The organism is Paenibacillus sp. FSL R10-2778 (assembly GCF_038593035.1).
Lineage (GTDB): Bacteria > Bacillota > Bacilli > Paenibacillales > Paenibacillaceae > Paenibacillus_AQ > Paenibacillus_AQ odorifer.
In genome coordinates, this window is record NZ_CP151956.1 from 2997659 (window position 1) to 3055329 (window position 57671).

Here is a 57671-nt window from a genome sequence, read left to right on the forward strand (position 1 = left end):
TCTGAAATTCCAAACTGACTTCTATCCGGATTTTGATCAGACTAAAGCCTCGCGAATGTTGGAGTTTATGAAACTAAGAGCGCAAGATAAGGTAAAGGACCTGTCCAAAGGGATGAACGAACGTTTACAGCTTACACTTGCCCTATCACGCCGAGCTAGCCTTTATTTGCTGGATGAACCCATTGGTGGTGTAGATCCGGTAGCTAGAACAAAAATTCTTAACGCGTTAGTAGAGTTTTATGAAGAGGACAGTACCATTCTCTTATCAACCCATTTAGTATCGGATATTGAGCGGATCTTTGATGATGTGATTTTTATAAAAGAAGGAGAAATTCTGATGCATACTGCGGTGGAGGATATTCGGCTACGCCATGGCAAAAGTATTGACGAACTGTTCAGAGAGGTGTACGCAGAATGCTAAAGCTAGTGAAGTATGATTTTAGACGGGATAGGGATAAGTTTCTTGCAGTTTTTGTAATCATAATTCTGGCACAGATTGGGTTAGGATTTACCAAACTGCATGACTATGAACGGTTTACTTTGAACGGAATAGCTTATGTTATTGCAGGACTGATCTTTCTTGTCATGGCAGCAAAAACCTTTTTTAACAATATAAATTCCTATAATCGTCGCCTAGTGCCCGTAAGAACTTTGAACACAGTCCTTTCTCCGTTAGTGCTCTATTTAGCTCTAATGCTGGGTATTATTTTAATAGCTTTGATCCATTTTGGTGTGTATCTTTCAATGTATCCCTCCTCATTTCTTCCGGAGAATTTCTGGAAAGTGGGATTGTTAGTTCTCTTGCAGGCGTATTGGTTTGCCGGTTATATCATGCTTACCTTGATGGTCTCCATTACGGTTGCACGAAGTGTGAAATTTAAGGGGCGAGTATGGATTGGGCTGGCCACTGCGTATTTGTTACAGAATGGAATATTCTATTTGGAGTATTTTATTTTCAAAAGTAACTTCACTGCTTGGGAAAGTGTATTCCAGTTCGAGGTCATAGATGAGATGGATACCGCAAATGGGATACAGCTTATACAGGGTCATTTGAATCTAGCTCCTCTTCTGTTTGAAGCGGTGATAGCAGTTCTTCTTATAGTGGTCATCATCAAGCTAGTTAATAAAAGAGTGGACGTCTAGCCACAACTTTGCGGAATAGTTTTTTGAACGGAGGCAGAGCGATTTAGCTTTGTCTTCGTTTTTGTGCAAAAAAAAGACGTCCTTCTAAGTGAAGGGCATCTGTTAGGGTAAGTTCTACAGACCTTCAACCCGAAGGGTGGCGGTCCATGTTTCAAGCTCTCTTATTAGGCGTTCTTCCTCATTTTCGTCCAAGCGGAATTTAACTCCATATTGATATTGGCCCAGCCCAAACATCCAACCCCACCGGACGCTGCATAAGAGCTGAAGCTTCTCTTCATTTAATTGAAGATGAATAATAAGCCTAGTATCTCTTGCAGTGAATCGAAGATTCAAAGGAGTACGTACCTTACAACCCGAACGGCTAAGATCGAGTAATACAGCCTCTGTTAACTTTCCAGCACCTGGACCGGAATTGTTAAGCGGAACTTCAATCCAGCATTCAAGCGGATGGTTCATAACATAACGGAATGGTTCTTTCCTGCTGGACACATCCATAATTTTCCTCCCCATTGTTTATTTGCTATTATATCGAAAGGGAATGTTGAGAACAATCTACTAAAGTGCTATTTTTAATTAAGAATTAATTTTTTTAATACTAACGAAGGTGATGAGATTTATATGTACCAATACCTTAATGAAACGTTCCGTAATCACAATTTTGATCAAGGAAGCTTGCAGGATGGTGAGTTAAATAACTGCACATTCGAGCAATGCTCCTTCAAAGGCACTTCTATGGAAGAGATGAACTCTATTGGCTGCCGATTTATTGATTGTGATTTTACTGGAGCCATGCTTAATGCGTCTCACCATAAAGGTTCAGCGTTTACCAATTGTAAATTTACGGGAGCGAACTTGTTTGTATCTAAATTTGAAGATTGCAAGATGGTAGGGTCGGATTTCTCAAATGCATATTTGGACGGGATCTCCCTACTCGGAGGGGACTGGTCGTACACGAACCTAAGACATACTAATCTAAGCAGACAGGATCTGCGAGGGATTCGATTTACAGAAGCGGATTTAATGGGCTGTAATTTGCAAAAAAGTGACTTACGCGGAGCGGATTTGAGCCGTGTACAATTGTCTCAATGTAAGCTTAAGGGAGCGGATATGCGGGAAGCGATTGTTGAAGGAATTGATTTAAAGAGTCTGGATCTGCAGGGAGTGCGGATGGATATTGAACAGGCGGTACTCTTGGCACGTTCATTTGGGGCAAAAGTAGGGAATTAGTAAACTGACGGCATCAGATGCTAGCGTGGATCATAAAGACCTCCGCTAGCAAATCAATGCTTGAAGCGGAGGGGGTGGCAGCGCAGATTATTATGAGTACTCTAACTGCTAAACCTATTTATTATTGCATATGTAATAGTATGCGTTAACGTAACCGTTTTCTGGGTTTTGCCCACCATTTAATCCATAAGAATCCATCATCATCACGAAAAAACTTTATACCTACCCAGCGCAAGGGTGTCCATACTTCTTTAAAATAATATGAAGGCATAGTCTGTTAGACCCTCCTATATAGTAAATTATTACTATATATTACGCTAATTCTACGGGATTCACAAGCTAGATTTACTAATAATTACATATTGTCCGGGTGAAAGGAGTTGAGGATGCATTATGCAGGACTTAAGGCACCGCTTGAGCTACGGAGAAGTGCACCCCTCCATTTTACATAGACGCTCCACGTCATAGTGGATAGGAGTGGTCGATGTCATGAAAGACAACGGAGTAGTAGTTCTCTAATAATAGGAGAACTACTACTCCTTTTTTTGGGATTGTTAATTGCTGCTTTTACACCACCGAGTCATATTCAGTCTACTGAAGCTTAAGGACCCGGATGACGTTATTAGCATGTTTTTAACCTTTTGAGCATGGATTCGGACCCCAGAGACATTATTCCATATGAAGAGCTTGATATTGAGTGCTTTTGGTGCTAATTACGTCTATGGGGTCCGTTAACATTCCAAATGTGAGCTAAAGCCGCGTACTAAGGTCGGCTGAGTCCGATAGCGGATTCGTAAGCGAATGAGATGTAATTAGGAAGTTAGATGTTCAGATCATTGAGGCTACTCCAGCAGTCATTTCATGGGTAATGGGATGGCTTTTTTTGTTGCCGAGTTGGATTCGAATCTAGTAAAAACACAATGTTAGAAGGGGATAAGCACAGTCATTTTATGATGCCTCGCATTTAATAAATGGAGAGGATGTGATGAGATGACAGAAGGCGAGTTTATAGCGAAGATTGCGAATTTTGCTGTAAAGGACATGCAGCTCACTAAGGTTCCTGCTTCGTTAACCATTGCTCAAGCGGCTCTGGAGTCAGGCTGGGGCAGCAGTGGATTGACTGTGAAAGCGAATAATTTGTTTGGGATCAAAGGAAGTGGACCTGCTGGCAGCATTACTGTACAAACTACTGAATATATTAACGGTAAAGCTGTTAAAGTTAATGCCCCTTTTCGAGCCTATAACAATTGGGGAGAATCTATCGCGGATCACTCCGACTTGATTGTGAATGGAGTCTCATGGAATCGCAACCTTTACAGCAAGGTTCTCGGTGCAAGTGGCAAGGTGGCTGCACAAGAGATTGCCGCAGCTGGTTACGCTACTGATCCGAACTATGCAGCTAAGCTGATTCAAATTATGAATACCTATAATCTGTATCAATATGACGACAAATCCATGGGAGGAGATGATGAGATGTCAGCAGAGGATAAGCAAAAGCTTGTTAGTCTAGAATCGGAAGTAAAGGAACTGCGTGCTCTTATAGCAGCTCTTACAGATAGCAGGGATACGCTGAAAACAGGTGTGCAAGAACAGGGGCAGTCGATTAATAAGCTTACGGATCGGGTAACATTCATTGAAAATCGGGCAGTCATGAATGTCCCTGCATGGGCTGAGGCGGCTGTGAAAGCAGCGACTGCGGCAGGACTTCTCGATACTCCATCGGGTGGCAGTTACGATTTCTATCGCATATTAACGGTGCTGAACCGTGCAGGTTTACTTGTAACAGGAAGTAAAAAATGAAATAAGGAGGATTAAAAAACATGTATAACGATGCTCTCAACAGTGTGCTTGCCTTTGCTTCAGTCCTAGCTGTTTTTGTAATGGCACTTGTACAACTTGTGAAGAATAGCATTGAACTTCCGCGGAACATTGTGCCAGTAGTGGGGTTGGCTATTGGCTTGCTGGTTGGAGCAGTTGCCTATCCGTTCACTGATATGAATCTGATTCTGCGACTCTGGGCGGGGGGGCTTGCGGGGCTATCAGCGACCGGTTTGTTTGAACTGGCTTTTAATAAAAGGGATGGGACGAAAAAAGATGATAAATAGATCTTGCCTATGAGTTTTATAAAACAATCGTTTTACACTGGTAATGTGGCTATGCATTCAGTCGAGAACACTAATATATTATGGTATGCCAATTTATAAAGGGGGTGCAACGATGGGAACTTACCTTGATGCAAGAACATCTCAAAATGCCAGCCTAGCCAACTCTATAGCGATTCCTATTACGGTACTTAACACGCCGCAGCTTTTTGGACAGATTGGGTTGTTAACGGCTGGAGTGACTACCAATCCACGTGTTCTCCTTAAAGGAACGATATCAGTGACACTTCCGCTAGCGTTAGTGGGTATCACAATTACGATTGTAAGAGGAACCTTGGCTACTGATCCAAAAGTGTATTCTGCTACTTCAACTTTTGGTCTTAGTATATTGGCTCCACAAGTAATAACTTTTTCGGCAGATGACTTCTTACCCGCGATCACACCTCAGCTCACTTATACAGCATTTGTTTCTTCTAATCTTCTCGGTACAGTACGTGTGGGCCCAGAAAGCTTTGATGGTATTTTAGTTTCTGATTAATTGTAGAGCCTTTAACCTCGCTGGTAGCCCAGTAGAGGTCTTTTTTTTTAACTGAACGCCCAATCTTCTAAGGGGATCATTACATATCTTATGATGTATTCTAAATACGGAGGAGGTCTTCTCATGGGTGCTGAATATGGTCATGTTGGTGGTGCTTTTACTTCTACAGGCGCAATCTTAGTTTTGTTCATCTTATTAGTAATTATTACAAGCGCATGCATATTCTAATTTACTAAAATAGCAGAGCTCCATGTTGGCATTTTGCCGACTTGGGGCTTTTTTTTTGTAGGTATTTTGTCCATTAAGGCTATATAAAATATTAAGTTAAAAGAATACTAATCACGTAGTGAATAACATGAGTTTACAATACTATGATTTTGAATATTCAAATATACATGTTATCTTAATCTGATAACATAGATTAATACTGTTAAATTTTATTTAGGAGAGAGCTAGTTTGAAGAAAAAAATGATGATCGGAATTTCTTCTGTTATTGTACTTTTAATCATTGTTGTAACTGTGGGAAGCTTTTATTTCTATCATGTTGCTATTGCACGTGCTTCAAAGGACTTCTTGAATGAAAGCCCTGACCTGCAGTCCAGTCCAGAGGTAGAACAATCTAAAGATACCTCGAAGGCAGACCAAGAGTGGTGGGATACCCAGAGCTTTGATAGATGGGAGATGAATTCTGATGACGGAATAGAGCTTAAAGCATACTATTTAGCTGCTCCTGAACATTCCAATAAGACAGTGATTATTGCTCATGGGTATGCTGGAAATGCAACTCAAATGAGCGGGTATGCCAGAATGTATTATGAGAGACTTGGATATAATATTTTGCTGCCGGATGCCAGAGGACATGGAGAAAGTAAGGGTGACTATATCGGATTTGGATGGCCAGAACGTAAGGATTACTTGAAGTGGATACAGAACGTTCTGAAAGCAAACGGTGAGGATACACAGATTATACTGCACGGTGTTTCCATGGGGGGAGCTACCGTAATGATGACAAGCGGTGAAGATTTACCAGCTAATGTTAAAGCAATTGTGGAAGATTGCGGTTATACCTCAGTGAAGGACGAGCTTACCTTTCAATTAAAAAGAATGTACCATCTCCCCGCCTTTCCAATTGTAGATACGACCAGTATGCTAACAAAGATTCGGGCAGGTTACTCCTTTGGTGAAGCCTCAGCCTTAGAACAGGTGAAGAAATCTAAAACGCCAACCCTGTTTATTCATGGCGATAATGATACTTTTGTTCCTACGGAAATGGTTCATACGGTATATGAGAATAGTCCGGTCGAGAAGGAGCTTTACATCGTTCCTAATGCGGGTCACGGAGAAGCTTTCCGCATGGATCCGGTTAAGTATGAGAGCGTAGTTTCTGAGTTTATCGGAAGATTTGTGAAATAGTTGTTGCTGAAAAGGCTGCCGAAAGGTAGTCTTTTCGTGCTTATAATACCGTTAAACATAAATTCGGGGCCCTATCTCTAGGGCCCCTTTCATGGGAGAGGAGACTTTTGGGTGATTTTCGCTCATTACTAAACACTGAATCCCTTGGTGTAATAGGCTTTTGATAAATATACGGAAGGAACATGCGTGCTACTTTTTGCCCTTTTTGGTGAATTTGGTGCCCACTTGGTGCCCATTTTCGTTCCCAGTATCAAGCCTTTCTTTTCGTTGGTTTAACCATATCATCAAATACGTCCGCAGCAGCCTTGTCCACCGACTCAAAAATATGTCCGTATATCTCAAGCATTTTTGTATTAGTATGCCCAGCACGTTTGGCAATTGCGCTCGAATGTACTTTCTTGTAAATCATCCAGGAGATTGAGGTATGACGCAGGTCATGCAGACGTATTGCTTTTAGGCCATGGTTACGATGAAATGCTATCCAACGCTTGGTGAGGCGTTCCGGATCTGAGGGAAATCCATTAGTCCTGCAAAACAAAAATTCCCAGTCATTTGCAACCCACTTATCACCTAACTGCAGCTTCATCTTCGCCCATTCCAATCTGTAGACCTTTAATTCATCTACAACAGAAGGGGGGATTGAGATCACACGTTTTGAATTTTTATTCTTTGGTCCCTTAATAACCGGTGCTCCGTCCTTATACATGGTTATGGTTTGCTTTATGTTAATTGTTCCATTCAAAAGGTCTATGTTCTTCCAATCCAAACCTGCTATTTCAGAACGTCTCATTCCAGTAGTTACGGCCAAGACTATCTGAACTCTAATATGACTGGGCTCATCCTCTAAGGCGTCGAAAAGCATCTGGATTTCCTTTTCGTCATATACCTCCATTTCTTGAACATCATCCTCTGGTGGTTTCTTAATTCCGATCATGGGGTTTTCTTTCAACACACGCCACTCAACTGCCTTCGCGAAGATACTACGAAGCACACGGTAATTATATACGATGGTAGCAGAACCAAGTAGCTTGCCATCCTTGTTGATAGTGGCCTCCGGTGTCCGGAGATAGTCCAGGTAATCTGTAATGTGCATTGTCTTGATCTTGTCCATGTGCATGGTGCCAAAGTAAGGGAGGATGCGGCGCTCAGTATGGAATCTGTAACTGATCTTAGTTTTCTCTTCAAGTTCTACCTCCACAAACTTCTGAAGCCATTTCTCGATGAATGCTTGGAAGGTCAACTTCTCGGGTCTTATATAATGACCGGCATCTACTTCCATCTGAAATTTTACCATCTCAGATTCTAGATAGTTTTGTAGCCTACGTGGAGCTCGCAACAGAGCAGGATCCTCAACCTTGATAGTTTTCCGTTCTTGGACCCGTTTACCCTGTGCATCGTAGCCGAGCTCAGCGACTAATCTCCAACGGTTCTCTCCGCGCTTCTGTATACTTGCCATTCTTATCAGCTCCTTCTTTATTATTCTCTTAAAGGCTTCTCAGAGCCTGTTACAGCGTCTGTTTCGTACAGGTAGTGTATTTATGCCTCCTAGCATGGTTAGGGCGTAATTCCTGACTATATCGTCACGTGTTACGACTCAAAATGCTTGTTAAAGCTTCTCATTAGCAGGTTTTCCCTTACTCAGTATCGAACTGATTATATTGGGGGGATGAGAATGTCAAAATTAGATGCGTTTGTGATTGAGAATGCTAGGCTTGATAAACAAATATATACAGTCAACGAGTATATAACATTATCTAACCTTGCAGATAAGAGTGTTTTGGTTACTATTACAAAACCCGTGGATACTATGAATGAAGTGTCATATGAGTCAAGTGGAGTTGTATTTTATAATGCATTAAGATTAGGTTTACCAAAACTAAATTTGAAAGTAACTTGGCCATCGAGCGAGTATGAAAAAACTCTTTATAACATATTTAGAAACAGGAATACATTTTTATTTAAGTTTTCTTCTGCAACTAATGATGATGTTGAAAAGGATACATCTGAGGTGTTAATCACAGAGGAAGAATTAACTAGTATATTAAATTTCCATCTGCTTTATATTGAACACAGTAAAAATCAAATTGCTAGTCGTGAAGCTTCAGAATGGAAAGAAACTAGATGGAATTACGCGCTTGATCAATATATAAGTGCTTGCTCAAGTACAACAATTGAACAAAGCAATCAACTTCTTATTACAGGTCTAGAGGCATTACTGGTAACAGGTGAAGGTAACCTTCAATATAAGGTTTCGCTCAATGCGGCCCTCATGTTAGCTGATTCCTACGAGCAAAGAACTGATATTATGGACCTAGTCAAAAAGATGTACAACTTACGCAGCAAAGCTACTCATGGTGAAATTGCAGCGCTCGTTAAGCTTCTAAACAAACCAAGCGTCTATGACGATTACTTCGAGTTGAAGAGAATCTTCTCCCAGTTGCTGCTCCTTACATATGGTAAAAGTGAAAAAGAGATATTTAATAGATTGGACGTTGTGCTATTAAGTGGCCCTTCATTCTGAGCACCCTAACAGGTGCTTTTTCTATGCCTACAACTATGAATACTCATACACCATATACATACATCATGAATGCTCTTGGGGGAGAGTTGTCCACCACTAAGCATATACATCCTTGGTGGAGAGTTCTCCACCACCGTGGGGTATGATTCTCCACCATTAGTGGGGGAGAGTTCTCCCCCTAAGATAACTAAAAGAAACATTAAAGAAAGTAATATATATAGATATATAAGAGACACATATTCTCATGGATATACAACCTTATAAAAACATGTATAAAGGCTGCTCATTAAAGAGTGGTCTTTTTGTATGGAATAAAGCTATGAGAGAGCGTTCATTTCAAAAACATACATCGGCAATGTTTGAGGTATCAGATTTGAACCCCCAAGATACTTAATAGTCGCAAATCCGAGGTATCAGATCTAGTACCCCCGAGGTATCAGATCTGACCCCCCAAGTAGAGGTTTCGAGGTATCAGATCCGACCCCCATTAAAAGAAATAAAGATCTTAAAGAAAATCTTTAAAGAAAATATAGCGTTAGTGAAAATGAGAAACGGACAAATATGAAAGGTGAGTGGTTTTCCTATTTTAAAGTTAATTAATCGGCTCAATATTGAGCGTATCGCTTTAACTCCTTCTACTTGCTTCCACACATCTGATTGCTCAAAACTGAGCGGTGAGAACGATGAACCCAAAATTGAACTCATTTCTTATGTTTTATACCCCTTGTGGGTATGGACCTGTCCAGCGCTTTCATAATATTACTCTTGGCAGGATCTAACCGTCTTGAATATCATGATTGTTGTTATGTTTTGATCCAATAGACTTAACAACGATATTCAGACCATATTCCCGCTTGGCAAAAGCTGCTATTTCTCGCTCAAGCCAGGGTTCGATTGGTAAAGATCCGTTAGTTCTTGTGATTTTGAATTTCTTTTCTTTCTTCATCGGATGAGCTCCTTTGTCTAATTATCGACATTTGACAGGCGTTTATAGCTAAGAGGGTGTATTTGCCTATGTATGGGTGGAAAGTATCTGTGTAGAGCATGTAGGGCGTCTGGTGAAGTGTGAATGCGTGAAGGGTTATATCAGGATTATTGCAATGGACAATTTTTAATTTCATCAGTTGAGGTGCGCTTTACGATTTCTTTAACCTTAATCGTAATATTCAGACCGTACTCACGCTTTGCCAGTGCTTCAATGCCCCGTTCCATCCATTCATTAAGTGGCTTTGTTCCGTTGATCTCTCGTATTTTGAAATGCTTCTCTTTCCCCATAAGATTCAGCCCCTTATCTTGTAACCTTCTTCTTTAATACCTTCTTCTTTAATACCTTTTTCTTTCTTTGGTTGTTCTGCTGGTTGCTCTGCTGGTTGATTGGAGAAATCCTGCTGGTTGCTATCGCCCTCAAACCCTTGTGGGGCAAGGGGTTCTGCTGGTTGCTCTGGATAATCCTGTTGGTTGCTCTGCTGGTTGCTCTGCTGGTTGATTGAAGGGAATTTTATTCATTCTTCAAATAATCAGTTTCCGTACTTTTATTAAAGCTAGTGAAAAGATCATAAATCTGTCGAAAATGATCAACTCTCTTCACGTTTGTGAATCAAATACTCAATGAATTTCATTACTTCCTTCCTTTCATCATCAGTTAGCTGAATATTTTTATAAGTACCTCCGAGAGGGTCAGTTATTGCAGGGTATAGATCTCCTCTTTCGTAACGCCTTGTTTTGGGCCGAAGTCTCATTACATCATCAACTAGTTCAACTAGTCGCCTTACATTCTCTTCAGCTCCTTTACTAAGTAATTCATGTTCTAAGTTTCTTAACGATTCTCTAGAAAATTCAAAAGAATCCCCTAACAAATCGATATACTTCTCTTTTAATTGGTCTAAGAAGCTCAAATCGTTGAAGCCTCTGATTTGATCAATAATTATATCTGTAAAATCTTCAACATATTTTTTAGATTCAATAGCCTTTAGTTTGTCTTCTTGAGTAATAATTCCTGCCATTTCAGCAAGTTCAAGGTAGGGGTAATTATACGCTTTAGATAACTTCCTTAGTGTATCTGGCGTAGGTAATATTTCATTTCCGGAGCGCGGATCAACCCCCTTTTCAATATTCCTCAAATATGTGTAACTCACCCCAGAAACCTCTTGGATGTCTCGCAGACTTCGCTTTCCTCGCAGTTCTCTTAAAAAATCTCCAATAACAGTAATAGGATCCACTCTCCAAAAAAATAATGTTTTACATGGTTGACAATAATAATATCATGACGTATCATAACTATCAAGGAGGTGTTATACATGGTTAACAACAGTCTACGAGAGGTTAGAAAGGAAGTCGGTATGTCAATCTCTGAACTAGCTCGTCGTGCAAAAACCAGTCGCCAAACAATCACAAATATTGAATTGTACGGTCAAGTCCCTAACGGACTTCTTATGATTTCAATATGTGAAGTATTAAAAAGAGAACCTAAAGAAATTTTTTTTGCGGAAATTGTTCACCATGGTTAACAAAAAGGGTTTTTATAGTCCCTACACCACACGAATACAAGCACTTTGAACCAACATCATAATGATTTAGGTTCAAAACGGCTTTCCCCGCATTACTCGAGTATACGCAAAAAGGCAACTTAGAAAAAATCGAAGTCGCCAGTAAACAGCTTCCCCCGTACCTCCCGAACATAAGCACACCTCAAGGAGACTCCCAGCCGCTAAATGTGCTTAGAGCGTTAAGAAATAATTAATTAATCAACAATACAGTGAAATAGTCGGGTAACAAGTTTGAAGCAATTATTTACAACGTTCGCTAGGCAAATTAGAGCAAGGAGGATGAAACAATGCACTATTTACCAGAGGAAAAAGAAACTACTTGTGTTTACGACTACATTGATGGAACTTGGACTATTTACACTTGTGTTCCAACGCATATGACCAAGCTTCGTAGAATCTCGGAGCCTATCTGGGAAGAGAAAGACGGTGACCGTGTGACAGCCGCTAAATGGTTGCTCAAAGGTAATCAAGTCAGATTTACACAAGAGGTCGTGTCAAAAATGACCGACGAGCAAAAGCAAGCCGCTTCATTGCGATTGAAGGAATACAACCAAAAACGCGACGAGATCGTCACGAATTAGCACTCATATTTGATTATTAGGAGGAATCATTCATGCGTAATCAAAGAGCAAGACGGAACACACCAACTGTTATCATTCAACAGGCAGCTCCAGCATACTCAACACCAGAGCTCGTAGATCGTAAACCAGAGTTTGACCCGCAACAATTCATGCAGCAGCTCGGTCAGATGGTAATACAGCAACAGACCCAGCAGCCCCGACCGGAAACGATGGATGTTAAGGAGGTAGCTGAGTATTTAAGGATATCGGCTTGGAGCGTGTACGACATGTGCAGAACCAAAAGCCTACCATTTTTCAAAATCCGTAGTCGCATTTTCTTTCGGCGGCATGAGCTAGAAAAATGGATCAGCGAGAACACGAACCAGTGTGGCATGGATAGGTAGGGAGGCGAACCAAATGATTGATAGAGCTACAGAGATGAAGGTTGTGGCGCTACTCGAACAAATCAATTTTTCAATGGTGATCGATCGAAAACATCCATTAACAGAACAAATAATAGAGGTCGTGAAGAAAATGGAACCGGTAGATCAAGAAATATTAATGCGGAAGTATCTTCATATTGATTCAGACAGTACAAGCCATACTCAGATTTATAACGATATGGGGTTAACTGAAGCGGTATATAGAAACTCTCGCTTACGGGGACTTACCAATCTCACGAAGGAGATGGATTTCCCGTTTACGATAACGATGAGGAAGCGAAAACCCTACCCAAAAAACATTAAAATTATTGGAGGTGAGTCTCTTTGAAAAACGAGATATTCCTTTCAGAGCAAGATGAAGACACAGTAATTAAATTTTTATACGAAGCTGGTCTGTATATGACAATCGGCATGGATCTTAATGGACTAGCTGAGCTTAAACAGGCAATGAAGAAACTGGAACCTACCGGAGCACACATAATTTTATGCAAGTACTTATCCCGTGAATCGGAGTACACTCGTCACCAAGCTATTTATAAAGAGTTACAAATGAGCCCAGGCACATACAAGAAGCATCGTCTTCGTGCCTTAACCAAGCTGGCTGCGGAGATGGGAATGACTGCAGTAGAAAAGGAGAATGAAGAGTGAAGAAGATATTTGTTCTCAGCTTTGGGGCTAAAGGGGCAACAGGTCAAGAGCGAGGTTTATTGATTGATGATCAATTTGCAATCACAGCTGATGGTGATGCTGTGTATTTGACAGAAGTTGTTTCCACTGAATGGCCAGATGTATTTCGTGCAAAGGAGCGTTTCAATTTTATTCAGGTGGCAAAGGGTGGGAAATCCAGTTCCTATCTGAATCATGTTGTAGCGAGGCTGAATACCTTATCAGCTTATCAGCTGCTCACAGAGCACTATGTCAATATTGGCGATGGACAGTTTGATGTGATGCGACAGATGACGAAGCAGCAGAAAGGTGCAAACCATGACACTTGAGATCTTGGCACGCCTCTGGTTCAAAAACCCACTACAACATAGCGTTATCGTTCGTAACCTCAGGAGAAGTAATAGAAGGTAGATATTAGCCGCAGAGTATTAATTTATGCAGTCGGGACAGGCAAAAATAAACTCAAAAACAAAGGGGATAGATAACAATGAAACAACGCAAAAGTATGATTGAAATGCAATGGCAAATCACTGAGGGTGGAAAGGTAGTTCCTTTTGAGGAATACCTGAGAGGAAGTGTTATGGACGGTATTTCCGGTCACGTATTTTATGATGATTTGCTAGCAACCTTAGAGGCTGGTACTGATCCTGATACGCAATGGACAGACGTTGTTGATTACATTGCGCCTATCGCTGGTTACATTCTGAGCGAAGCTTTAGAGACAGATCGGGAGCTGTATAACGAATTAGTGATTTCGCTTAAAGATGCTCTTGTAAAGCTTAGAGCTACGTCACAGGAAAATAAAACGACTAATGACAAGGTGATCGAACTGGATCAACAGGAAGAGGCTTTTCAAGATGATCTAGATAACCTTTTCCAATTGCTTGCTGGGGGATCATACGTAATTAAGAGTTTTGATAACTCAGTTAAAGGTCAATATTCTATCACTGTCAGTGAGTCGAACTAATATTGTGGGGGGCCTAAATCCCTCTTTAAAGGGATATGAAGGGGGGGATCGTAGTTACTGCTAGCCTGAGATCAGTAACTACATGTGAATATGTACTGTGTTATTCAAAAAGTAGCGACCAAAAAGGCTAATCCTTACGGTTGCTATAAGGAACTACTCGCTGACAAAACAACTATGACGATTGGTTCTGTAACCCGTATCAAATACGGATACAAGTACAGCAGGGAACGCTTCGAGAGACCTATCAAGGATGCTTACAGGATCAGCATTCACCAGAGCTACAGAGAAGGCGGCAAGATTAAGAAGAAACAGTGGGTTATCTGCACAATGAGTTACTATACTCTGCTGGACTCATGGCCTGGTGATTGCATCAGAAAGAGTGTCCTTGAAACGAAGCTTTTAGAAATGGGAATCACCGAAAAAGAACTTTGGGAACTAGTATACGAGAAGCTAGATCCTATCATTGCACAGGTTAAAGCTGAATTCGAGAAAACGGAAGAATATCAGGCGAAGATGCTTCAGAAAAAGCAAATGAAAGCTTGGTTATTCAGGAAAACGTTATTTGAGAAATCGCATGGTGTTGATGCCTATGAATTCTGCTATGACTTCTTTAATAACCTCATGGATTTCGATTATGAGAGAGAACTGGAACTTGCTTTTGAGGAGAAGAAACGGAAAGAACGTGAACAGAACGAGCAGAAATATAGTAACTACGGCGGTAACCACGATCACAGTCAATATAGAAGTTACTTCGCTCCTTCACATAGTAACTACACGGATAAAGAGAAGATCATGCTTAAGAAGATTTATCGGCAACTCTCCAAGGCTTTCCATCCAGATATAACGCAAGATGATGGCGAGATCATGAAGCTAATAAACAAGCTTAAGGAAGGTTGGGGGATATGAATTTCTCTCAAACTACCTCAAACACATCGAGAAAGAAGGGCTAACCTATGAAAATTGCAATATTACCAGCCAGCAACGCCATTACACTGAATAGAAATTCAACCAGAGAGGATCGTTCCAAGTATTTAGCCCGGCTAGCGGTGTCTAATAATCGGCACATGATTACCCTGCGGGAAGCGCGAGAAAATGTACGGGTTACAACGAAGAAGGCGGCTGAAGCTGCGGGTATTACGGAAAGGACATTAAAGAAATGGGAGATTGATTGTGGGAGAGCCAATACGTTTGCAATAGATCGCCTTTGTAGATATTACGGAATTTCAATGGATCATGTTCATCCCGGCAAGGAAGCTGACCTATTGGCGGCAAGGAGAGCGGTAAGCACATCGGATAGGCAGGTTATTAAATTAGAGGACGTTCTTGTAGCATTGAAGAAGATGGGCCGTGACACGATCGCGCTTGAGAGTTTCCTCGAAGAATTAGACAAAAGTTGGGAAGCTGAAACGAAAAACGCCCTCGCTATTGGAGTAGCGAAGGCGCTTGAAACATCTGTTATGTAATTACCACTGACGTAATTATACTGCATTTACTTAATGGAATGCAACTACTAATTTTCACTATAAATGCAAGGAGGAGTTTCTGTGATTAAATCCAGTGTGGTTGAAAGGGCACGATCGCCCACGCGTTGCGGCGATTGAAATATGGCGTATTAGTCTTAACAGAAAGAGAGGATAACCATTGAATAAAGCTATATATGGCATGGCTATGCCATTTAACGATTTTTATGCAGATATAGATTCGAAGAAGAACACCTATTCGGTGAATCGAACTAATAAGGCTGCTGTCTATTTTGATAGCAAGGTTGGTATCACTCTGAACCATGACTATAACCAAGTTTTCGGAACTACCGAAGACGGGTTACAGATTCAATTGGCTGATGCTGGTGTGTTCTTCAAACTTACTCCAAATAGTCCGCTAGGCTGGAGTGTTTATAAGAAGGTTAAGCGTGCAGCACTCAGACATTGTAGTATTTCATTCCGGAAGATCCTCACTGAGCAGAATGCCTCTGAAGAGAAGGTCTGTTCTGAGATCTTCCGCTCGGCTGGATATACCGATGAGGTAACTTTCCACGATCTGAAGAAGATTATCGTTCATGAGATTTGTCTTACAAATGGACCAGCTAATGAACTGACATATTGCACTACAAGCATGGAAGATCCAAGGCTTAAGGATCTTAGCTGGGATAATGTCCCGCCCATGCCGGAAGCTTTGATTTTGCCTAGCGAACGTCCGAGATTTGACCGTGAAATATGGCTGGCTGAAGAATTAGTATCTATTTCCACAGATATTAAAGATTTTAAGAAAGAATTAGAGAAAGCAATACAACCGAACTCTAGGAGGAAATGCGAATGACCACAACATTATTTGACTTGAAAAACAATGTGATTAGTATCGGCAATGAGCTTCTTGCCGTAAAGCAAGAGAAAATAGCGGAAGCTTCTAAGGATGATGCTAGTCCAGAGACAATCAAGCAGCTTGAATTGAAAGAAACTAATCTCCAAGCGCGATTTGATGTCTTCAAGAATGAATATGAGGCGATGAACGCGGAACAAATGGCTTCTATGAGTCCCAATAATAGAAGATTTAACGATCAATATAGTGATCCAAAGTTACACATACAAAGTGCTAAAGCTGCATTTATCCGTGCAGTTGCAAGAGGGGCTAGCGTAACAACAGGAGTTTCGGCAGCATTAGGTGATGATAATTCATCTGGTGGCGAAAGAATCCTTCCCAAAACCATGTCTAACGAGTTGCTGCATGAGCCGTTCATCAAAAACCCCCTGAGAGAGGTTTCAACCATTACAAGCATTACGAACCTTGAGATCCCTAAAGTGACTTTCACGCTAGATGATGATGATTTTATTGATGATACTGAAACAGCCAAGGAACTAGAGGCTGAAGGAGACGTTGTTAAATTCGGTCGCCATAAATTCAAGGTGTTTGCACCAGTGTCTGAAACGATTCTAGCAGCTTCAGACATTAACCTTGTACAGACGGTAGATCAAGCACTGCAGAGTGGTTTAGCTGCGAAAGAGAAAAAAGTTGCGTTTGCTGTTTCCCCTAAAGCTGGGGAAGAACACATGTCTTTTTATTCTACACAAAACGCAATAATCGAAGTCAACGGAATCTCTCTTTATAAAGCGATCAAAGCGGCAATTGCAGCACTCCCTGAATATTTCCGCGAGAATGCATCTGTGGTTATGCGATATGAAGATTATCTCGATATTATCGAAATCTTATCGAACGGAAGCACTACTCTATTTGATGCCCAGCCTGAGCAGATCCTTGGTAAACCAGTAGAATTCAGCGATTTAGCCATTAATCCAATCATTGGAGATTTCAGCTATTCTCACTTTAACTACGATCCACAGATTATATATGACCGTGACAAGGATGTGAGAACGGGGGTATGGGATTTCGTTCTAACTGCCTGGTTTGATCATCAAATTAAACTTAAATCTGCATTCCGTATTGCAAAAGCACAGTAACAATTAGGTAGGGGAGTACATTCCTTCGAGTATTTTACTTTCGAGACCGTACGCCAGTCTTGTGTATGAAATTTAGGTTTTTTGAATCAGGGGCCTTGGCGTAGGCTCTTGGAGTAAATGGTAAGGGGGGGTCAAAATCCTTTGGACATTTTGAATTGGAGACCGTGCGCCCTCTTCCTTAACACGAAGTCGAGTTTCTATAAGAGGGGGATAATATAATGCCAAATGCACCAGTAACAATTTATGACGCTCAAATGCGCCGAGTAGCTTGGCTTGAGAATGCGTTTAACATCGAATATAGCATGCCGCTTAACTCATTATGGACAGCTGCCTTTAGCTTGCCGGGAGATGATCCTAAGAACGCCGAGTGTAAGCCGTTTTATTTCGTAGAGCTATATGACAATAATGAGCGAGTGGAGTTATTCCGCATCGTTCCAAATACCATGAACCGGAACCAGAGTGGACCAGTCATCAAATACGAGTGTGAGCATGTGCTTGCCACGTTGCTGAATGATGTTTTATTTCAGTCTCATACAGTCGGCAATCTAGGAGTTTATACAGACCAAGTAATTCAATACATTCTTTCGAAGCAAGTTGTGCCCCGCTGGAAGCTCGGGACGGTCGGATTCAGAAGACAGTTCGAATATAACTGGGAGAATGACACGCTTCTCGGTGCGGTTTTCAGTGTACCTAAACCGTTTGATTCAGAGTATCAGTGGACTTGGGACACTACATCATTTCCGTGGACACTGAACCTTGTGGAGCCAGATGAAGAGGTTACGGCTTACATCCGGTACGGTGTTAACATGACCGAAATTGAGAAGGTAGTGGATCCGACAAATCTATGTACTCGGCTGTATGGTCTCGGCTTCGGCGAAGGTGTTAATCAACTGACATTCGCAGATATCAACGGCGGGTTACCTTATATAGAAGATGCAGCAGCTCAAGCTGAGCACGGTATACTTTCATCCATCTTTGTAGATAGACGCTTTGAATATGCAGAGACACTGCTTGCACGATGTCAGACGCTACTTAATGAGCTTAAGGTGCCACGTATCTCCTACAGTGTTGGAGCTTCTGAAATCCACCGACTGACTGGACAGCAGATATATAAGTTTAAGACTGGGGCGCGAATCAGGGTGAAGGATGATGAACTGGGAGAGGACTTTATTGCACGGGTTGTTAATGTTGATAAAGGGGATATGCTCGGCGCACCGGGAGACGTTCAAATTGAGATTGCGAATCGGACAGAGGATATAGCGGGAAGCATAGCGGACTTACAGAGCAGGCAACACATTAATGATTCTTATGCTCAAGGAGCTACAAATTTAGATACACGGGATTTTGCGGATAATGCAGATCCTACGCACCCAGCTATTATAAAGTTCTATGTACCGGAGGAGACCGCACGGATCAACAAGGTAATGTTGTCGTTTCAGGTAGAGGCGTTTCGGGCTTATAGTAAGGCAATAGCCTCAGCCCCGTCAGTGTCTTCCGGTCCAAGCAGCACACAAACGGCGGGACCAAGTAGCAGACAAACAGCTGGGCCGAGTTCAAGGGAGACAGCGGGACCTAGTAGTAGGGATACAGCAGGTCCGAGTACAAGAGATACCTCTGGTCCAAGCAGTTCTAACACGACAGGACCAACAAATATATCAGGATCAACTCAAACTGAGGGGATATACTTTGGTTCAGGTGGTCATAACCACGGTATTCCAGAGGGAACAGTATTCAAGGATATTAACGGCGTGCCAAGAACGTGGGTTCCCTCGGGGAATCACAACCATCCAATCTCTTTAGCTAGCCATGAACATGCAATGGACCATACTCACAGCATGGATCACACACACGATATGGATCACACTCATGACATGGATCATACCCACGATATGAGTCATACCCATAACATGGAGCATACACACCAGATTCCAGCTCATACGCATGGTATCGAGTATGGGATTTATGCGGGACCAGTACCAACGTCTTTAACAATAACAGTAGATGGAAATGTTATCCCATTTAACGAGACCAGCGGGGAAGAAATTGATATCATTCCTTATCTCAGCAAGGATGGAAGCGGAAAGGTAGAACGAGGAAAATTCCACGAATTAAAGATAGCCCCAAACAGTCTGGGGCGTATAGCAGCTACTGTAGTTTCTCAGATATTTGTGGCTTCGAGAGGTGGAGGAAGCTACTAATACGCTGTAATGGAACTTATAATTTCATAACTATATGAATTACCAATAACGCTCACGTTAATTGAAGGTGTTAATCACCTCTATTCGTGGGCGTTTTGTTATGTTATTAAGGCTAAAGTAAAGGAGCTGATCGTCAAATTGACGACTTGCTAATACTCTGCTAAGTGGAGGATGTGGAGGTACTCATCAATTTGATGCCACCCTATTCAATGTGTAGAGATTTTTGTGAAATTAGCAGAACTATAAATGTCTAAAAATGAAATAGCCCCCCTACCTTCAAAGTTAAAACGAGAGGCACAGGGGACCGCGCCCCCAGTTTCGTTTTCGGCGTATGACCATTTCATATATGAGGGGGGGTGTCGTGAAAAATGGTGCCCAGTTGGTGCCCAAAATAGTTTTTTAGAGATTTGATTACAAAGGAGAATTCAATAAAACCGTTGATATATAAGGGTTTAGACAAAAATAATCGGAGCCCTATTTCTAGGGCTCCTTTCATGGGAGAGGAGAAACCGGACGAAGAGCTTATGGGGAAACGTAAGCCTGCTCCGCGGTTGTCTACGACATTTGTGGTGTCGATAATTACATGATGTCCCTGGAAGTCCAATCTTATACATTAAGATGACTTATTTCTCTGAATAAGCTGTTTCGCCTTCTTATTTCATATCTAGACAAATTTTTTATTTCATCGCGCAAATGTGTTACGATAGGCGTGGACTTATGCCTTTTTGGGCATAACAAACAGAGATATAGAGCGGGTGAATAACAGTGAGAGTGGTATCGGGAAGTGCAAAAGGAAGGCCACTGAAGAGTGTTCCGGGAAGTGGGACAAGGCCTACGACCGATAAGGTGAAGGAAGCTGTATTTAGCATGGTAGGCCCATATTTCGAAGGTGGAGCGGTGCTGGATTTATTCGCCGGTACTGGCGGTTTGGGGATCGAAGCCTTAAGCAGAGGGATGGAAAGTGGCGTATTTGTTGATATGGATCCTAAAAGTATCGACACGATACGCGCCAATCTGAAGGCTACTAAGCTGGAAGAACAAGCGCAGGTGTACCGTAATGAAGCTGGTAGAGCGCTAAGTGCGTTGGAGAAGCGGGGGAAAATTTTTGATTTGGTCTTTTTAGATCCTCCCTATCGCTTGAAGCACGGGGATGAGCTTATGCTTATGATGGTCGAAAAAGGAATGCTGCAAGAGGACGCAATTATTGTTCTGGAGCATGAATCAAGTTATGCCTATCCTGAAGAGATTCCAGGATTTTATAGGCTGCGTCAGGCCGTATACGGAGAAACGACAATTTCTATTTACCAGTATGAAACTAATCCTGCAGAGGAAAGTGAAGCTGGTGAGGAGGTAGAGAATGAGTCAGCAAATTAGAAAAGAACGTGTTGCCATTTATCCAGGTACCTTTGATCCCGTGACTATGGGACATATGGATATTATTCGGCGCGCATCCAAGCAATTCGACCGTTTGATTGTAACGGTGCTTAATAATTTGAGTAAAAACCCGCTGTTTACTGTTGATGAACGGACAGAGCTATTAAGACAGGCGACCGCTGATATTCCCAATGTGGAAATTGACAGCTTCCGTGATCTGTTAGTGAATTATGTTCGTCAAAAAGATGCTCAAGTCATTGTTCGGGGTATCCGTACCGTTACTGACTTTGAATATGAGCTGCAAAACGCATCGATCAACCATAGCCTGGATCCCGATGCAGAAACGATTTTTATGATGACTAATCCGAAATATTCGTACTTAAGTTCCAGCGTTGTTAAAGAAATCGCCCACTTCGGCGGGAATGTGACTGATTTTGTGACGCCTGAGGTTGAACAAGCGATGAAGCGTAAATTTAACCGAGCCGATGGCGAATAGTACTTACTAGATACGTTCCAGCAGATAATCCCAACAGGATGATGAGCAGAAGGGCTTGCAGACTTAGCAGCTGTGGAAAAGAGCTCCATATGTCCGTTACATTAAGGGTGCCGCTTGGAGTCGGGCGTGAGTCTGCAAGTGCTGGTAAAGCAGCTTTAGGGATAACCAGCAATGGTTTCCAGAGCAATAAAGTTAACAGAAAAGCATAAAGTCCATGCATCAGACGAACCGTAGCGTAGGGTAGAAATCTGACTCTGGCTTGTTTGAGCATGGTCAGCACCTGTAGTTGCGCACAGAGTCCGCTCCAGCCCAGTGCAGCAGACAGCAAAGCTATCCCAAACATACTAGAGGGACCTGTTCCTATGCTTGCTAGCCCTTTGCTGATTGCGTCGGCGCCTAAATGAATTTCCAGCAAGCTTGCTGGCAGAGCAGGTGGCAATGCGGGAAGTACAGTAGTGATGATATTGATGACTACAGCGAACATAATCATGTAACCGCCCACGACCATCAGACTTTGCACGGCATTAGCGACGGACTCGCCGAGAAGCTTGCCGAAGCTGCGTCCGTCTTTTGCTCTGGCATCTGTTGCTGCAAGCTGAACGCGACTATATAAAGAAGGCTGTTTGGTGTCCGTGGAGATCTTATCAACTGGTTTCGTGTTCGCTGACCGCCCCTTTAATAGAGCATCGGTGTAGCTGGCTAGAAGTCCAGAGATCCAGTGGATGGTTAGCAGGAAATAACCTGCTGAAGTACTGTGTAGAAAAGCTATGCCAATTACTATAAGCATGGTTACCGGGCTGGCGAAGTGTGTAAGTGCGGCAAGTCGGGCGGCTTCCTTGTCAGAAATGCTGTTCTGCTTGTGTAGCTGCATGACCCCTCCAGCTCCACCGGGGAATCCGGCTGTGATTCCGAGTGCCAAGGTCCAGCCGCTGGCACCGGGCAGACGAAAGACCTTTTTCATCAATGGCTCCAGAAGCACTCCAAAACCATGCACGAAACCCGAGGCGGTAAGCATCTCTGACAGCATCAGGAAGGGGAGCAGGGCAGGAAATACGAGTGTCCACCAAAGCTTCAATCCTTGGAGTGAAGCCTCAAAGGAGCTCTCCGGTGAGATAATAATTGCAATGGCTGTCAGGATTGCCATAATCCCGGGTATAAATGGTGTGGAGCGTGTAGCAAGTCGGCGTATTTGAATATTTTTCATTTCTCAGATCACCTCTTCATAACTTAAGGCATGGACGATGTGTTATCAATTTATGCAGAGTAGACAACCATCATGCCAAACCACTAGTCGAAGCGGTAATGAAGTTCAATCATTCATATCCTAAAAGTGCCGCGGGAAAGAAGGGAAGAGCAGTGAAGCAACTGAAGCATCGGCCGGGTTTCCGCGCCACAGCTTATCTGTTTACGTTTGTAGTAATCGTGTATGTATTTGTCTTTATGAACACCCCGTACATCGTATATCAGCCAGGCAGTGCATCTGAAGTTGCCCCTATGATTAAGGTAGAGAATGCCGATCCGGCTGAAGAAGGAACGTTTATGATGACTACGGTGTCTGCTAGTTATGCTAATGTGGCCTTATTGGTCGCCTCTGCTTTTAATTCCAATTCAGAGGTTGTGCGAAAAGAAACCCGGCTAGGGGATAAATCAGAAGACGAATATGCTGCAGAGCAGGTTTATTATATGAATAGCTCACAGTCTTATTCTGTTCAGGCCGCTTATCATGCAGCGGGAATTCCATATGAGGATGTAGTGGATTATCTCTACGTCTTTTCGGTTCCTGTAGAAAGTAATAAAGGACAATTTCTGCCGGGTGACAAAATCATTAGTGTAGAGGAACAAAAAGTGCCCGATCCTGAAGCACTGTCTAAACTGCTCTCCTCTAAAAAAATCGGAGATCAAGTCGCTGTTGTTTTGCAAAGAAATGGCAAGGAAGTACAAGAACAAGTGACGCTGGTTGAAATAAAGGATAAAGAGGGCGCTGCCGTTCGACCTGGTTTTGGAGTCACTATTGCCGCCGTTCAAAAAGTAAAACCAAAAGAAGCAGGGAAAGCTGTCAGCTTTGTAGATACAAATGTTGGCGGACCTTCGGCAGGGCTAATGTTCACCATGGAAATTTACAATCGCCTTACTTCTGGTGATTTAACTAAAGGCCATAGGGTTGCAGGGACGGGTACGATTAACGCTGAGGGTGTAGTTGGTGCTATCGGTGGAGTGAAACACAAGATCGTGGCTGCGGACCGAGAAGGGGCGGAGATTTTTTTCGTGCCTGTTAAGAATTATGACGAAGCCAAAGCAAAAGCTGATAAAATCGGCACATCTATGAAGCTGGTGCCTGTATCTACGCTGGATGAGGCACTGAAGTATATGGTGGAACTGCCGGTCAAACCATGACCGGAGGTTCCAAATAATCGCGGTACATATCATTTCTGCGTGGTTCCTTAAAAGCTCCCGCGAAAGCGGAAGCGGCTTGAAGATCTCGCTCAAGCTGCGGATGGGAACAAAGGGACGGGCGCATGACGATGGGCAACGTAGCTTTTTGTTTCATCTCTTTAAGCAGTGCTCGTCCGCTTTCTCTAAAACCAAGAATACGAATATATCCGGGCCCCTCTGCTAGTATGGAAGGGGTCATTTCTTTTTTAGAATGATTTAACAGAACATGTAGCAGCAGACGCTGTAACCGTGTATGCGTGTAGCGCTTGCTCTTAAGGGCGTGAAGCAGGCCTGAAACAGAGAATTGCTCCAACTCAGGCGAAAGCCGCAGTATTCGATTCTCCAAGCCTTCATTCATATCATGGATCGCGTGTAACTCGGCCGCAGTATGGGTGGTCAGCAGATGGCGGAGCGGGATACTGAAGCTCTCCAAGCTCAGAGGGCCCCTTCCGGCTGCATGCTCTCTTTCCAAAATGGACACGCTATAATCCGGCATATAAGCAGCGGGAGATCCGCCTTCTTGCAGCAGCTTGCGGATGGCCGTCGCACTTGCAATAGAAGAGTCGGCTTGTAATGGGTCATGGAAGCCTGCTGCTGTGCGCGGAATGGTTAGTGGCATTATCTTGCTGTGCAGCCGCTGCAAGGCGATAAGATAATGCAGGCCAAGGCTGTTATTCGGCTGGCGCAGCAGCTCGCCTGCATCTCCGGGACTCTCCGTTTCCGGGAGAGTCCCTTCAAAGGCCACCGCCGCCGCTGCGCTGTACGCGGCGGGGAAGCTCGCTCCGAGCGCCATGCGGCGGCGGATCTCGCTCTGAAGCTCGCTGCTTTCCTCAGCCAGATATCTGGCCAGCGGGAGCAGCGAGCCCAAAGTGCCGGCTTCTGAGCCGAAGCACAAGCTGTCCACGACCCCGGTCGCTTCCAGCAGTGCAACTGCTCCGAACGCGAACCACTCGGCTGGCTGGACGGCATAAGCCACCGGCAGCTCAATGACGAGGTCGGCGCCCATATGCAGCGCCATCTCTGTCCGGGCTTGCTTGCTTACCGCCGCCGGCTCGCCGCGCTGGGTAAAGGGACCACTCATGACGACGATGGTGCGCTCTGCGCCGGAAAGTCTTTTGGCTTCCGTGAAGTGATGCACATGTCCGTTATGTAAAGGATTGTATTCTGCGATGATTCCAACCGTTGTCACTGTGGCTTCCCTCCGATAAGTAAGGTATATTTATTGAGTTTAGTAGGGTAGATTTCTAGAGATACTGTTAGCACAAGCTGATCTTTTGATTTACACTAATAGTTATATCATAATTCACCGCATTTTCTGAAACAATATAAAGGGAAAATGGTTGACAAAGGTATAGAATACTAGGTATAATAAATTTTGTTTGTTTGGGAGTGATAAGTATGCAGATTCACTTTCGCAAATTAGCGAATGCCGACGAACCGTTACATATTCACGATGTTGTGGATGTCAGCGAGGTAGTCAAAGGGCGCAAGGATATTCTAACTGTTGCTCCGCTCTCAGTAGACCTTAAAGCGCTGCCCGCGGGAACCGATTGTGTGAACGTGGTGGGGAAACTGAGTGGAGATGTGGACATGTTATGTTCACGTTGTCTCACGGAGGTCAAAAGTGATTTGAACATTCCTTTTGCTGAGACTTTCAAGTGGCTTAAGCAGCCAGTTCTTCCAGATGATGACGAAGATGAGGATCTCATTTACGTCAAGGATGAGGTTGTGGATCTTATCCCGTATGTGGAAGAAAATTTCGTACTGCACTTACCGGATTCGGTATTGTGCAAGGCAGACTGTCTTGGTCTTTGTCAGAAATGCGGACAGAACTTGAACGAAGGCACCTGCAGTTGCGACAACACAGTGATCGATCCTCGACTCGCTGGGTTGAAAGACTTTTTCAAATGAAACATTACAACAAAACACATCCTGCTCTGAGGAGCAGGCTGACAGAAATATCACGAGGAGGTGGAACACATGGCAGTACCACAACGTAGAACGTCTAAAACACGCCGTGACAAACGTCGCACCCACTTTAAGTTGGTTGTGCCGGGCATGGTGAAATGTGAACAATGCGGAGAGTTGAAACTAGCTCACCACGTATGCAAAGTTTGCGGAACTTACAAAGCAAGAGAAATCATCAAACAATAGTTTCAAAAATAAGTAGTGCTTCACTTCGGTGAGGTACTATTTTTTTGTCCAAATTTAATAAAGATAAGGTTTGCACCTATACTTTATGTTCCGCTCAGAAGTCAATGCTTTATTTTTGGTGCGGCATGCTTTATACTACATATTAGTACCTGGTTCTAAAAAATATTTATGATTGTTTGACCTAATATAACAGCGGCCATTCAAGCGGCCGGATGCTTTCTTTAAAATATAAGGAAGTATAAGTTATGCACCTATACTTTATGTCTTATATTTCTCGCTTAAACGCTTACCGTCCTTATTAGGGCGCCGAAGGCGTTTATGCTTGGCATGTGCCAGGAGGTGAGCCGCTATCGAGCGGATGTCCAAGAAAGAACGTCAGCAACAGCTGCTACATATAATTGCAGGCAATCCTTTTGTAACTGATCGGGAGTTGACTCGTCAGCTGAAGGTGAGCATTCAGACGATTCGGTTAGACCGGATGGAGCTGGGAATACCAGAACTGCGTGAAAGAATGAAACAAATGGCAGAGCATTCCTATGATCAGGTGCGCTCTTTGCCTGCGGATGAAGTGATCGGAGATATTGTGGATTTACAGCTCGATAAGAGCGGGATTTCGATCTTTGAAATTCGTGAGGATCATGTCTTTTCCAGAAATGGGATCGCCCGTGGCCACTACGTGTTTGCTCAAGCCAATTCGCTTGCGGTTGCTGTAATTAACGATGAAATTGCCTTGACTGCTTCAGCCGACATACGATTTGTTCGTATGGTTCTGCTTGGTGAGAAGTGCATTGCTAAAGCTCAAGTGCGGTCACTTGCAGGCAGAGGCGGCAAAGCAGAGGTGGACGTATTCACCTATGTCGGAGAAGAATTGGTATTTCAAGGCCACTTTATAGTGTATCGTTCCGCTAATGAAGAGTATAGTGAAGGGGGTAACCGTAGTGCTGATCGCCATTGATGCCATGGGCGGGGACAACGCTCCTGAATGTAATGTCGAGGGGGCGTTGTCCGCGGCCGCGGAATGGAAAGATACGCAGATTGTGCTCGTAGGTGACGAAGCCAGACTAGAGCCACTGCTGAAGGACAAGCCGTCCAACCTGAGTGTGCGGCATGCAGGAGATGTTATTGGTTCTGATGAAGAGCCGGTTAAGGCGGTTCGCCGCAAAAAAGATTCATCCATGGTTGTAGCTGGACGTATGGTGCGTGAGGGCGAAGCAGATGCTATGATTTCGTCAGGTAACACGGGGGCGCTTATGACTACAGGGTTACTTGTAGTAGGCCGTATGCAGGGGATTGAACGTCCGGCGCTGGCACCTATGATTCCGACGCTGGATGATGTTGGCGTGCTTGCGCTTGATCTTGGCGCTAACATGGATGCGAAGCCTGAACATCTGGTGCAATATGCGCTGATGGGCAGCATTTATCGGAATAAAGTGCATGGCATTGCTAAGCCGCGGGTTGGACTTCTAAATGTAGGGACGGAGCCTGGGAAAGGCAACGAACTGACAAAAGAAGCCTATCCACTGCTGGAGAACTTGCCGGGCATTCATTTTATCGGTAATGTTGAGGCACGCGACGTACTGACAGGAAACTGCGATGTGCTTGTCTGCGATGGATTTGCTGGTAATATCCTGTTGAAGTCGCTTGAGGGTACAGCGGGTGCATTGTTCTCTTTACTGAAGGAGCAATTCAGCCGTTCTCTGAAGACTAAGCTTGGAGCGGCTATGCTGATGCCGGAGCTTAGAGCCCTGAAGGGTAAGATGGATTACAAAGAGCATGGCGGTGCACCGCTGCTTGGTCTTAGCGGATTGGTAGTTAAGGGGCATGGATCTTCGGACGGAAATGCGGTTAAAAATGCAGTAAGACAAGCGCGGATTGCTCTGCAAGCCGATCTTGTGCCAAGTATATCCAAGGAAATTAGCGGGAAGTGAGTGACGAAATGAAACAATTGCGGCCGGTTGGGATTATCGGTACGGGTAAATATGTACCTGAGAAAATTTTAACAAACAGTGATCTGGAAAAAATAGTGGAGACTAACGATGAATGGATCGTCAGTCGGACAGGGATCCGTGAAAGACATATCGCTGCACCACATGAGGCAACTTCTGATTTAGCCTATGAAGCTGCACTTAAAGCTTTGGATTCTGCAGGCATGAAAGCCGAAGATCTGGATCTTATTATTATCGCAACGGTAACCCCTGATAGCTCCTTTCCTTCCACAGCCTGCATTTTGCAGGATAAACTTGGAGCTAAAGGTGCTGCGGCCTTTGACTTGTCAGCAGCCTGCTCTGGTTTTGTATACAGCCTAGCTACTGCAGTTGGCTTTATTCAGAACGGAATGTACAATAATGCACTCATAATTGGTGCGGACACTTTATCCCGCATCACTGATTATACGGATCGTAACACCTGTGTACTGTTTGGCGATGGTGCAGGAGCAGTAATCATCGGTGAAGTTCCAGAGGGACGCGGTTTCCAATCCTTCGATCTGGGTGCTGAAGGTTCTGGAGGAAACTTGCTTAAGCTGGAAGCTGGGGGCTCGCGCTTGCCTGCATCTCAGCAGACGGTTGAAGACAAGAAACATTTCATCTATATGAATGGCCGTGAAGTGTTTAAGTTTGCCGTTCGTGTTATGGGCTCAGCTACAGAACGTGTGCTTACTAAAGCCGGATTAGGTAAAGAAGATATTGATTTGTTCGTACCGCATCAAGCGAATATTCGTATCATTCAATCCGCTATGCAGCGGCTTGACCTGCCACCGGAGAAATGTGTAATCAATGTTGATAAATATGCTAATACATCAGCAGCTTCTATTCCTCTAGCTCTAGTTGAAGCGGCGGAAGAAGGACGCATGAAGGAAGGCGACACGGTTCTGATGGTTGGATTCGGCGGTGGCTTGACTTGGGGCGCGTCCGTATTGATCTGGTAATAGAGGAAGGAGTTCTTACTTATGAGTAAAATCGCATTTGTCTTTCCCGGTCAGGGTGCACAGGCAGTTGGAATGGGTAGAGATGTATATGAAGCTCTTCCGCACAGCCGCGCGGTATTCGAAAAAGGTGATGAGGTGCTCGGATTTCCACTGAGCCAGCTGATTTTTGAAGGACCTGACAGTGATTTGAAACAGACCGTAAATACGCAACCGGCTCTGCTAACAGCAAGCGTGGCTTATCTGGAAGCATTACGTGATCAAGGGATGAAGCCGGATTATGTAGCTGGTCATAGCCTAGGAGAATACAGCGCACTGGTTGCGGCAGGCGTATTGTCCTATGAAGATGCTGTAAGACTCGTGCGTTTACGCGGTCGTTTTATGGAGGAAGCTGTTCCAGGTGGACAGGGAGCTATGGCTGCAGTGCTTGGTGCGGAGCGGGATGCTCTGGCAGAATTATGCCGGAGCGTATCCGAGGAGAGCGGCGTGGTAGAACTGGCGAATGTGAACTGCCCGGGACAGATTGTTGTTTCTGGTTCACAAGCCGGGGTTAACGGTGTTGTGCAGCGTGTTAAGGAAGCAGGCGGAAAGCGGGCTATTCCGCTGGAAGTAAGTGGACCTTTTCACTCTTCGATGATGAAGGCTGCGGCAGACCGCTTGGCAGACGAGCTGAAGAGTGTTACTTTTAATGCTCCGGCTGTACCTGTTATTGTCAATGTTACCGCAGCACCTGTAATGGATCCTGAAGAAATCCGTGAACTGCTTGTTCGCCAGGTGTACTCCCCTGTGCTCTGGCAAGACAGTATTGAATGGCTGATTGCTGATGGTGTGGATACTTTTGTGGAAATTGGTTCTGGCAGTGTTCTGGCAGGTCTGATCCGCAAAATAGACAAAACGGTCAAAGTAATCAACATTAACACACTTGAAAGTGTGCAAGCTGTCTTGTAAGATACGTTCAAACATTGTTTATCAATAGCAATATGATCGAAAGGGGAATAAATGATGTTCTCAGCATTGCGGGGTCAAACGGCCCTTGTAACTGGTGGTTCTCGCGGCATCGGCCGCAGTATTGCACTTGCTCTCGCGGAACATGGCGTGAAGGTGGCCGTGAACTATGCGGGCAGTGAAGCAGCCGCACAAGAGACCGTAGCTCGGATTGTCGAGCTTGGCTCGGAGGGTATTGCCCTTCGTGGCGATGTCGGCAATAGTGAACAGGCCGAGAACCTTGTCAAAGAGGTTCTGAATACCTGGGGACGTATTGACATTGTTGTCAATAATGCCGGCATTACCAGAGACAACCTGATTATGCGCATGAAAGAAGAAGAGTTCGATCAAGTGATCGAAACGAATCTAAAAGGGGTGTTTAACTGCCTAAAGGCAGCTACACGCCCTATGATGAAGCAACGCTACGGGCGAATTATCAATATTTCTTCCGTAGTAGGTGTAACAGGAAATCCTGGACAAGCTAATTACTCCGCAGCTAAGGCAGGTGTCATCGGTTTAACGAAGGCATCGGCTCGTGAGCTTTCCTCACGGGGGATCACGGTGAACTGTATCGCTCCGGGCTTCATTGATACAGATATGACGCGTGAGCTCTCTGAGGAAGTGCGCAGTGAGCTTGAGAAGGGCATTCCACTTGCTCGTCTGGGGCGTCCTGAAGAGATTGCTATGGCTGTAGTCTTCCTGGCCTCTGAAGGCGCTGCGTATATGACCGGCCAGACACTACACGTGGATGGCGGGATGTATATGTAACTCTCCGTCAAGGAGAAATTACACTGTTTTAATGCTGAAATGTGAGGGATAAAGAAAGCGTTTTTGACGCTCTATGGTATTTTGAACTCATATCTCGTATAATACCAAAAGAGGAGGTGAACCGGATGTCCGATGTATTAGAGCGTGTAAAACGCATTGTCATCGACCGCTTAGGTGCCGATGAAGCTGAGGTAACATTAGAAGCGTCTTTCAAAGATGATTTAGGTGCTGATTCTCTTGATGTAGTAGAATTGGTTATGGAATTGGAAGATGAATTCGATATGGAAATCTCTGATGAAGATGCAGAGACGATTACGACCGTGGGTGAAGTTGTGAAGTACATACAATCTCATACCTAGAGTCATATGATTGAGAGTCCCGTTCCTGCTAGGGCGGGACTTCTCCTCATTTATAGAGCATTAAAGATGAATCAAAGGTTGCCTTGAGCAACTAAATAAGGGATATAACAGAACCGCAGGTTGGTTATTGATGCGGTTATCGCTGTTCATATAGTAGCAACAGAAAGTATATAAGTTCTGAATATAATGTATACAACCTATAGATGGGGTGATTGTGTTTGAGTCATAGAGTGGTTGTTACTGGGATGGGCGTAGTTACATCATTGGGCAAAGATTTGGAGACGTTCTGGGATAATCTTATGAGCGGCAAATCCGGTGTATCACAGGTTGAGACCTTTGATGTCAGTGAGTATACTACGCAAATAGCATCCTCTGTTAAAGATTTCGATCCAGAGGCACTTTTTGGTCGTAAGGAAGCCCGCAAAATGGACCGTTTTGTACAATTTGCAGTGGCTGCCGGTGAGGATGCATTGCGAGATAGCGGACTTAAGATCGGTGAAGATATTGATGCCGAAAGAATAGGTGTATCTGTAGGATCAGGTATTGGTGGTCTTGGAACTTGGGAAGACAATCATAACTTGTTGCTTGAAAAAGGACCGAAGCGGGTTAGTCCGTTCTTCATTCCGATGATGATCGCTAACATGGGTTCTGGGCAGTTGTCCATTAACCTTGGTGCAAAGGGTCCTAATACGACGACAGTAACTGCTTGTGCTACAGGAAGTCACTCCATTGGGGAATCCTTCCGCTTGATTCAACGTGGAGACGCAGATGCAATGATCTGTGGGGGTTCCGAAGCGACCATTCGTCCAACAGGTATGGCTGGTTTTTGTGCAATGAGAGCAATGTCCACTCGCAATGATGAGCCTGAGAAGGCAAGTCGTCCGTTTGATGTGGATCGCGATGGTTTTGTTATGGGTGAAGGTGCCGGGATTCTTATTCTGGAATCACTCGAACATGCTGAGAAACGTGGAGCGAAGATCTATGCTGAGGTTATCGGTTATGGTCTAAGCGCAGATGCTCATCATATGACTGAGCCTGATCCAGATGGTGCAGCTCGCTGCATGAAGATGGCAATCCGGGATGCTGGTATCTCTCCTGAAGATATTGATTACATCAATGCTCATGGTACTTCAACGCCTGTAGGAGATAGATCAGAAACTGCTGCTGTTAAAAAAGCATTGGGTGACCATGCCTATAAAGTGGCAATTAGTTCGACGAAATCCATGACAGGTCACCTTCTGGGTGCTGCTGGTGGAGTAGAAGCTATTATCTGTGGCCTTTCTTTGCAAAAAGGGATGATTGCGCCAACGATTAATTTGGACAACCAAGACCCGGAATGTGATCTGGATTATGTACCAAATGTGCCACGTAAAGCTGATCTTGATATTGTAATGTCGAATTCGTTCGGCTTCGGGGGACATAACGCAACAGTTATTCTAAAAAAATATAATTAGTAAGGGGACAGTGCGGTGAAAGGAGAACTGAAGCAGTTACAACAGCAACTTCAAATCCAATTTCACGATTCTGTGCTTCTGAAGCAGGCCTTTACCCATGCATCCTATGTGAATGAACACCGTTTCAATCAGCATCAGGACAATGAGCGTCTCGAATTTCTTGGGGATGCAGTTCTGGAGTTAACGGTTTCTGAATATTTGTACAATCTATTGCCAGACCGACCTGAGGGAGAGTTGACCAAGCTGCGGGCCGCTATTGTATGCGAGCCTTCACTGGTCAAGTTTGCGGAGAGTTTAGGTTTTGGCCGTTATGTACTATTGGGCAAAGGGGAAGAACTTACGGGCGGACGTACTCGCCCGGCCCTGCTGGCTGATGTATTCGAATCCTTCGTGGGAGCGCTTTATCTCGACCAAGGACTGGAAACAGTGCGGAGTTTTCTTGATAATCACGTATTTCCTCTCGTGGAGACGGATGGGAAATTGCAAATGCAGATGACCGATTATAAGACGGAACTGCAAGAGCTAATTCAGCAGCACAATATGGGTACATTGGAATATCGAATTATAGAAGAACGGGGACCTGCACATGAGCGTGAATTCGTCTCAGAGGTGTATATGGCTAACCGTTCACTTGGTAAAGGAAGCGGCCGGTCCAAGAAGGAAGCAGAGCAGCAGGCTGCAGCAGCAGCACTTTTGCATCTGAAAGAGGACGGTGCCTGAGTTTTGCATCAAGGGGACAAGCGGAGGAGAGCAGCAAAGGTCTGAATACCGGCGTTTAGGCGGAGCTCAGACCGTTGCTGCTCTTTTTCGACAATATAAGAACTTATATGTTCCGCGTTACAAAGGATAAGGTACATCTTAATGGTTTTTTAGGGTACAAACGCTATGGTATAATGGGTCAGAGGTGATTGGCAAGTATGTTTTTGAAACGGATAGAATTAGCTGGTTTTAAATCATTTGCCGACAAAACAGAAATGGAGTTTGTGCGCGGTATAACGGCTGTAGTTGGCCCGAACGGAAGCGGCAAAAGCAATATTTCTGACGGCATACGCTGGGTACTCGGCGAACAGAGTGCTAAATCACTGCGTGGCGGCAAGATGGAGGATATCATTTTTGCTGGAAGTGATGCGCGTAAAGCCGTGAATTATGGCGAAGTATCACTTACGCTTGATAATGAAGATCACACACTTCCGCTGGATTTCAGCGAAGTTACAGTGACTCGGAGAGTCCACCGCAGTGGAGATAGTGAATATTTAATTAATAAGCAATCCTGCCGTCTGAAGGATATCACAGAGCTGTTTATGGATACCGGTATCGGACGTGAAGCCTATTCGATTATCGGGCAGGGTAGGATTGAAGAGATTCTAAGTACTCGTTCCGAAGATCGGCGAGGCATCTTTGAAGAAGCATCAGGTATTGTAAAATATAAATCGCGCAAGAAAGACGCAAGTCGAAAGCTGGATGATACCGAGCAGAACCTGCTTCGTATTCATGATTTGATCAGTGAGCTTGAGGATCAGATTGGGCCACTTAAGGATCAGTCCGAGAAAGCTATCCGCTTTAAGGAACTTCGCGAACAATTAAAACATCAGGAAATTTCAGTATACGTACACCAGATTGAAGGCATTCATACCGCTTGGCAGGAAGGTAACGCTAAGCTTGAAACGTTGAAGGACGAGCAGCTGGAGCTGTCTACTGTGGTTTCGGCTCATGATGCCAAGCTGGAGAGCGGGCGCTCTGAACTGCGCACAATCGAAGCACAGATCGAGAAGCAGCAAGAGCAATTGCTGCGTTATAGCGAAGCATTTGAGAAGAGCGAAGGTTACGGTGAAGTGCTGAGGGAACGCAAACGTAATCTGGAAAGTAATCGTGAGCAGTTAATGCTCACGTTAGGTTCGGTTGGCGAGCGTTCTGCAGATCGTCAGCGTGAAGTCGTGGATCTGGAGCTTAAGCTTGAGCAATCGCGGCTTAAGCTTGTGGATCTTCGGAAACAGATCGAAGATGAAGAGACAAGGCTTGAAGGTGTGGCAGACGGGATTAGCCAGAGCCAGGAAGAAAAGCTCAAAAGTGCTCTTTTGGAGCTAATGAACCTTATGGCGAATGCACGTAACGAAATTCGTTACGCGGATCAGCAAAAGGAGAATCTGGAACGTCGTATGAGCCGCAGTGAAGAAGAAAGCGGCAAATGGACAGCCCGGCATGAAGAGTTGTCTGCCAACCAGAAAGGGCTGAAGGACAAGATTGCCCAGCTGGGGAAGGAGCTTAGCAATCTTCGCGGGGCTTATATCACTGAAAGTGAGCAGCTCAGTAAACGTCAGAAGCTGATCGAAGAAACACAGTCCGGTCTTCGGAAATGGGAACAGAAGCGGGAAGCGCAAGTCTCTCGTCATGAGACCATGAAAGAGATGCAGGATGATTTCGACGGCTTCATGCTTGGGGTTAAAGAAGTGCTCAAGGGTGCGCGCAAAGGACAGCTCAACGGTGTGCATGGTGCGGTTGCGGAGCTGATCTCTGTTCCGGAGAAGCTGGAAATGGCGATTGAGACTGCTCTAGGCGCATCACTTCAGCATGTGGTCATGGATAATGAGACTGTGTCCCGCCAAGCGATATCATTTCTAAAGCAACGTCAGCTGGGACGAGCTACCTTTCTTCCGCTAGATGTTATCCGGCCGCGCCAGATTTCTGGCAGTGACCGTGGTATGGTGGGTGATGCTGACGGATTTGTTGGAATTGGTTCCGAACTTGTTGGTTACGATGATAAATATACTAGCATTATTGGCAGTTTGCTCGGCAATGTGGTTATTGCGGAGAGCTTGGAGCAAGCAAACCGTATCGCCGCTAGATGTCAATATCGTTATCGGGTAGTTACCCTGGAAGGCGATGTAGTTAATGCCGGCGGTTCGATGACCGGGGGTAGCCAGCATAAGAAGAATAATAGCTTGCTTAGCCGTAAACGTCAGCTGGATCAATTAAGCAGTGAGATTGAAGAAAGCGAACGTCAAATAGTGAAGCTGAAGCAAGGCATTGCCAGACTTCGTGAGGAGCAGGAGAACGCTAGCGTGAAGCTGGAGGACCTGCGCCGTGATGGCGATGAGAAAAGACTGGAAGAGCAAAGAGTCTCCGGTGATTTGAAGCAGCTCGAGCATGAGCTTCGGCATGTGCAGGAGCAAGTGGAGAGCACAGGTGCGGAACGCAGCGGCTTTGAGAATGAAGTACGTGCGCTTGAAGAGACGCGGAAGCAAGCCACTGCTGAGCTTGAACGCCTTGAAAAGGAAGAAAAGGAAGCCCATGAAGGTATCCGTAACGCTGAATCAGCGCGTAAAGCGAATGAATCAGCTAAGGAAGAGCTGCAAGGCAAGTTGACCAGTATGAAAGTCTCGGAAGGCAAGCTCGATCAGGAGATATTCTCCCTGGAGGAGCAGTTACGTCGCCTAAGACAAGATGTGGGTTCACAGGACAAGGAGCTGCGCCAGAATCGAAATCTGTTACATACGATTGAACAGGATCTGGCTAACAATGCTTTGGAAGCTGTGAAGCAGAAGGAAGATTTGAACAGTTACCGCTTGAAGAAGGAAGAGACGACTGGAACTTTGGATTTTGCGCGTGCTGAGCGTACAGCGTTAACCCGTAAGCTGGAACTAGAGGAAGGCAAGACTAAAGATCAACGTCAGGCTCTTAAAGTAGTCGAGGACAAGCTGCGTGCCACTGAAGTTTCTGTCGGTCGACTCGATGTGGAGCTGGATAATATTCTCCGCAAGCTGAGTGATGACTACGAGCTAAGTTATGAATTAGCAAAACAGAGATATCCAGTGCCTGAAGATGTACCTGCCGCACAAGCCGATGTACAGCGTTTGAAGCGCAGTATTTCTGCGCTAGGAGAGGTTAACTTAGGGGCGATCGAAGAATATCAGCGGGTCCATGAACGGTATACGTTCCTCAGTGGACAAAAAGATGATCTAGTCGAAGCTAAGACTACCTTGTATCAAGTAATCCGCGAGATGGAAGATGAAATGTCCAAACGTTTCAAACAGACCTTTGATGCGATCCGCAAACAGTTCGGGACCGTGTTCTCAAAGCTGTTCGGCGGCGGGCGAGCGGATCTCATGCTTCTGGATCCGGAACATATGCTGGAAACAGGTATAGATATCGTAGCCCAACCACCGGGTAAAAAATTGCAAAATCTGCAGCTTTTATCTGGCGGTGAACGCGCTCTAACTGCGATGGCGTTATTGTTTGCTATTTTGCAAGTGAAGCCAGTTCCGTTCTGCGTATTGGATGAGGTCGAGGCTGCGCTCGATGAAGCGAACGTTGTTCGTTTTGCACAGTATTTACGCGAGTTCTCTGAACAAACTCAGTTCATCGTCGTTACGCACCGCAAAGGAACGATGGAAGAGGCGGACGTGTTATACGGAGTAACGATGGAAGAGGGCGGCGTCTCCAAGCTCGTCTCAGTACGTTTAGAGGATGAAGAAGCTGAGATTGCTTAAATTCATCAAGAAGAGAAACTTTTAGGAGGAACCAAATGAGCTTTTTTAGAAAATTAAAAGAAAGCATTTCCGGCAAAACGGAAAGTGTAACGAAACAATTCCGCGACGGATTAGAGAAAACCCGTAAAGGTTTTGTAGAGAAGGTCTCCGACCTTATCATCCGCCGCAAAAAGATAGATGAAGAGTTCTACGAAGAGCTGGAAGAGATTTTGATTGGTGCAGACGTGGGTGTAAACACTGTTATGACCCTTGTCGAGGATTTGCGTGCCGAAGTGAAGCAAAATCGGATTGAAGATGCTGCCGAGCTGAAGCCGATTTTGTCCCGTAAGCTTATGGAGCTGCTGCGCGGAGATGATGATAACAGCCTGAAGGAAAATCCGAATGGAATTACAGTTATTTTGTTCGTTGGGGTTAATGGCGTGGGCAAGACGACTACCATCGGCAAGCTGGCTCATCGTTACAAACAAGAAGGTAAAAAAGTTCTTTTGGCTGCAGGGGATACGTTCCGTGCTGGAGCGATTGAGCAGCTTGAGGTTTGGGGCCAACGCGCAGGCGTAGATGTTATTAAACAACAAGCAGGCTCTGACCCGGCGGCTGTAATGTACGATGCGGTGCAAGCGGCTAAACAGCGCAATGTGGATATCTTAATCTGCGATACTGCTGGCAGACTGCAGAATAAAAGCAATCTGATGGAAGAGCTCAACAAAATCTTCCGCGTCATTCAAAGAGAAATCCCAAGTGCTCCACATGAGGTACTGATGGTGCTAGATGCTACGACGGGTCAAAATGCACTTACGCAAGCCAAGTTATTTGGTGAAAAGAGTGGCGTCACTGGCTTGGTTTTGACGAAGCTGGACGGTACGGCTAAAGGCGGAATCGTTGTAGCGATTCGTCAGGAAATGAATTTGCCGGTGAAGTTTGTAGGTCTTGGAGAAAAAATGGAAGACTTGCAGCCATTTGATTCGCAGCAGTTCGTACATGCTCTTTTTGCCGGATTAATTGCCGAGGAAGAAGAGTTAGAAGAATCGGAAGAGCAAGTGTAATCAACAGCACAATATAATCATAAAGAAGTCATATTTACAAGGAATGCCCTCGAAGCTATATTTAGTTAGGAGGGCATTCCTTTTCTTTTTTATAAAGGGTTTGTCCGTCATTTTGTAGCAACTGCTAAGCGACTTTTAGAAAGTATAAATGCATCGCGTAAGGGATCCCTTTAAATAACAGCTTTCCCTCACTAATTAGCCTCCAGAAGCGATATTCTATGAATGAGGTACTGAGATACAAATTCCATTGCCCTATAATTGTGCCTACAACTAGACCTGCATTTACGTAGCCATCTCGATCCTCATACAGTTGAAATTGCAGAATTAAAGAAAGAATTTCTTCGTCATAGTAACTCTCGGGAACATTCATAAGCTGGCCATCAGCCCAAACTCTAAGCATATCCTCGGTGTTGCTGATTTTTTGCCATTCTAGTTCATACTGTTTTCTTTGAGCGGAGGTGATAGGGGATGTGTTTTCGGTAATTTCTATAATTTTTTGCAGAACTTCATTTGGGAGCTGACTAAGTGCTCTGGGATATAAGCCGATTTCAAATGAAGCGGCAATCTCCCTATAAGCCTTGACTGAATCAATAACATGAATAGGTTGCGTCCTCTCACTAAGAATAGAAAGTGCAAATCGTAAACCTGTCTGATCATGGGAGTTATCTCCGCACCAAATAGTGATTTTTTTGTCCTCGGGAATTTCTTTTAAGGTCTGAATCATGGCTGCCAGTTTATGCTGGGGATTTAAATGATAACCCTGATCCGGAAATCGTTCCTGAAACCATAACTCACGGGTATGATAGCCTTCATTATTATGTAATCCACGCAACGGTCCAGCAGAGAACGTCTCATTAAATGAAAGTACTCGTATTAAATGACGACAACCCAGATGACTAAGGGCTACCTTCATTGATCCCGCTTCAGACAGGCCAAATAACAGATAAATGTGATTCCGCCTAGTCTCTTCCTGCTCAATTGACATAGTATATTTGTGCTCCATAGGTCACTCTCCCATCGCAACAAATTATACCATACTCAATGAATCCACATCCTCAGGCAACTATATAAAAAATACATTATATGAAAAATTCATAACAGTAATGCTTGTCACACTTCCTGCATACAATTCAATGATGAATCTACATTTCATCTCCGGCAACCTATATAAGAGAGAAAGGAAGCGATTCCAAAAAATACAAATATCTCCGGAATCACATTTCTCTGTTATATATGTTGACATGAACGAGTGGATTTACGTATTATGAGAATATAAACCAATATTTCCATGGATGTTTTCTGAAATGAAAGTATAAGTTGTTAACAAAGATTACATCTATCGAAAGGAGTCGGGCTCATGTCCAAATTAGATCCTCTGCCAGGTCTGTCTCCGTATCCATTACAGCATTTTTTCGATGAAATGTATGCTGATAAGAGGAATGTCCGGCCGCACTACAGACATGTGAATCGCATGTTTTCCGGAATGAGCTCCGAAGAGCTGCAAGGGAAGCAAAATTTAATGCAGCGTAGGATGATGGAAGAAGGAATTACCTTTACGCTTTACAACCCGGCTCAGGATCATCCTATGGAGCGAACGATCCCCTTCGATATGATTCCACGTATTATCCCTAAGAATGAGTGGGAGAGGCTAGAAGCTGGAATTATTCAGCGTATCACAGCTTTGAATTTATTCATTCATGACATTTACCATGAGCAATACATTGTTAAAGATGGCATCGTCCCTAGGCGTATGATTATTTCCAACTGTTATTTCCGGCCAGAAATGTCAGGTCTGCGAGTGCCCGGTGGAGCTTATATCACCACCTCAGGAATCGATCTGATCCGCCACCACGATGGGCATTATTATGTACTTGAAGACAACCTGCGAACACCCTCCGGCTTTTCCTATCTTTTTAAAGGCAGAACGCTTATGAATCAATTGTTTCCTGAATTGTCCTTTGCCAGCTCCATCCGAGATGTAGATCATAGCTTAAATCGCTTCTTATCCGTGCTTCGTAGTCTATCTCCTTCAAGAAGGTCAGATCCGGTTATAGCACTCCTAACGCCTGGAGAATACAATTCTGCATATTATGAACATGCTTTTTTGGCACAGCAGATGGGTATACATTTGGTCGAAGGACGAGATTTGGTAACAAAGGATCACAAAATATATTTGAAAGAAATGAACGGACTGCGTCGCGTGGATGTGCTGTATCGTCGGTTGGATGATGATTACATTGATCCGCTGGCCTTTCAACCTGATTCTTTACTGGGTGTGGCAGGACTTATGAATGCATATAGGGCAGGTAACATAGCGATTGCTAATGCTCCGGGAACCGGTGTTGCAGATGATAAAGCGATGTATGTCTATGTACCGGATATGATTCGTTATTATCTGAATGAAGAGCCGATCCTTGGTAATGTGCCGACGTATTTGTTGTCCAGACCTGATGAACGCCTGTATGTTCTTGAGAACCTATCCGAAATGGTTGTTAAAGAAACCTCATTATCCGGAGGATATGGGATGTTGATCGGAAGTGAGGCGACCAAAGAAGAATTAGCGGAGTTCCGAATGAAAATTATTGCCGATCCGGACCGTTATGTGGCACAGCCAATTATGTCCTTGTCCAGAGCACCCGTATTGTCGGGAGGCACTATGGCACCCCGGCATATCGATCTTCGGGCTTTTGTATTAATGGGCGCAGACCGGAAGCCACATGTCATACCTGGTGGATTAACACGAGTGGCTATGAAAGAAGGTTCACTGGTTGTGAATTCCTCGCAAGGCGGTGGCGTAAAGGATACTTGGGTTATGGCTTGATCTATTATCTTGTAAGCCTTGATTGTGAATCAAAAATATGCAGCATCAATTTGGAGGATAAAGGAGTGGCTAAAGATGCTGAATCGAAATGCGGAGGCTTTATTCTGGATCGGCCGATATATTGAAAGGGCAGAGAATCATGCGCGGCTAATCAATGTACATTATCATATCCAGCAGGAAGAGGATTTTCAGGAAGAAGGACATAAATGGTCGAGGCTTATCGATGCATTAGGAGTTCGAAGTGAATATTTGCAGCAGTTCGAAACCTTTTCTGAACAGGACGTGTTATCCTTTATTACACTCGATTTGGGCAATTCGAATTCATTATTCTCTTGCGTACATCATGCTAGAAATAATCTTCGCACACTGCGTCAGCATCTTCCAAGTGAGCTATGGGATATCGTCAACAGCTTTAATCTATGGCTTGGGGAGCGGTCAGTCGCTGATATTATGAGTGGTCCACATCATTTCTACCAGCAGGTGAAGGAACGTGCGGCTATGTTTCTAGGAGCAGAACAATCCGTAATGCTTAGGGGAAATGAATGGCATTTTATAGAGAGCGGCCGTTTTCTGGAACGGGCAGAGAATACGACGCGTATTTTGCAGGCAGTTATTGCCTCTTGCCGTTTTAAAGAGCTTAATGCAATTTATATTCAGTTACAGGCTGTGCTGAAATCGGTAAGTGGTTATCAGGCGTTTCGCCGTTATTATGCAGATGCTATGTCACCGGAGAGCATTTTAGATTTTTTGATCGCAAATCCCAAATTTCCACGTTCGATCCGCTTTTCTTTTCACCAGCTGGAAGAACATTTAGCTAGGCTTGAATTAGATTCCTCAGAAAAAGGCTCAGGTCATGAGAAGGTCATCCGTCAAGCAGGAAAGCTGAAAGCAGAGCTGGATTATATGGAGAAAGAGGAAATGTCCGGTGAGCTGGTGGAAGATGTGCTGCAATCACTTGTAATATCATGCCAAAGACTGGGCAAAACGATGGAGGGCGCCTTTTTTCGGCGAGAAGGAGTATCTGTATGAAGATTCAAATCAATCACACCACCACATACAGTTATCCAGAACCGGTTACGGACAGTGTCAATGAAATCAGGCTTACCCCACGCACCAACTATCGGCAATCCTGTTATCACCATGAGGTTGAAGTATCTCCGGCAGCTAATCTATTAACGTATGAGGATTTCTTCGGTAATCGGGTGCATGCCTATTCGGTTAATAAGCCACATACGGAAATGGTAATCCATACGAAAGCTACTGTAGTAACGCTGGATAAAGCCCAGGGTACCGATCTTCCGCGAACCAGCCTTGAAGAGCAAGTTAAACTATTAAATGATGAAAAGTTTCAGAACCGTTATATTGAGTTTATTTTGCCGACCCGTTATACCGAGGTGACTCCTGAATTAGTGGAGTTCGCCTCCCAGTACCCTTTTAGTGAAGCTGAGGATATGTATGAATGGATTCTGAAGTTATCTTCGACGATTTATGAACAGTTCACCTATGATCCTGAGGCAACAAGCGTAAATACAACGGTAAAAAAAGCCCTGAAGCTTAAGCGAGGTGTCTGTCAGGATTATGCTCATCTTATGATCGCTGTCTGCCGCAGTGTGGGTCTGCCTTCAAGATATGTTAGTGGATATCATTTTGTCGGTGATCTACAGAGCAGCAATGCTAATTTCGAGCAGGCTTCACATGCTTGGGTGGAGACCCATATTCCGGGTACGGGCTGGCTTGGTTTTGATCCGACGAATAATGTTGAAGTGAACTGGCGTTATATCAAGCTGGGTCATGGACGGGATTATAAAGATATAGTACCTGTAAAAGGGGTATATCGCGGTGGAGCAGGCACACTAACTGTAAAAGTGGACGTACGCAAGCTGGATAACTGAACTGAAATAATCGAAACATCGAACATCGAAACAATCAAAATATTTTAAATACTCTAAATATTCGAAACAAACTCTCCGCTCATCTTATCGAATGGGGAGATTTTTTTGTGCGGCGTGCCTAAATTCTGAAGATTTATGAACGAGATGATTCCATTACAGGTTTATTTGGGTAATCTTGATCCATAGTACTTATCTTACAGACATTAGAGGAGAGATTACATATGAGCCCAAACATATCTAAGAAACAAAGATTTATTGGAAAAACAGCGATTATAACCGGAGCGGGCTCGGGAATTGGCCGTGCCACCGCTATTAAGCTGGCGCGGGAAGGTGCAAATGTAGCATTGTTCGATTTAAATCTTGAAAGAACCTCTTCCTTGGCAGAAAAGCTTAATAAGCTTCGAAAAGATTGTGCGCTGGCCATAGAGGTAGATACTTCGGATGAGAAAAAGATGGAGGAAGCCGTACGTTGTACGGTGGAACAATTCGGAGGCGTGGATGTAGTATTCGCTAACGCGGGAATTAATGGCGCTGTGGGCCCGATAGAAGAACTAAGCTTGAGCGACTGGGAGCGTACGATGTCGGTGAACTTGACGGGGACTTTTTTGACTCTAAAATATACTATTCCTCATCTGAAAGATAAAGGGAAGGGCAGCATTATTATTACTAGTTCCATTAATGGGAACACTAGATTTGCCAGCTTTGGGTGGTCTACTTATAGCACTACCAAAGCTGGACAGGTGGCTTTTGCCAAAATGGCAGCTCTCGAGCTTGCTAAGTTTAAGATTCGTGTGAATGTGATCTGCCCTGGGGCTATTGCTACGAATATAGATGAAACCACTGAAATGAGCGAGGATGTAGAAGCAATCGTCATTCCGATTGAATTTCCTGATGGAGCGCAACCCTTGGCAGATGGACCGGGCAAGCCGGATAATGTCGCTGATCTCGTTGCTTTTCTGGCTTCGGATGAATCTATCCATATTACAGGTGCGCAAATCGTGATTGACGGCGCGGAGTCCTTGTTATCCTAATTTCGAGATCGCTTCCCGGTATTGCTCGTACCATTTATTCCATTCGTCTTTCCGTGACTCCAGCGTCGTGCCTTCCAAAAGATGCTGGATCACTTCTAGACAAACATGCCAGCCAGCGAGATCACGTGGGGTATGCGGGGTAAGCGTTTGTAGTGTTTCGTTCAAGACGAGTAAACAGCCTTCTGAATTAGGGTATAACTCAAAACGAACAAGATCCTCAGCCCATGTAAACTCAAAAATAGATTGATGCTGCAGCGCGGTAATTTCCATATCCACAAACGTTCCGTTCTGCATATCAAACTTTATAAGTCCGCCTTCACGCAGGTCCTCGATTTTTAATTCAGAGAACCATAAGGCAAGCTTCTCATTTTCGGTCAAATAGGACCAAATCTCAGTTGCGGAATGCTTTAACTGGCGTTCGAAACGAGCGACATAATGTTGATCTTCTTTTTGGATGTTAGCTAACATTTATATTTCTCCTTTGGACTACTGCGGTAGTCCTTTTTTTATTGAGTTGAGGCTCATTAGAAAGAGTATAGCAATCGCCTGTGTGAATTGCACGATCCGGCTGTGTGGCTGAAGCGTAACTTATAGGGAATAGAGGGCAATAAAATAGCGGGAGAAATAAGGTCACAAGCAAGTCCACAAGCTCGATTTGCGTACGGCGCGGAGTTAGTGTTGGCGGGGAAAAGGGATTGAAGATAGGGATAAGTGCGTGATGAGGGTGAAAATGGAGTGATGAAGGTGATAAGTACGCATGACGGGGAAAAGGGAGTGAAGAGAGGGATAAGTGAATGATGAATGGCGGAAGTAAACAGTAGCATCTACGGTGGCGAGGATGCATCGGCGTTGCGGACTGTATTGCAGCTATTTGGCGTTTTTGATGTGTTTATTAGAAGTATCGGACCGCATAGCGCTTATTGCTGCGATTTTAAAGAAAAGTAGGGTGTGTTTGAGCGAATAGCTGCAACTGTGTCCGATAGCAGAGGGAATAAGCCTGAATTAGTAAAATAAGGGCTGCTGGGTCCGAACGATCTATGGCGCCGAAGATGTAATGAAGATGTAATGAAGATGCAAAGGATGTAGTATACGAGCAAGAGCTACTGAGCCCGAACGATTTGCGGAGGCGTGGATTCGCTAATGTATCGGACTGTATTGCAGCTATTTGGAGTTTTTGGTGTGTTTATTAGAAGTATCGGACCGCATAGCGCTTATTGCCGCGATTTTGAACAAAAGTAGGGTGTGTTTGAGCGAATAGGTGCAACTGAGCCCGATAGTACAGCGAAATGGACTAAATTAGTAAAATAAGGGCTGCTGGGTCCGAACGATCTATGGCGCCGAAGATGTAATGAAGATGTAATGAAGATGTAATGAAGATGCAAAGGATGTAGTATACGAGCAAGAGCTGCTGAGTCCGAACGATCTATGCGACGAAGAGGTAATGAATGTGTAATAAAGGATGTAGTATACGAGCAAGAGCTCCTGGGTCCAAACATTTCACGATGGCAATTGTATGCTGACATTGCGGTTATGGGCTTAGAATATGCATTGTGTACGATATTACAGAGTCCGAACTATTCAACTGTACGACGAGGGGAAAGGGACATTTGAGTAAATAGCTCGCCACCCCTATAGTTAACAGCATAAGAAAGATCTGAGAAAGCATTCCGGCACCTTGATGCAAATCCTAAGTCTTTTATGCTAAAATTAACGCAATTCCGTAAAATCTACTTTTGCTTAGGCAGGGTAGTTAATAGTGTGGCATTGGTGAAGGAGGCTGCGTATATGGGGATAATGTCTTGGTTAGCTGAGCAGCGGATTCAGGAGTCTATGCGTAACGGGGAATTTCGAGATTTACCTGGGCATGGCAAGCCGCTGGAGCTCGAGGATTTATCGGGTGTGCCGGAAGAATTGCGGATGTCTTTTAAAATCATGAAGAACTCCGGACTGGTGCCTGAGGAAATCTCTCTGCGAGCTGAATGTGTTACGTTGGAAGGATTGCTAGCGGCTTGTCATAATAGCGGAAGTGCAGAAACCAGTGAGGGCAAGGCTTTGCGGTCAAAACTGTCTATGAAAAGACTGCGTCTACAGGAGTTATTGCGTGAACGCGGCTTGGATAGTAACCCTGCTTTTATGCAATACAGTGCTCAAATACACGAACAGATGATAAAGGAAGAGGAATAACGCTGGTTACGTTACTGCCTAAATGCCTACAGTCATTTGGACATCAGAATAAATAGTGTAAAATAAAAAGGCATCTCTTGGTCGTTTTAGACAGAAGAGCTGCCTTTTTGCTTGTTATGTGTAACTAAACATGTATACTCATCTAATTTTTTTAAAATATACCCATTCCGGATCGCCATCATCTAAATTCTCAATGACTCCGCTTTTAACAAACCCTTGAGAAAGACATAGTTGCTGCATGATCGTATTGGATTCATTGGTGGAGGTGAAAAGCTTGGGGGTGGGGCATTGTTCCTCGATGTAGCTAAGGAGTGTTTTGGCTATGCCTAGGCGTCTGAACTCAGGATCCACAATGACCAGCTGAATAAAACAGCATTCGAAAAAGGTGGTATCGCAGCAAGCAAATCCTACAAACGTTCCATTATGCGATGCTACGTAACACTGCTCATGCTTGATATATTTTTCAATCTTCGATTTGCGGCTTTCATTGCCAATGATCTTGCTGTCTATTTTGGTGAGCATGGGTAGATCTGAAATTGTAGCTTTTGTTACGAATATCATAGTAAGTCTCCTTATTAATATTATAGAGGGTATGGATGGTAAGTCTTGATCTTTAAGGTTTTTTCACACATGATGAAGATGATCTAAGATAACTTCAAGGGAAATTATAACATATGATTATAGACGATGGAGAGATAGAATGAAACAGCTTCCGATTATACAGGTGCTTCCTGACCTGAAAAACATACTTAACACTGCGCAGGCAGCAGTACTTATCGCTGAACCGGGTGCAGGCAAAACAACAGGAACGCCTCCGGCGTTTTTGGACGAGCCCTGGATGGCGGGTAAAAGCATTTTAATGTTAGAGCCTAGAAGGCTTGCTGCTAGATCTGCCGCCACTTACATGGCATCCTGCCTTGGAGAAAGTGTTGGACAGACGGTAGGTTATCGGATGCGGAATGACACTAAAGTAGGCAAAAATACGCGGATTGTTGTAGTCACTGAAGGAGTATTAACGAGAATGCTGCAAAGCGATCCTTCTTTGGGTGATGTGGGTTTAGTTATTTTTGATGAGTTCCATGAGCGCAGTCTTCATGCGGATTTGGGACTTGCCCTTACACTGGAAGCACAGGCTGTGCTGCGGGAGGATCTAAGGATTCTTATCATGTCAGCTACCTTGGACAGTGAGCGGGTGTCTGCTTTACTAGGCGATGCGCCCGTAGTAAATTGTCCGGGCAGAACCTATCCTGTAGAAACAATCTATGTGCCAACTACTGGGAATCTTCCACTGGAAAAAACTGCTGCAGCTGCTGTGAGACGTGCGCTTGTTGAACAACCCGGAGATATTCTCGTCTTTTTACCGGGGGAAAGAGAAATACGCAGAACTCAAAGTGAGTTGGAAAATGGAAGCTTGGCAGAGCAGACGGTAATTCGCCCTTTATATGGCCAGCTGCCACAAAATATCCAAGATGCAGCTGTGGCTGCATCGGTTCAAGGTGAACGAAAAGTAGTGCTCGCGACTTCTATCGCTGAGACAAGTCTAACGATTGAAGGCGTGCGAACGGTAATTGACACAGGGCAGCGCCGTACACAGGTATTCTCACCACGCACAGGAATGCCAAGTCTGACGACAGTCCCGGTATCGAAAGCCTCCGCGGATCAACGGCGGGGACGTGCTGGACGAACAGCCCCTGGCGTGTGCTACAGGCTGTGGAGTCAGGATGAGCATAATCGACTTCCGGATGACAATGTGCCGGAGATTATGCAGACTGACCTTGCGCAGCTCGCTTTGGAGCTGGCGCTGTGGGGCGTGCGCGATCCTGCCGCGCTATCTTGGCTTGACGCGCCGCCCGCTGCGCCTTATGCGCAGGGCACCGCGCTGCTGCGCCAGCTCGGCGCGCTGGACGCCGGCGGCGCTATTACGCCGCACGGCCACAGCATGGCCGCGCTTGGCGCGCACCCGCGAGCCGCGCATATGCTGCTGCGCGCGGCAGAGCTTGGCACAGCACCGCTCGCCTGCCGGCTGGCGGCGCTGCTGCAAGAGCGGGACCTTTTCAAGGGTCCCGCGGCCCTAGATTGCGACCTCACGCTCCGCGTTGAGGCGCTGCTCCGGTTCGAGCGCTCCGCTGATAGCGGCGGAGCGGACCCGGCGGCTCTGCGCGCTGTGCAGCGCGAGAGCCGCCATTTCCTGGCGCAGCTGCAAGCCGCGCCGGGCGAGAACGTGAACGACATCAGCCGCTGCGGGCTGCTTCTGTCGTTCGCCTATCCCGACCGGATCGGGCAGAAACGCGGCGATGGCGCGTTTCTGCTCTCCTCCGGTCGGGGGGCGGCCATGCGGGAAGGGCAACCGCTGGCCCGGTCATCTTATATCGTAGCTGCTTCGATCGATGATCGCGCTACACAGGGCGCAATTATGCTGGCAGCTGAGATAGAAGAAGGACAACTGCTTTCCTATCATGCAGACCGCATCACCGAGGAAGCGGATGTGTATTGGGATAAAGAAAGTGGAAGTGTGAAGAAACGTCGTCGCACAATGCTCGGCGCGTTGGTCTTAAAAGAAACTTCACATGAAAGACCCTCCGCAGAAGAAATGGCAAATGTACTATTAAGTGTCATCGCTACAGATGGTATTGAAATCCTACCGTGGGAGAAGGGAACCATACAGCTTCGCGAACGTTTGATGTTTATGCATACCTTACGTTCAGATTGGCCGGATGTATCAGATGTTGCTTTAATTGCTACGTTGGATGAATGGCTTTTGCCATATCTGCAAGGTATGAGGAACCTCCGCGACCTTCAGCGTGTACCGTTAGCGCGAGCGCTTGAGGGGATGTTAGACTGGAATCAGCGGCAGATGCTGGAAAAGGAGGCACCTACACATATATCTGTTCCTAGTGGCTCGCGTGTGCCTGTAGAATATACTAATCCTGCTGCCCCGGTATTGGCAGTAAGATTGCAAGAGATGTTTGGACAGCTGGACACACCTCGAATTGGAGGGGGAAAATTGCCAGTATTGCTGCATCTTTTGTCACCAGCTAGACGACCTGTGCAGGTAACCTCTGATCTAGCAAGTTTTTGGCGGGGGACCTATTTTGAGGTCAAAAAAGATCTGAAGGGACGGTACCCGAAGCACTATTGGCCAGATGACCCATTACAGGCTATTCCGACTAATCGTACACGTCCTGTAAAATAATTTATGGTTACATATGCTCTTGAAATTTTTCCTTAGATGTTTGGTCTCCCGTTTAAAGGGTAATTACTAGCGAAGACAATTACTAAGGAGGGCTTCAAGTGACTAAAAAAATCGTAGGTATTTTCGACACAGAACAAGAAGCAACCAGAGCAATTGAAGGACTTCACAATCAAGGATTTAATAATGATGAAATATCAGTAATCACACGTGATCGTGATGAGCTTAGAAACATCTCAGAGGATACAGGCACAAAAGCTCCAGAAGGAGTAGCAACAGGCGCTGCTACAGGTGGTGTAGTTGGCGGCGTTGCCGGACTATTAGCAGGGATCGGAGCATTGGCGATTCCGGGGATTGGACCGATTCTGGCGGCAGGGCCTATAGTTGCAACCCTTACAGGTGCAGCAGTTGGTGCAGGCGCAGGTGGATTAGTCGGCGGCTTGATCGGGCTCGGTATTCCTGAGGATGAGGCTAAAGAGTACGAAGGTTATGTGGAAAGCGGTAAAATCCTTGTACTAGTCGATGATAATGGACGCGGCTATCAAGCACATGATGTGTTCCGCGGTAACCGTTCGCTGAATACTCAGCGTTACGAAGGCGTCTATAACGAAGACACTAGACTAGGAAATTCGATGGCTAACAGAGCGGATCGGACGGCTGAAGTCTACAACCGCGATAAAATATAACATTATAATAACCTGCTTTAAAAGCGGTAAAAGGTTACAAGGAGCGATTCTCCGATTTAATGGAGAATCGCTCCTTTTGTATTTTTAGTCCATCGCACCTCCCGGAATCCCCTTTGCTCATCCTCTTCTGAGGGGTACGGACCCAGATGACGCTATTGGCTAATTTTTGCTCTTTGCAGCAGGATTTCGGACTCCATGGACGCTATTCTATAGAATGAGGCTCTTATTTCCTGTTTTTTTTGCCAATAGCTGCAATGGGGTCCGATAGGGCTCCAAATATCGGATAATATTGCGTTTAAGGTCCGCTGTGTCCTTTGCTACTACGTTCCTGCATCGTTTCGGAGTGTCCTTATACTGCTACGCACGTGCTGTCCTTGTATTGCTACGTAAGCGCACCCGGACTCTGTGTCCTTATCCTACTGAGCATACGCTCCCGGTTTGCAGCTACGAAATCCCCCCGTTCCGCAGCGTCTTTATGGTTGGTAATCACATGCCCCGTTCCGCAGCGACCTTATGGTTGCTAAGCACATGCCCCGTTCCGCAGTGTCCTTATATGCTGCTACCTTGCACGATCTTAATCAAGGATACGAAGCATGCGGACGAAAGAATCAGCTGCCACGGATAACCTCATATCGCGATGGATTGCGAAGCCTATATTCCGGGGTGGAGGGGGATCATCTAATTGCAACTCGAAAAGTTCTCCTTTTTGAATCTCCTCAATTACAAAAGAACGGCTAATAAAGGCTACCCCGTAACCAAGTCTTGCAAATTCAGAGAGTAAATCGATGCTGCCCAGCTCTATATCTGGTTTAACGGACAACCGCTTACCAGCAAACCAATGATCAACAAACAGTCTGGTGCTGCTTTCTGGGGATAATAAAATAAAAGGTAACTCTGCAAGTTCTTTTGCCGTAAGCGAACGGTTTGCCAGTTCCTGAAAGGCTCGTCCCACTACAAAACAATCCTCAAGGGTGGCAAGCGTCTGAATACTTAATTGTGGATCGTCAATAGGCATATGGACGAGCGCACAGTCTATTTCGCCTTCTTTCAAACGTTTGGTGATCTCATGCGTTTTTCCGTGTGATAGCCGAATTCGTATGCCGGGATATTGTTTGTGGAATGCGTTCAATTGCGGAAGCAAAAGATTTTTTATAAGGGAATCACTCGCTCCAATCCGAACTTCTCCCTCGTTTAATTGCTTTAGATTATGAAGATGCTTTTGTGCAGAATCCAGCATGACTAAAGAGGGCTCAACATATTCCAATAACGCCCGTCCTTCTTCGGTTAGCTCTACACCTTTAGATAAACGATGAAATAATTTGAGACCTAAAGAATCCTCCATTTGTTTAATGGCATAACTTACGGATGGCTGTGTAATATGCAATTCATTTGCAGCTTTAGTTAGATTTTTGTAACGAGCCGTATATAAAAAAATGCGATACCATTCAAGGTTAAAGAATTTGATATAGATCACCTCTATGACAGTCTGTTGAAAATGTGATTTCATTAATTGCAACAATCTTATTATAATTTGGATATATAAATAATAAAAGAGTCGGCAATGGAGGTTTGAATAATATGGCAGGTAACACATTTGGAGAAGTATTTAAGATTACTACCTTTGGAGAGTCACATGGTGCAGCGGTTGGGGTCATAGTGGATGGAGTTACACCTAATGTTGAAATTGATGAAGCATATATTCAGAAACAGATGGATAGAAGGAAACCAGGCCAGTCCTCTGTAACTTCACCGCGTAAGGAATATGATGTGGTGCAAATACAATCAGGAATATTCGAAGGGAAAACAACCGGAACTCCACTCTTTGTAGTTCTGTACAACAAAGATATGAAACCGGAGGCCTATAACGATATTCAGCATTCATTTAGACCCGGCCATGCGGATTATACTTTTTTGCAGAAATATGGAATTCGCGATCATAGAGGCAGTGGGCGGGCATCTGGCAGGGAAACAGCGGCAAGAGTAGCTGGCGGAGCGATCGCTCGGAAACTGCTCGAAAGAAGAGGGGTTGAGGTACTAGCCTACACGCAAGAGGTCGGAGGGATTAAGTGTCAAACCTTTGATGAAGATGTTATTGAACAAAATGCAGTCCGCGCCTGTGATGCTAAGGCTGGAGCTGAAATGATTAAAAAAATTGAACACTTAGCTTCGATTGGAGACAGCTGCGGAGGTATCGTGGAGTGTCGGATTAGAGGGGTTATTCCGGGTCTTGGAGAACCCGTATTTGATAAATTGGATGCAGAGTTAGCTAAAGCGATGTTATCTATTGGTGCTGTAAAAGGAATAGAGTTTGGAGCTGGATTCGAAGCGGCCTCTATGCTTGGAAGTGAACATAATGACGCGATGAATAAGGATGGATTTCTTAGTAACCATTCCGGCGGGATTATAGGCGGAATCAGCACAGGAGAAGAGATTATTTTTCGAATAAGTGTAAAGCCTACATCCTCGATTTCTGTTACTCAACAGACCATAAACACGAATGGTGAAGAAGTTGAGATTAAAACGGAGGGCAGACATGATCCATGTATCTGTCCGAGAATCGTGCCGGTTGTTGAAGCAATGGCTTGCTTAGTATTGGAAGATCTTTATAAAAGACAAGCTGCTATTTTTGGATGAACCACTTTATAAAATGAAACAAATCAAAGACTGCACCTCTTAGCAATAGACTGTGAGGTGCAGTCTTTTTTGCATATGTGGTATCATATGGATAATCATTCAAATTATGCTTTGTCTCTAGCTATGCCATAAGATACAGTACAGCGAAAAGGAGGGAATAGATGAGAATCTTTGTTGCAGGTGCTGCTGGTGTGATTGGACGGTCATTGCTTCCTAAGTTACTACAAGCGGGGCATGAGGTTATCGGTCTGACCCATAAAGAAGAAAACAAAACAATCCTTGAGAGCATAGGGGCACAAGCGGTAATCGCGGATGTGTATGAGCGTGAGTCTATATTTGCGGCTATTCAAGCAGCCCAACCTGAAGTGGTAATTCATCAGCTGACTTCATTAAGTCAGCGGAATTTTACAGATAATTCAAGGATAAGAATAGAAGGAACACGAAATATTGTCGATGCTTCACTGACAAGCGGGGTTAAACAGATTATTGCTCAAAGTATCTCTTGGGCTTATGAAGCTGGTGAGGGACCTGCCACGGAGAATACTCCATTAGATACTAATGCTTCTGAATCCCGGATGAGAACCATTGAGGGTATCCGCTCACTTGAAAAGGCAGTTGCAGAAATTCCTAATCATGTGATTTTGCGGTACGGAATGTTGTACGGCCAAGGGACTTGGTATGATGCTGCGGGATTAATGACAGAAGAAATTCGACAAGGGAGACTGACTGCAACAGAAGCGGTTACGTCATTCCTTCATGTGGAGGATGCAGCTAACGCGGCGGCGCTTGCTCTGAACTGGCCTTCTGGTCCAGTTAATATTGTGGACAATGAACCTGCGCGAGGAATAGATTGGGTGCCTGTTTTTTCTGAAATCTTGGGAGCTCCTAGACCTCCTTTGCATATGGGCAGAGAAGGCTGGGAACGGGGAGCGTCCGATACAAAAGCTCGAATGGATTACGGATGGAGTCCATCATACCCGTCATGGAGGTCAGGTTTTGCTCAGAGCTTGAAAGGCTAGAGATGAATCCAAACATGTAGAAGGAGAGATGACATGAATAAATTAAAGAATTTTTCTTTAGTAGTCGTGAATTTAATTGCTGATCTATGGTTTGGAATCGTTCGAAAACCAGAGTTTTATGATAAACACACCGTTACTAGAACAAAGAAAGGGTATGTCCTGTTTGTATCTATGGCAGGCATTATCGCAGTGGGTTCAGCTTTTTGGTTATGCTCGAGAATATATTAGAGAAAAGGCTGCCAATTGGCGGTCTTTTTTTTGATATTGGATGTCAGAAAGCTAGAATGTTATGTTACTACTTAATAGATGGTTAAAACAGGCTCCTTATTATGTTCAGCGCATAAGATTAATGTCTAAACTCATGGATGAAAATCGTGCCAAAGTGACGCTTATTGCCGCCTCAGCTGGGTTTGGAAAAACGACACTTGCGGCCGAATGGGCTCGTACTCATTCCGATGAGGTTGCATAGTTGTCGCTGGAACTTGCAGATAACCATCTTGTACGGTTCTGGTTAAATTTGCATGCTGCAATTGAGAGAACCTTTCGCCCCTTTTTAAATCGCTTGGATTTGTTTATCCAGTCTGTTCGTGAAGGTTCAGTAGAAACTGCGATTCCTCTTTTATTAAACGATCTGCATTCTCTTCCAGGCTCTATTACACTTATAATGGATGATTATCATGCGATTACGAATCAATCGATTCATGAAAGTATGGGCTTTTTCATCGGACATCTTCCGGCTAATGTGAAGCTTGTAATATTGAGTAGAACCCTCCCGCCACTCGCCTTATCCCGCCTAAGAGCACAACAGGAACTACTAGAATTAAGTAACGATGATCTGAGATTTACATTTGACGAAATTGATGAGCTACAATCTCAATCCTTGAGCGAGCAGCTTTCACAAGATGAGTTATTTTTGCTTGGAAAAAAAACAGAAGGATGGGCAGCGGGTTTAATTCTTGCCTTCCGCTCTTTTTCAGGAAGGGCTGGTCTTGGAAGCTATCCAGCATGCTTTTGAGGCAGAGGATTATACGTTTTCTGCATCATGTATGGATAGGCCTTTCAATTCAATTATCAAAGATGGCGATGAATCTACATTGCTAGATTCACTAGATAAGTTGCCGATCAAAAATATGATTGTGCACCCTGATTTATTTTATTTTCAAGCGGGTTCGATGGCTGTCGCTGGACGATCAGATGATGCCAAACGCTTCTTATAAAAGGTTGAACTTTTCATGGAAGAGGAATTTATTATTCCGGAAAAAGAGCAAGCCGTAATTCAAATGCGGTTGGATCTGTATCGTGCTTCGGTTGCATTTTATCAGGGGGACGTGGATACGTTCGTTGAGCTATTGGACCAAAACAGGGAAGGCATAGAGAAATTTGCATCTATAGTAAACGTTACAAGGACATGGTTTTGTATTTTTGGCGGATCTTTTCTATGAACGGAATCATCTTAAAGATGCAAATGTCCAACTGGACAAAGCGCTTGTTATGTGTAATTCCTCGAGGCATGTGAGCGTGTGGGTGCCAGGGGTTATTTTGCAAGCTAAAATGTTAAAAGCAATGGGTCATGTAGAAGATGCAGCGGAGGTTTTGCAGACAGCTATTGCGGAACTTAAGCAATATCATTCTCCTGGCAGGGAAAGATTGCTGGAAGCTGCATATATTCGAATTCAGTTCTCGCAAGGACCGTTAAGTAGCGGTGATGAATGGCTAACGAAAAGGCATATTAGTGCAAATGATAAACCTAATGTTGCCCGGAAATACGAACAAATCACACTCGCGCGTATGCTGATGGTCCGTCAAGCTTATCAAAAGTTAGAGGTTAAAAACCGGGTACAAGCCGTTTCTAAGATAAAAGAAAAGCATTTGCTTTAAATCGGCAAAAGATTAATATAACAGTTTATTACCAAACATTTACTTTAAGAAGTGATACTATGGAATACAGAAGGTGATAGGACTAGCGAGGAGGAAATGTAAATGCAATTAATGGCATGGTCTGAATACGAGATTTCATATGACTTAAATAATGATTATTCTATTCGTAAGGCAGACTCAGAAGAGTGGGGACTGTATTGTTCCATTTATTATAATATGCAATATAACGGTTTTTTTAAAGAAGAAAGGTTCAATTCTGCCCAAAGAAACGCTTTTTGGATTTATAAAGGCGAGTCTAAAATAGGTGGAGTAAGGATGTCGCCTAACCGGATATATCATTTATTTGTTATTCCACCGTTTAACGATACATTTGTGGTGCTGAAGCTATTAAAAAAGCTTTTGATTTATTGGTCGGATAGAACAAAACCTATAAAAACCTTCGAGGTTCTGCCAGACCAGGTTCAATTATTTGCGCGGGCAGGGTTTTGGCCTGATGAGTTCAGATGCCGTTGGATGCACCGTCCTACAGATCATTTTGAGGTCGAATGGAACGAAGAGTTAAGGATTGAAAGTCCTCAGATCGAAGATAATGGAATGGGCGCTAAACGATTTATTCTTGAAGAGCAGATCGCCGAATGTAACTTTGCGAGCTTCGATGGAAGTCTTGAGGCAACAAGGAGAAAAAAATTCGCTTATGAAGATTTTATCCCAAGTGAAGAACCTAATTACACAAATGAAGAATTACTGACAGCGTCAACGCTTGTGTATGATAAGAAATCAGGACAGCTAATTGCGAATTGTCTTTTGGGTTTACAAGATGATTACGCAGCAGTTTACAGTATTGGTGTAATACCTGCTTACAGAGGAAAAGGGATTGCTACCCTGATGTTGAAAAGAGGACTTAATCTCCTGAAAGATAAGTATCCGATCCTAAGATTATATGTCATGGAAGGTAATGATGCGGAGTCTGTTTATTTAAATCTAGGATTTGTCCCTGGAGTACAAGAGATACAGAGTATGTATATTCCTATGCACGACTAAGAAAGGCTGACAGATGGCAGCCTTTTTTTTGTTAACTAGGCATGAGAGGTAATAGGAAACATGAAATGTTGAGGGAGTTCTTTTAATAGCGGACGTATAAATAAGGTATCTTCACTCTGTGAAATTAATTCTGCCTTAACTTGATCGATTGGATAATCTGGTGTGAAATAAAAATGTATAACTTCAGTATCCGGAGAAATAATGCTTTTCAATACTGTATTGATATCAAAACTTGTTGTACTAATAATATCAAAAATATGAAGCTGATGATCCTCATGTTTAAAGATCACAATAACGTCAGCCTCTTCAATATAATAAAAGGAATCGTGAAAAGGAAGAATAAAATAAAACAGCAGCTGATGTTCATTATTTATCACACTTAGCGCAGAGGATACCGGTGTTCTTTTGACTGCAAAATTTTTGATCATGCTAAAATCAACGGGGTTACCTATAGATAAAGGCCGCACAGAGTAGGTTGTAGTTGGCTGATTGCTAAGATGAGCAACGTTAAGTGAAAAGCTGCTTTCTTGCATGCGTTCAAACCCGAATTTAGGATAAAAATCCAAAGCGCGCTCATTAGCAAATAAGTAGAGGAAGTCGTATTCATGTTCGTACTTAGCGATAATGTGGTCTATTAATTTTCGGGATAAGCCTTGCATACGATAATCAGGATGTGTCATCACCGTCCCAATTTGGATGGCGTTGTATTCTTTTTTGTTGATGAGAATAGTCATTTTATTAATAGATGCATTCGCAATGACGTGATCTTCATCGATAAAGGAATAACAAATATATTTGTCATTCCAGCCCCCTTGATCATACCAAGGTTTAAAATCAATACCAAAGATTGATTGGGCTAAAGAATTGAAGCTAAGCTTATATTTATCGATGTGTTTATAATCGCTAATCAATTGATATTCATGCATAGAATATACCTCTATTTCAGATGATTTTGGGATTCGCATTTTATGAATATATAATACTATGCTTTTTAACCGTAAAGTTGATTTTAAAAATACTATACCAATATAATCCTGTAGATG

The 57671-nt window shown here is 44.2% G+C and carries 64 protein-coding genes (1 of these 64 cut by a window edge); 52 read left to right on the forward strand and 12 right to left on the reverse strand.

Annotation, left to right across the window (positions count from 1 at the left end):
- Positions 1-421, forward strand: partial view of an ABC transporter ATP-binding protein gene (locus NST40_RS13205; protein ID WP_342410770.1) — the 3' portion only. It extends 281 nt beyond the left edge of the window; the window shows 421 of its 702 coding nt (coding positions 282-702); its start codon lies beyond the left edge, outside the window; its stop codon occupies positions 419-421.
- Complete coding sequence (locus tag NST40_RS13210) at positions 415-1143, forward strand: hypothetical protein (RefSeq protein WP_342410771.1); 729 nt, start codon at positions 415-417, stop codon at positions 1141-1143. The genes NST40_RS13205 and NST40_RS13210 overlap by 7 nt, the downstream gene beginning before the upstream one ends.
- Positions 1144-1257: 114 nt before the next feature.
- On the opposite strand, the gene NST40_RS13215 is transcribed toward NST40_RS13210, so the two are convergent.
- A complete protein-coding gene (locus tag NST40_RS13215; RefSeq protein ID WP_076126099.1) occupies positions 1258-1638 on the reverse strand; it encodes a PilZ domain-containing protein in 381 nt (126 codons plus the stop codon).
- A gap of 123 nt (positions 1639-1761) precedes the next feature.
- On the opposite strand from NST40_RS13215, the gene NST40_RS13220 reads away from it, so the two are divergent.
- From NST40_RS13220 to NST40_RS13245, 6 genes are all read left to right on the forward strand, one after another.
- Positions 1762-2370, forward strand: coding sequence for a pentapeptide repeat-containing protein (locus tag NST40_RS13220; RefSeq protein WP_076126101.1), 609 nt, complete (start codon positions 1762-1764; stop codon positions 2368-2370).
- Positions 2371-3360: 990 nt separating this feature from the next.
- On the forward strand, positions 3361-4170 hold the full coding sequence (locus NST40_RS13225) for a glycoside hydrolase family 73 protein (protein ID WP_076280758.1): 810 nt from the start codon (positions 3361-3363) through the stop codon (positions 4168-4170).
- A 20-nt stretch (positions 4171-4190) separates the two neighbouring features.
- A complete protein-coding gene (locus NST40_RS13230) occupies positions 4191-4475 on the forward strand; it encodes a holin (protein ID WP_076101776.1) in 285 nt (94 codons plus the stop codon).
- Positions 4476-4587: 112 nt separating this feature from the next.
- On the forward strand, positions 4588-5010 hold the full coding sequence (locus tag NST40_RS13235; protein WP_076183705.1) for a hypothetical protein: 423 nt from the start codon (positions 4588-4590) through the stop codon (positions 5008-5010).
- A 123-nt stretch (positions 5011-5133) separates the two neighbouring features.
- Entirely contained in the window at positions 5134-5238 is a 105-nt protein-coding gene (locus tag NST40_RS13240) for a sporulation protein YjcZ (RefSeq protein ID WP_111503812.1), read from the forward strand.
- Between the two features lie 229 nt (positions 5239-5467).
- Complete coding sequence (locus tag NST40_RS13245; protein ID WP_248548158.1) at positions 5468-6424, forward strand: alpha/beta hydrolase; 957 nt, start codon at positions 5468-5470, stop codon at positions 6422-6424.
- Positions 6425-6674: 250 nt separating this feature from the next.
- Here the strand turns inward: NST40_RS13245 and NST40_RS13250 are convergent, their stop codons facing one another.
- Entirely contained in the window at positions 6675-7880 is a 1206-nt protein-coding gene (locus tag NST40_RS13250) for a site-specific integrase (protein WP_342410772.1), read from the reverse strand.
- A 216-nt stretch (positions 7881-8096) separates the two neighbouring features.
- Here NST40_RS13250 and NST40_RS13255 point away from each other — a divergent pair, with 216 nt between their 5' ends.
- A complete protein-coding gene (locus tag NST40_RS13255) occupies positions 8097-8945 on the forward strand; it encodes a hypothetical protein (RefSeq protein ID WP_342410773.1) in 849 nt (282 codons plus the stop codon).
- 775 nt (positions 8946-9720) lie between these two features.
- On the opposite strand, the gene NST40_RS13260 is transcribed toward NST40_RS13255, so the two are convergent.
- From NST40_RS13260 to NST40_RS13270, 3 genes are all read right to left on the reverse strand, one after another.
- Positions 9721-9891 (reverse strand): hypothetical protein, encoded by a 171-nt coding sequence (locus NST40_RS13260; protein ID WP_342410774.1) that lies wholly within the window; start codon positions 9889-9891, stop codon positions 9721-9723.
- 146 nt (positions 9892-10037) lie between these two features.
- A complete protein-coding gene (locus NST40_RS13265; RefSeq protein ID WP_342410775.1) occupies positions 10038-10220 on the reverse strand; it encodes a hypothetical protein in 183 nt (60 codons plus the stop codon).
- A 299-nt stretch (positions 10221-10519) separates the two neighbouring features.
- A complete protein-coding gene (locus NST40_RS13270; protein WP_342410776.1) occupies positions 10520-11164 on the reverse strand; it encodes a helix-turn-helix transcriptional regulator in 645 nt (214 codons plus the stop codon).
- A 78-nt stretch (positions 11165-11242) separates the two neighbouring features.
- Here NST40_RS13270 and NST40_RS13275 point away from each other — a divergent pair, with 78 nt between their 5' ends.
- The 14 genes from NST40_RS13275 (at position 11243) to coaD (ending at position 21647) form a co-directional block, all read left to right on the forward strand.
- Entirely contained in the window at positions 11243-11452 is a 210-nt protein-coding gene (locus NST40_RS13275; protein ID WP_342410777.1) for a helix-turn-helix transcriptional regulator, read from the forward strand.
- A gap of 326 nt (positions 11453-11778) precedes the next feature.
- Entirely contained in the window at positions 11779-12072 is a 294-nt protein-coding gene (locus tag NST40_RS13280; RefSeq protein ID WP_342410778.1) for a hypothetical protein, read from the forward strand.
- Between the two features lie 32 nt (positions 12073-12104).
- A complete protein-coding gene (locus tag NST40_RS13285) occupies positions 12105-12455 on the forward strand; it encodes a helix-turn-helix domain-containing protein (RefSeq protein WP_342410779.1) in 351 nt (116 codons plus the stop codon).
- Between the two features lie 13 nt (positions 12456-12468).
- The gene (locus NST40_RS13290) at positions 12469-12822 is read left to right on the forward strand and encodes a hypothetical protein (RefSeq protein WP_342410780.1); all 354 of its coding nucleotides are present in this window, start codon (positions 12469-12471) and stop codon (positions 12820-12822) included.
- Positions 12819-13142: a hypothetical protein gene (locus NST40_RS13295; RefSeq protein ID WP_342410781.1), complete on the forward strand. Its 324-nt coding sequence runs from the start codon at positions 12819-12821 to the stop codon at positions 13140-13142. The genes NST40_RS13290 and NST40_RS13295 overlap by 4 nt, the downstream gene beginning before the upstream one ends.
- Positions 13139-13489 (forward strand): hypothetical protein, encoded by a 351-nt coding sequence (locus NST40_RS13300; protein ID WP_342410782.1) that lies wholly within the window; start codon positions 13139-13141, stop codon positions 13487-13489. Before NST40_RS13295 ends, NST40_RS13300 begins: the two co-directional genes overlap by 4 nt.
- A 158-nt stretch (positions 13490-13647) precedes the next feature.
- Positions 13648-14127 (forward strand): hypothetical protein, encoded by a 480-nt coding sequence (locus tag NST40_RS13305; protein ID WP_342410783.1) that lies wholly within the window; start codon positions 13648-13650, stop codon positions 14125-14127.
- A gap of 84 nt (positions 14128-14211) precedes the next feature.
- On the forward strand, positions 14212-15033 hold the full coding sequence (locus tag NST40_RS13310; RefSeq protein ID WP_342410784.1) for a hypothetical protein: 822 nt from the start codon (positions 14212-14214) through the stop codon (positions 15031-15033).
- Between the two features lie 47 nt (positions 15034-15080).
- On the forward strand, positions 15081-15590 hold the full coding sequence (locus NST40_RS13315) for a helix-turn-helix transcriptional regulator (protein WP_342410785.1): 510 nt from the start codon (positions 15081-15083) through the stop codon (positions 15588-15590).
- Positions 15591-15768: 178 nt separating this feature from the next.
- A complete protein-coding gene (locus NST40_RS13320) occupies positions 15769-16443 on the forward strand; it encodes an HK97 family phage prohead protease (RefSeq protein ID WP_342410786.1) in 675 nt (224 codons plus the stop codon).
- Positions 16440-17579: a phage major capsid protein gene (locus tag NST40_RS13325; protein ID WP_342410787.1), complete on the forward strand. Its 1140-nt coding sequence runs from the start codon at positions 16440-16442 to the stop codon at positions 17577-17579. The genes NST40_RS13320 and NST40_RS13325 overlap by 4 nt, the downstream gene beginning before the upstream one ends.
- 218 nt (positions 17580-17797) lie before the next feature.
- A complete protein-coding gene (locus NST40_RS13330; protein ID WP_342410788.1) occupies positions 17798-19777 on the forward strand; it encodes a phage tail spike protein in 1980 nt (659 codons plus the stop codon).
- Between the two features lie 765 nt (positions 19778-20542).
- Positions 20543-21151 carry a 16S rRNA (guanine(966)-N(2))-methyltransferase RsmD gene (gene rsmD / locus NST40_RS13335; RefSeq protein ID WP_341171721.1) on the forward strand — a complete coding sequence of 203 codons (609 nt, stop codon included), beginning with the start codon at positions 20543-20545 and terminating at the stop codon, positions 21149-21151.
- Positions 21135-21647, forward strand: a complete 513-nt coding sequence (coaD, locus tag NST40_RS13340; protein ID WP_076126111.1) for a pantetheine-phosphate adenylyltransferase — start codon at positions 21135-21137, stop codon at positions 21645-21647. Before rsmD ends, coaD begins: the two co-directional genes overlap by 17 nt.
- On the opposite strand, the gene NST40_RS13345 is transcribed toward coaD, so the two are convergent.
- Complete coding sequence (locus NST40_RS13345; RefSeq protein WP_342410789.1) at positions 21625-22851, reverse strand: nucleoside recognition domain-containing protein; 1227 nt, start codon at positions 22849-22851, stop codon at positions 21625-21627. The two genes, coaD and NST40_RS13345, sit on opposite strands and share 23 nt — an antisense overlap.
- A gap of 152 nt (positions 22852-23003) precedes the next feature.
- Between NST40_RS13345 and NST40_RS13350 the strand changes: the two genes are divergently transcribed.
- The gene (locus tag NST40_RS13350) at positions 23004-24041 is read left to right on the forward strand and encodes a SepM family pheromone-processing serine protease (RefSeq protein WP_342410790.1); all 1038 of its coding nucleotides are present in this window, start codon (positions 23004-23006) and stop codon (positions 24039-24041) included.
- On the opposite strand, the gene NST40_RS13355 is transcribed toward NST40_RS13350, so the two are convergent.
- Positions 24031-25269 carry a nucleotidyltransferase gene (locus NST40_RS13355; protein ID WP_342410791.1) on the reverse strand — a complete coding sequence of 413 codons (1239 nt, stop codon included), beginning with the start codon at positions 25267-25269 and terminating at the stop codon, positions 24031-24033. The genes NST40_RS13350 and NST40_RS13355 overlap by 11 nt on opposite strands.
- Positions 25270-25478: 209 nt before the next feature.
- Between NST40_RS13355 and NST40_RS13360 the strand changes: the two genes are divergently transcribed.
- The 12 genes from NST40_RS13360 to ftsY all read left to right on the forward strand — a co-directional run bounded on the left by NST40_RS13360 (position 25479) and on the right by ftsY (position 38252).
- Complete coding sequence (locus NST40_RS13360) at positions 25479-25991, forward strand: DUF177 domain-containing protein (RefSeq protein WP_036686482.1); 513 nt, start codon at positions 25479-25481, stop codon at positions 25989-25991.
- Between the two features lie 69 nt (positions 25992-26060).
- Positions 26061-26234, forward strand: a complete 174-nt coding sequence (gene rpmF / locus NST40_RS13365) for a 50S ribosomal protein L32 (protein WP_019911234.1) — start codon at positions 26061-26063, stop codon at positions 26232-26234.
- 358 nt (positions 26235-26592) lie between these two features.
- Positions 26593-27189: a transcription factor FapR gene (fapR, locus tag NST40_RS13370; RefSeq protein WP_036686484.1), complete on the forward strand. Its 597-nt coding sequence runs from the start codon at positions 26593-26595 to the stop codon at positions 27187-27189.
- On the forward strand, positions 27173-28162 hold the full coding sequence (gene plsX / locus NST40_RS13375) for a phosphate acyltransferase PlsX (RefSeq protein ID WP_038570599.1): 990 nt from the start codon (positions 27173-27175) through the stop codon (positions 28160-28162). The genes fapR and plsX overlap by 17 nt, the downstream gene beginning before the upstream one ends.
- Before the next feature lie 8 nt (positions 28163-28170).
- Entirely contained in the window at positions 28171-29160 is a 990-nt protein-coding gene (locus NST40_RS13380) for a beta-ketoacyl-ACP synthase III (protein WP_139329841.1), read from the forward strand.
- A gap of 21 nt (positions 29161-29181) precedes the next feature.
- Positions 29182-30105 (forward strand): ACP S-malonyltransferase, encoded by a 924-nt coding sequence (gene fabD, locus NST40_RS13385; protein WP_339173847.1) that lies wholly within the window; start codon positions 29182-29184, stop codon positions 30103-30105.
- Between the two features lie 54 nt (positions 30106-30159).
- Positions 30160-30909, forward strand: coding sequence for a 3-oxoacyl-[acyl-carrier-protein] reductase (fabG, locus tag NST40_RS13390; protein WP_036686492.1), 750 nt, complete (start codon positions 30160-30162; stop codon positions 30907-30909).
- Between the two features lie 125 nt (positions 30910-31034).
- Positions 31035-31268 carry an acyl carrier protein gene (locus tag NST40_RS13395; RefSeq protein ID WP_036686493.1) on the forward strand — a complete coding sequence of 78 codons (234 nt, stop codon included), beginning with the start codon at positions 31035-31037 and terminating at the stop codon, positions 31266-31268.
- 218 nt (positions 31269-31486) lie between these two features.
- Complete coding sequence (fabF, locus tag NST40_RS13400; RefSeq protein WP_076101782.1) at positions 31487-32722, forward strand: beta-ketoacyl-ACP synthase II; 1236 nt, start codon at positions 31487-31489, stop codon at positions 32720-32722.
- A 15-nt stretch (positions 32723-32737) separates the two neighbouring features.
- Positions 32738-33442 (forward strand): ribonuclease III, encoded by a 705-nt coding sequence (rnc, locus tag NST40_RS13405; RefSeq protein ID WP_038570606.1) that lies wholly within the window; start codon positions 32738-32740, stop codon positions 33440-33442.
- Positions 33443-33639: 197 nt separating this feature from the next.
- Positions 33640-37209, forward strand: a complete 3570-nt coding sequence (gene smc / locus NST40_RS13410; protein ID WP_076126122.1) for a chromosome segregation protein SMC — start codon at positions 33640-33642, stop codon at positions 37207-37209.
- A 35-nt stretch (positions 37210-37244) separates the two neighbouring features.
- Positions 37245-38252, forward strand: a complete 1008-nt coding sequence (gene ftsY / locus NST40_RS13415) for a signal recognition particle-docking protein FtsY (protein ID WP_076183732.1) — start codon at positions 37245-37247, stop codon at positions 38250-38252.
- 124 nt (positions 38253-38376) lie between these two features.
- Here the strand turns inward: ftsY and NST40_RS13420 are convergent, their stop codons facing one another.
- Complete coding sequence (locus NST40_RS13420; protein WP_342410792.1) at positions 38377-39255, reverse strand: DUF1835 domain-containing protein; 879 nt, start codon at positions 39253-39255, stop codon at positions 38377-38379.
- 354 nt (positions 39256-39609) lie between these two features.
- On the opposite strand from NST40_RS13420, the gene NST40_RS13425 reads away from it, so the two are divergent.
- The 4 genes from NST40_RS13425 (at position 39610) to NST40_RS13440 (ending at position 43996) form a co-directional block, all read left to right on the forward strand.
- The gene (locus tag NST40_RS13425; RefSeq protein WP_036686502.1) at positions 39610-41073 is read left to right on the forward strand and encodes a circularly permuted type 2 ATP-grasp protein; all 1464 of its coding nucleotides are present in this window, start codon (positions 39610-39612) and stop codon (positions 41071-41073) included.
- 75 nt (positions 41074-41148) lie between these two features.
- A complete protein-coding gene (locus NST40_RS13430; RefSeq protein WP_076104260.1) occupies positions 41149-42102 on the forward strand; it encodes an alpha-E domain-containing protein in 954 nt (317 codons plus the stop codon).
- Positions 42099-42965 carry a transglutaminase family protein gene (locus NST40_RS13435; protein ID WP_076126126.1) on the forward strand — a complete coding sequence of 289 codons (867 nt, stop codon included), beginning with the start codon at positions 42099-42101 and terminating at the stop codon, positions 42963-42965. The genes NST40_RS13430 and NST40_RS13435 overlap by 4 nt, the downstream gene beginning before the upstream one ends.
- Positions 42966-43186: 221 nt before the next feature.
- Positions 43187-43996, forward strand: coding sequence for an SDR family NAD(P)-dependent oxidoreductase (locus NST40_RS13440; protein ID WP_036686506.1), 810 nt, complete (start codon positions 43187-43189; stop codon positions 43994-43996).
- Here the strand turns inward: NST40_RS13440 and NST40_RS13445 are convergent.
- A complete protein-coding gene (locus NST40_RS13445) occupies positions 43988-44464 on the reverse strand; it encodes an SRPBCC family protein (RefSeq protein WP_340394178.1) in 477 nt (158 codons plus the stop codon). The two genes, NST40_RS13440 and NST40_RS13445, sit on opposite strands and share 9 nt — an antisense overlap.
- 333 nt (positions 44465-44797) lie before the next feature.
- Between NST40_RS13445 and NST40_RS13450 the strand changes: the two genes are divergently transcribed.
- Both NST40_RS13450 and NST40_RS13455 read left to right on the forward strand, forming a co-directional pair.
- Entirely contained in the window at positions 44798-44941 is a 144-nt protein-coding gene (locus tag NST40_RS13450; protein ID WP_339173866.1) for a hypothetical protein, read from the forward strand.
- An 840-nt stretch (positions 44942-45781) separates the two neighbouring features.
- The gene (locus tag NST40_RS13455; RefSeq protein ID WP_342410793.1) at positions 45782-46180 is read left to right on the forward strand and encodes a DnaJ family domain-containing protein; all 399 of its coding nucleotides are present in this window, start codon (positions 45782-45784) and stop codon (positions 46178-46180) included.
- Positions 46181-46318: 138 nt separating this feature from the next.
- On the opposite strand, the gene NST40_RS13460 is transcribed toward NST40_RS13455, so the two are convergent.
- Entirely contained in the window at positions 46319-46741 is a 423-nt protein-coding gene (locus NST40_RS13460; RefSeq protein ID WP_342410794.1) for a GNAT family N-acetyltransferase, read from the reverse strand.
- A 139-nt stretch (positions 46742-46880) separates the two neighbouring features.
- Here NST40_RS13460 and hrpB point away from each other — a divergent pair, with 139 nt between their 5' ends.
- Both hrpB and NST40_RS13470 read left to right on the forward strand, forming a co-directional pair.
- Positions 46881-49373 carry an ATP-dependent helicase HrpB gene (hrpB, locus tag NST40_RS13465; RefSeq protein WP_342410795.1) on the forward strand — a complete coding sequence of 831 codons (2493 nt, stop codon included), beginning with the start codon at positions 46881-46883 and terminating at the stop codon, positions 49371-49373.
- 98 nt (positions 49374-49471) lie between these two features.
- On the forward strand, positions 49472-50056 hold the full coding sequence (locus tag NST40_RS13470) for a general stress protein (protein ID WP_076126136.1): 585 nt from the start codon (positions 49472-49474) through the stop codon (positions 50054-50056).
- A 574-nt stretch (positions 50057-50630) separates the two neighbouring features.
- Here NST40_RS13470 and NST40_RS13475 read toward each other — a convergent pair.
- On the reverse strand, positions 50631-51563 hold the full coding sequence (locus NST40_RS13475) for a LysR family transcriptional regulator (RefSeq protein WP_076218037.1): 933 nt from the start codon (positions 51561-51563) through the stop codon (positions 50631-50633).
- Positions 51564-51634: 71 nt separating this feature from the next.
- On the opposite strand from NST40_RS13475, the gene aroC reads away from it, so the two are divergent.
- The 8 genes from aroC to NST40_RS13515 all read left to right on the forward strand — a co-directional run bounded on the left by aroC (position 51635) and on the right by NST40_RS13515 (position 56628).
- Positions 51635-52690, forward strand: coding sequence for a chorismate synthase (gene aroC / locus NST40_RS13480; RefSeq protein ID WP_076126139.1), 1056 nt, complete (start codon positions 51635-51637; stop codon positions 52688-52690).
- 161 nt (positions 52691-52851) lie between these two features.
- The gene (locus tag NST40_RS13485; RefSeq protein ID WP_076275742.1) at positions 52852-53709 is read left to right on the forward strand and encodes an NAD(P)-dependent oxidoreductase; all 858 of its coding nucleotides are present in this window, start codon (positions 52852-52854) and stop codon (positions 53707-53709) included.
- A gap of 33 nt (positions 53710-53742) precedes the next feature.
- Positions 53743-53937, forward strand: a complete 195-nt coding sequence (locus tag NST40_RS13490; RefSeq protein ID WP_076275741.1) for a hypothetical protein — start codon at positions 53743-53745, stop codon at positions 53935-53937.
- Positions 53938-54178: 241 nt separating this feature from the next.
- A complete protein-coding gene (locus NST40_RS13495) occupies positions 54179-54724 on the forward strand; it encodes a hypothetical protein (protein ID WP_076275740.1) in 546 nt (181 codons plus the stop codon).
- Positions 54699-54926 carry a hypothetical protein gene (locus NST40_RS13500; RefSeq protein WP_076275739.1) on the forward strand — a complete coding sequence of 76 codons (228 nt, stop codon included), beginning with the start codon at positions 54699-54701 and terminating at the stop codon, positions 54924-54926. The genes NST40_RS13495 and NST40_RS13500 overlap by 26 nt, the downstream gene beginning before the upstream one ends.
- Before the next feature lie 15 nt (positions 54927-54941).
- Positions 54942-55151: a hypothetical protein gene (locus NST40_RS13505; RefSeq protein WP_076275738.1), complete on the forward strand. Its 210-nt coding sequence runs from the start codon at positions 54942-54944 to the stop codon at positions 55149-55151.
- Complete coding sequence (locus tag NST40_RS13510) at positions 55132-55587, forward strand: hypothetical protein (protein WP_076275737.1); 456 nt, start codon at positions 55132-55134, stop codon at positions 55585-55587. Before NST40_RS13505 ends, NST40_RS13510 begins: the two co-directional genes overlap by 20 nt.
- Positions 55588-55689: 102 nt before the next feature.
- Positions 55690-56628: a GNAT family N-acetyltransferase gene (locus NST40_RS13515; RefSeq protein WP_076275736.1), complete on the forward strand. Its 939-nt coding sequence runs from the start codon at positions 55690-55692 to the stop codon at positions 56626-56628.
- 35 nt (positions 56629-56663) lie between these two features.
- On the opposite strand, the gene NST40_RS13520 is transcribed toward NST40_RS13515, so the two are convergent.
- Entirely contained in the window at positions 56664-57554 is an 891-nt protein-coding gene (locus tag NST40_RS13520; RefSeq protein ID WP_076275735.1) for a GNAT family N-acetyltransferase, read from the reverse strand.
- Positions 57555-57671: the final 117 nt, after the last annotated feature.

Excerpts from the sequence above, each read along its gene's own strand:
- NST40_RS13210 (WP_342410771.1), top strand. The coding sequence starts at position 415 with ATGCTAAAGCTAGTGAAGTATGATTTTAGACGGGATAGGGATAAGTTT.
- NST40_RS13215 (WP_076126099.1), bottom strand. The coding sequence starts at position 1,638 with ATGGATGTGTCCAGCAGGAAAGAACCATTCCGTTATGTTATGAACCAT.
- NST40_RS13220 (WP_076126101.1), top strand. The coding sequence starts at position 1,762 with ATGTACCAATACCTTAATGAAACGTTCCGTAATCACAATTTTGATCAA.
- NST40_RS13225 (WP_076280758.1), top strand. The coding sequence starts at position 3,361 with ATGACAGAAGGCGAGTTTATAGCGAAGATTGCGAATTTTGCTGTAAAG.
- NST40_RS13230 (WP_076101776.1), top strand. The coding sequence starts at position 4,191 with ATGTATAACGATGCTCTCAACAGTGTGCTTGCCTTTGCTTCAGTCCTA.
- NST40_RS13235 (WP_076183705.1), top strand. The coding sequence starts at position 4,588 with ATGGGAACTTACCTTGATGCAAGAACATCTCAAAATGCCAGCCTAGCC.
- NST40_RS13240 (WP_111503812.1), top strand. The coding sequence starts at position 5,134 with ATGGGTGCTGAATATGGTCATGTTGGTGGTGCTTTTACTTCTACAGGC.
- NST40_RS13250 (WP_342410772.1), bottom strand. The coding sequence starts at position 7,880 with ATGGCAAGTATACAGAAGCGCGGAGAGAACCGTTGGAGATTAGTCGCT.
- NST40_RS13255 (WP_342410773.1), top strand. The coding sequence starts at position 8,097 with ATGTCAAAATTAGATGCGTTTGTGATTGAGAATGCTAGGCTTGATAAA.
- NST40_RS13260 (WP_342410774.1), bottom strand. The coding sequence starts at position 9,891 with ATGAAGAAAGAAAAGAAATTCAAAATCACAAGAACTAACGGATCTTTA.
- NST40_RS13265 (WP_342410775.1), bottom strand. The coding sequence starts at position 10,220 with ATGGGGAAAGAGAAGCATTTCAAAATACGAGAGATCAACGGAACAAAG.
- NST40_RS13275 (WP_342410777.1), top strand. The coding sequence starts at position 11,243 with ATGGTTAACAACAGTCTACGAGAGGTTAGAAAGGAAGTCGGTATGTCA.
- NST40_RS13280 (WP_342410778.1), top strand. The coding sequence starts at position 11,779 with ATGCACTATTTACCAGAGGAAAAAGAAACTACTTGTGTTTACGACTAC.
- NST40_RS13285 (WP_342410779.1), top strand. The coding sequence starts at position 12,105 with ATGCGTAATCAAAGAGCAAGACGGAACACACCAACTGTTATCATTCAA.
- NST40_RS13290 (WP_342410780.1), top strand. The coding sequence starts at position 12,469 with ATGATTGATAGAGCTACAGAGATGAAGGTTGTGGCGCTACTCGAACAA.
- NST40_RS13305 (WP_342410783.1), top strand. The coding sequence starts at position 13,648 with ATGAAACAACGCAAAAGTATGATTGAAATGCAATGGCAAATCACTGAG.
- NST40_RS13315 (WP_342410785.1), top strand. The coding sequence starts at position 15,081 with ATGAAAATTGCAATATTACCAGCCAGCAACGCCATTACACTGAATAGA.
- NST40_RS13325 (WP_342410787.1), top strand. The coding sequence starts at position 16,440 with ATGACCACAACATTATTTGACTTGAAAAACAATGTGATTAGTATCGGC.
- NST40_RS13330 (WP_342410788.1), top strand. The coding sequence starts at position 17,798 with ATGCCAAATGCACCAGTAACAATTTATGACGCTCAAATGCGCCGAGTA.
- coaD (WP_076126111.1), top strand. The coding sequence starts at position 21,135 with ATGAGTCAGCAAATTAGAAAAGAACGTGTTGCCATTTATCCAGGTACC.
- NST40_RS13345 (WP_342410789.1), bottom strand. The coding sequence starts at position 22,851 with ATGAAAAATATTCAAATACGCCGACTTGCTACACGCTCCACACCATTT.
- NST40_RS13360 (WP_036686482.1), top strand. The coding sequence starts at position 25,479 with ATGCAGATTCACTTTCGCAAATTAGCGAATGCCGACGAACCGTTACAT.
- rpmF (WP_019911234.1), top strand. The coding sequence starts at position 26,061 with ATGGCAGTACCACAACGTAGAACGTCTAAAACACGCCGTGACAAACGT.
- fapR (WP_036686484.1), top strand. The coding sequence starts at position 26,593 with ATGTCCAAGAAAGAACGTCAGCAACAGCTGCTACATATAATTGCAGGC.
- NST40_RS13380 (WP_139329841.1), top strand. The coding sequence starts at position 28,171 with ATGAAACAATTGCGGCCGGTTGGGATTATCGGTACGGGTAAATATGTA.
- fabD (WP_339173847.1), top strand. The coding sequence starts at position 29,182 with ATGAGTAAAATCGCATTTGTCTTTCCCGGTCAGGGTGCACAGGCAGTT.
- fabG (WP_036686492.1), top strand. The coding sequence starts at position 30,160 with ATGTTCTCAGCATTGCGGGGTCAAACGGCCCTTGTAACTGGTGGTTCT.
- NST40_RS13395 (WP_036686493.1), top strand. The coding sequence starts at position 31,035 with ATGTCCGATGTATTAGAGCGTGTAAAACGCATTGTCATCGACCGCTTA.
- smc (WP_076126122.1), top strand. The coding sequence starts at position 33,640 with ATGTTTTTGAAACGGATAGAATTAGCTGGTTTTAAATCATTTGCCGAC.
- ftsY (WP_076183732.1), top strand. The coding sequence starts at position 37,245 with ATGAGCTTTTTTAGAAAATTAAAAGAAAGCATTTCCGGCAAAACGGAA.
- NST40_RS13420 (WP_342410792.1), bottom strand. The coding sequence starts at position 39,255 with ATGGAGCACAAATATACTATGTCAATTGAGCAGGAAGAGACTAGGCGG.
- NST40_RS13425 (WP_036686502.1), top strand. The coding sequence starts at position 39,610 with ATGTCCAAATTAGATCCTCTGCCAGGTCTGTCTCCGTATCCATTACAG.
- NST40_RS13430 (WP_076104260.1), top strand. The coding sequence starts at position 41,149 with ATGCTGAATCGAAATGCGGAGGCTTTATTCTGGATCGGCCGATATATT.
- NST40_RS13435 (WP_076126126.1), top strand. The coding sequence starts at position 42,099 with ATGAAGATTCAAATCAATCACACCACCACATACAGTTATCCAGAACCG.
- NST40_RS13440 (WP_036686506.1), top strand. The coding sequence starts at position 43,187 with ATGAGCCCAAACATATCTAAGAAACAAAGATTTATTGGAAAAACAGCG.
- NST40_RS13445 (WP_340394178.1), bottom strand. The coding sequence starts at position 44,464 with ATGTTAGCTAACATCCAAAAAGAAGATCAACATTATGTCGCTCGTTTC.
- NST40_RS13450 (WP_339173866.1), top strand. The coding sequence starts at position 44,798 with ATGGCGGAAGTAAACAGTAGCATCTACGGTGGCGAGGATGCATCGGCG.
- NST40_RS13455 (WP_342410793.1), top strand. The coding sequence starts at position 45,782 with ATGGGGATAATGTCTTGGTTAGCTGAGCAGCGGATTCAGGAGTCTATG.
- NST40_RS13460 (WP_342410794.1), bottom strand. The coding sequence starts at position 46,741 with ATGATATTCGTAACAAAAGCTACAATTTCAGATCTACCCATGCTCACC.
- hrpB (WP_342410795.1), top strand. The coding sequence starts at position 46,881 with ATGAAACAGCTTCCGATTATACAGGTGCTTCCTGACCTGAAAAACATA.
- NST40_RS13475 (WP_076218037.1), bottom strand. The coding sequence starts at position 51,563 with ATGAAATCACATTTTCAACAGACTGTCATAGAGGTGATCTATATCAAA.
- aroC (WP_076126139.1), top strand. The coding sequence starts at position 51,635 with ATGGCAGGTAACACATTTGGAGAAGTATTTAAGATTACTACCTTTGGA.
- NST40_RS13485 (WP_076275742.1), top strand. The coding sequence starts at position 52,852 with ATGAGAATCTTTGTTGCAGGTGCTGCTGGTGTGATTGGACGGTCATTG.
- NST40_RS13490 (WP_076275741.1), top strand. The coding sequence starts at position 53,743 with ATGAATAAATTAAAGAATTTTTCTTTAGTAGTCGTGAATTTAATTGCT.
- NST40_RS13505 (WP_076275738.1), top strand. The coding sequence starts at position 54,942 with ATGGAAGAGGAATTTATTATTCCGGAAAAAGAGCAAGCCGTAATTCAA.
- NST40_RS13515 (WP_076275736.1), top strand. The coding sequence starts at position 55,690 with ATGCAATTAATGGCATGGTCTGAATACGAGATTTCATATGACTTAAAT.
- NST40_RS13520 (WP_076275735.1), bottom strand. The coding sequence starts at position 57,554 with ATGCATGAATATCAATTGATTAGCGATTATAAACACATCGATAAATAT.